The sequence below is a fragment of the Deltaproteobacteria bacterium genome, assembly GCA_020845895.1.
Classification (GTDB): Bacteria; Lernaellota; Lernaellaia; order JACKCT01; family JACKCT01; genus JADLEX01.
The window spans coordinates 1-57,671 of sequence record JADLEX010000047.1 but is presented as its reverse complement, the minus strand read 5'-3'; the positions used below and the strand labels follow the sequence as shown (position 1 = coordinate 57,671).

Below are 57,671 nucleotides of genomic sequence, written 5' to 3'. Positions count from 1 at the left end.
TTGATGCTTGTGGGCACGCAGCGCATGTCGGACGTCCTCAACGCGCATCCCAACGTGATCCTGCATCTCGTTGGCCACGGCCACGTCAATGACGTGACGGCTTACCCAAAGCCGGGCGGCGATCCGGGCGCGGGATACTGGGAGGTGCAGACGCCCTCGATCTGTTCATTCCCCCAGCAGGCGCGGATTTTCGAGATCGTCGACAACCGCGACGGCACCGGCACGGTCTATTCCACGCTGTTCGACCACTGGCCGATCGACGGCGACAACGCCGACATCCTCGCCCAAAAGGGCCGCGAACTCGGTTTTGAAAACTACCTGCAACTGGGTTACGACGGCGGCGGATTCCACGGCTACGGAGGCGTCAACGAACGCAACGTGGCGCTCAAGTTTCAGATTCCGCCTGATGTGGCCGACGCGCTGGCCTCGATCCCGTTTTCGGGCGAAATCACCAGCACCGATGTCCTGGGGCAACTCGTCGACTGACGCACAACCGACGCTCAATCTCTGCGTCTCACCACCAACTCGGCGAGATCGATATAGGCGCGCGTACGGTGTCCTTGGCCGAATGGACGATTGAGGCCGCCGGCTACACTTCAAGCCCGACGGTTCTTGCGTTTCCTTACTATATTCCTTACTATTTCATGAGAACGTACCGGACCAGGAGGATTCCCATGGCGAACGCGCGGACGACATCGAGCGCAAAGCTCACGGTCAAGGGGCAGATCACGATTCCGAAGACGGTTCGCGACGCGATGCGGCTCGGCACCGGCGACCGCGTGACATTTCGACTGCGCGATGACGGCGTGGCGGAAATGGCGGCGGGATCCGTCGATCTGCGGGATCTTCACGGCAAACTGCGACCGCGAAAAAAGGGCGTCACGCTCGCGGGGATGGATGCGGCGATTCGCGGCGGCGCGGATCAACGATGATAGCCCTCGACACGAACGTGCTCGTCCGTTTTCTGGTCGCGGACGACGCGGCGCAATCGCGCCGGGCGCGCGCATTGATCGAGCGGGGCATCGCCGCGGGCGAGCGCTTTTTCGTCGCCGACATCGTGCTGTGCGAAACCGTGTGGGTGCTCGATCGCGCGTACGGGTTCTCGCGCGCCGAGATCGCGGGCGTGCTCCGCGCCCTCGTCGCCGCGCGCCACGTGGTGATGGAGTCGGCCGGGCGCGTGCGTACGGCGCTCGACAACTACACCGCGAAGCGTGGGGACTTCTCCGACTATCTGATCGCCGAATCGGCCATCGCCACCGGGTGCGAGCGCGTCGCAACCTTCGACCGCGCCCTTCATGCCGATCGGCGTTTTATGAAGGTGTGAGGGCGCGCGGCGGAACCGCCGCTCCCCTACTCCCGCCGTCTCACCACCAATTCGGCGAGATCGAAATACGCCCGCGTGCGCCGGTCTTTGAGGAAGGGAAATTCGCGCCGCGTGAGTTCGACCGCTTTGCGGTCGATGGAATACAGGCCCACGCCTTCGACCTCGCCCATCGGCTCGCCGAGCAGATCGCCGGTCGGCGCGGCGGCGAACGACGCGCCGCAAAACGACACGTGTTCCTCCTCGCCCACGCGGTTCGCGCGCAGCACGTACACGCCGTTGAAAAAGGCGTTCGCCATGAGCGAGCGCGTCCACAGGTCCTCGTTGCCGCCGGTCGCGCTGGTCAGCACGACGATCGCGCGCGCGCCGCGCAGGGCGAGCGCCCGAAACGCCTCGGGAAAAAACGAGTCCCAACAGATCAGGAACCCGATGGGGATGCCGTCGAACGTGAAGACCGGAAAGTCGTCGCCGTCGGCGAAATAAAATTTTCCTTCCCATCCGGGAATCTGCGGCACGTGCACCGAGCGATATACACCCTGGATCTCGCCGGTCGCGTCGATTGCGGCCACGGCATTGTGATAGAGCCCCTGCCCGTCGTGCAAAAACAACGGCGCGGCGACCGCGATTTTGTGCGCGCGGGCAAGCTCGCGCCAGTTCTCGACGCGCGGCCCGTCGAGGGTTTCGGCGAGACGAAACGCGTTCTTATCCATCCCGTCCGCGAACCAATTCCAACCGAAGAGTTCCGGGAATACGGCGAGCACCGCGTTCTGCGACGCGGCGTATTCCAGCCGCTGCGCGGCCCGGTCGCGGTCCTTCTCCCAATCGCCGCTCGTCCGCTGCTGTACTACCGCCACCGTCACCACATCAGCCATCGCACGCTCCCCGAATCGAATCGCCGACAAATTAGCGGCAAGCGAACTTGGAGTCGAGGAGTTCGATGCCCTCACCCCCGTCCGCTCTCCCGTCAGACGGGAGAGGAGTGCCGGAGGCGGGGTGAGGGTCACTTCGCCCCCGACCGTTGATAGCGATCGACAAGAACGCGGTGCTCGGCGTAGGTCGCCGAAAACGCGTGCGTGCCGTCGTTGCGCGAAACAAAGTAAAGCGCGTTCGACTCCGCGGGCCAGAGCACGGCGCGCAGCGACTCGCGCCCCGGGCTCGCGATCGGCCCGGGCGGCAGAGCTGGGATGCGATAGGTGTTGTACGGCGTCGCTTCGCTCAGATCGGTGCGCCGAAGCTTGCCCGTATAGCGCTCGCCAAGACCATAGATCACCGTTGGATCGGATTGCAGCGGCATCCCGAGCGCGAGGCGGTTGAGGAACACGCGGGACACGAGTGGGCGTTCCGCCGGCGCGCCGGTCTCTTTTTCGACGATGCTCGCAAGCGTGACGACCTGGTGCGTCGTCAGGCCGGCGGCGCGTTCGCGCGCGCGAAACTCCCCGCCGTACACATCGAAGAATCGCCGAACCATCGCCTCGATCATCCGCCGCGCGCCATAGCCCTTGGTGAACTGATACGTGTCGGGAAACAGGTAGCCCTCGAAGGAATCCGCCGGAACATCCATCGCACGCGCGAACGCGCCGTCCGCGAGCGCGGCACGCACGGCCGGGGCGTCGTCCACGCGCTGGTCAATCATCGCCGTCGCGATCTGCCGGACCGTCCAGCCCTCGGGGATCGTCAGTCGTCGCTGCACGACCGGACTGGTCACGAGGTGCTCGAGCACGGCGAGCGCGCTCTGGCCGCGCGCGATTTCGAACTCCCCCGCGCGCAGCCGCGCGGCCTGGCCGCGCAGCTTGGCGACGAGCAGGAAACCGGTGCGCGACCGGATGAGCCGAGCGTCTTCAAGACGCGCGGCGATCTGCATGAACGATGTGCCCGGCTCGATCTCCACCAGCACCGGCTCGCCCGGCGCCGTGGGACCGACGAGCAGATGCGCGGCGACGCCTGTCACGACGACCAGCAAGCCCGCCAGCGCCAGCGCGCCCGCGAAGAATCGCCGCGCCGTCACGATCCCACTCCGCTCGCGAATGTCGGCACCGCCTCGCCGGGGCGATCCAAGAACGCCTGAAGGATGAACGCCGCGGCCACCTTGTCCACGCGCGCCTTGCGCTTCTTGCCGCGCACGCCCTCGGCCAGCAACAGATTTTCCGCCGCCGCGCTTGTGAGGCGCTCATCCATCAGCCACACGGGTTTGCCGGTTTGCGCGGCGAGTCGCAATGCGAACGCGCGCGCGTGCGCCGACCCCGTACTCTCGGTGCCGTCCATGTTGAGCGGAAGCCCCACGACGATTTCGACGGCTTCGTGTTCGTTCGCGAGCCGCGCGACGTTTTCCAGATCGGCTTCATCGCCGCGCGAGGGAACGACGCACACGGGATTCGCCGCGAGGCGCAGTCCGTCGGACACGGCGATGCCGATTCGCGCGCGGCCGAGATCCACGGCGAGAACCCGCCCCACGCTCATGTTTTCGCCCGCCTCACGCTCATGCGATCCCCCGCTCCGGCGTCGTCCCGGCGGCCGTCATGTTGACGACCTGGGTGATCTTGTGCGTTCGCGGGTCGCGCTCGATCGTCTCGACGCGCAGACTCGTCATGGCGACGCGGCGATCGTCCGCGCCGTTGCGGCGCAGGTGAGCGCGCAGCACGCGGTCGATGTCGGCCTCCACGCGCTCGGGCGACGCGCCGACATCGGGCACGTAACGCACTTCGATCGCGCCCGGACCCGTCTGCACGACCTGATAGGTGCGCAGATTCGGCACTTCGAGAAACGCCACGAGGATCGGCAGCGGCACGAGGCGCGCATCGCCGCCGGTTTGCCCGGGTAGAACGAGGGTGTGGTTGGTTCGTCCCTCGATGCGCACGTGGGCGAGCGGCGATCCGCACGGGCAGGGCGTCTCGTCCCACGTCACCGAGTCGGACATCTCGTAACGAACGATGGGCATGAGATAGTTGAACAGGTGCGTGAGCAGGACCTTGTCGCCGCGTTCGCCCGCGGGCACCGGGCGGCCTTTGTGGTCGACGTTTTCGACGACGACCCAATCCTCATTGACGTGATAGCGTCCCTGCGGGCACGAACGCGCGATCGAGAGCACCTCGGTGCAGGCGTAGATGTCGAAGATCACGATGCCCGGCCACGCGCGGCGCACGCGCGCGACGATCTCGGGCGTAAACGGCTCGCCGCCCGCGGTGAGAATCCACGGGCGCGCCTTCAGCCGTCCGTCGAGGCGCGCGTTGGCGAGCTCCGCGAGCATCGTCGGATACGAGTGGAGCGCGAAGGGACGCATGGCGTTGATCTTCGTGATGATCTCGTCGAAGGGTTCGCTGATCTCGATCTCGTCCATCCGAACGATGCGATCCGTCCAGGTCGAGCGGATTCGCGGCATGAGCACGCTGGCGAAATGCCCGCCCGTCGGAATGACGGTGGCGGCGTGGAGCGGCCACAGCGGGGCGAGCATCGCGCGCGCCCAACCCCACCGGAAATCGGGGATTCCCGTGCCGCTGACGGCGAGCGCCTGCCCGAGTTCCCAACCGAACTGATCGATGACGAAGACGCCGCGCTCCCCCGACGAGCCCGACGTGTGGGCCGCGACATAGAGCCCGCGATAGATTTCGCCGACGCGCCCGGGGTCCTCGACGAAGCGGCGCAGGTCCGCGAGGCGCAGATGCGGATCGGTGACAACGCGGTCGAAGTCGTTCATCAGCGCCGTCTTCGACGTCGGTTCGAAATCGGCAAGGCGTGGTGACGCGGCGTCGCCGCGGAAGCGGTCGCGGTAATGGCCGCAACGTTCGAGCGCGAAACGCAGCAGGCGCTGCGTGTTTTGCCGCTGCAGGGCGAGCACCGCCTCGCGATCGCCGCGCCGGCGCAGTCGATTGAGCCGGTGAAGGTGGCGCGCGACGCGCCACACGCTCACGTAATCCGGGACCGCGGCGGGAAGCGCGGAATGCGGAACGACGCCGTTTTGCGACTCGTGATTCATGGCGACGAAACAATGCCGCGCGTCGGCGCCGGCGATCCCGGCTAGCCGTGCGCCGTGGATTCCTTCTTCTTGCGCGTGATGAGGAACTCGTTGATGAACTCGTCGAGATAGCCGTTCAGCACCTTGTCCACGTCGCCGATTTCGTGATTCGTGCGGTGGTCCTTCGCCATGCGGTACGGCTGGAGCACGTACGACCGGATCTGATTGCCCCACGCGATATCGGTCTTCTGCTCGTTGACCTTGTCGCGTTCGGTCTGACGCTTCTGCTCTTCCAACTGGTAGAGCCGCGCCTTGAGCATCTTCATCGCGTAAGCCTTGTTCTTGTGCTGGCTGCGTTCGTTCTGGCACTGCACGACGATGCCCGAGGGGAAGTGCGTGATGCGGATGGCCGACGAGGTCTTGTTGACGTGCTGGCCGCCAGCCCCCGAGGCGCGGAAGGTGTCGATGCGCAGGTCCTTGTCCTCGATCTCGACCTCGATCTCGTCCTCGATGTCGGGATACACGAAGAAGCTCGCAAAGCTCGTATGCCGCCGCGCGTTGGAGTCGAATGGGCTGATGCGCACGAGCCGATGCACGCCCGCCTCGGCCTTGAGAAGCCCGTAGGCGTTTTCTCCGCGCACGGCGAAGGTCACCGACTTGATGCCCGCCTCTTCGCCCGGCTGCTCGTCGAAGATCTCGGTTTGGAATCCGCGCCCCTCGGCCCAGCGCAGATACATGCGCAGCAGCATCTGCGCCCAGTCCTGCGCCTCGGTTCCGCCCGCTCCCGCGTTGATTTCGCACAGCGCCGGCGCCTTGTCGGCCTCGGCACTGAACAGCATCGCGACTTCGGCGGCGGTGACGTCGATCTCGATCTGATCGAGAAGCGCCAGATTCTCGGCCATGAGACCGGGATCGGGATCGGCTTCGAGCAACTCGAAACCGGCCAGGAGGTCTTCTCTTTTGGAAAGGAGGTTTTCGACCTTGCGAATCGACCCTTCGAGGTCTTTTTTCCGCTTCATCACCGCGTTCGCGGCTTTCACGTCGCTCCAGAATTCCGGCACGGTGGTTTGTTCCTCGATCCGCGCGAGTTCTCCTCGCTGCCCGTCGAGGTCAAAGATACCTCCGGATGTCCTCGATGCGATCGATGACACCATCCACGCGAACCTTGAGATCGTATTCCACGTCAGACTCCGTCGGCGGCGCGCGCGCGGCGAGCCCGCGCATACGCGATGGCCGAAAACGCCAGGAATGCTAACACGCACACCCATTGAAACCAATCGCCGAGGCGCGAGTAGATCGTTTGCACATTCATCGTACGCACGTCGTCGGTCACGGCGGCGGGCACGTAGGTTCCGGTCGCGGACTTGGTGCGGCCCGCCGCGTCGATCACGCCCGAGATGCCCGTGTTCGCCGAGCGCGCGAAATATTTGCGGTGCTCGATGGCGCGCATGCGCACCTGATCCCAGTGTTGATGCGGCGCGCTGGTGTCGCCGAACCACGCGTCGTTGGTGATCGTCACCATGAAGTCGGTGCCGAGGTTCACGACCTTGCGCACGATGCCCGGGTAGATGATCTCGTAGCAGATCGCCATGCCGAAGCGGCCTTCGGGGTGCGGAAAGACGATGTACTCCTCGCCGGGGTAAAATCCCGCGCTGAGGCGCAGCTTGGACAGCGCCGGGATTGAGCGCAGCCACTTCACCAACGGCACGGAGAGTTTTTTCAGCGGCAGGTACTCGCCGAAAGGCACGAGACGGTGCTTGTTGTACCAGTCCGACAAATCGCCGTCGGGCGACGCCAGCACCACCGAGTTGTACTTGTAGGGCCACTCCGGATCGTCGGGATTCTCCACCTTCGTCGGCACCGCGATGAGCGTCCACGCGCCGACGCCGTCCACGAATTCGCGCAGATCGGATTTCAACGCGCGGCCCTGCGTCTGCCAGTAGGGCAGCGCGGTTTCGGGCATCAGGACGAGCGACGCGCCGTCCACAACGGTCTTCTTCGCCTGCGCGAGGTAGGTCTCGAAGGTGCGATCCTGATTGCCGGGGTTCCACTTCTCGTTCTGGTCGATGTTTCCCTGCGTCATCCCGACGCGAATTGCGCGTCCCGACGCCATCTGCTGATCGATGGCGGGGATGCGCAGGAAGCCGTAAACGGCCAGCGCGACGACCCACATCGCGAAGGTGACGAATTCGCCGACGGGGAATCGGCGATCCGGCCGCGATTGGCGTTCGCGGGCGAATTTCCAGATTTCGTAGATCACCGCGTTGCCAAGGGCGACGGGGAACGAAAGCCCGAGGCCGCCGATGACATCCGCGGCCTGCGCCATCGGCAGCCAACCCACGAGCGCATGGCCGATCATCGACCACGGAAAGCCCGTGAGGAACCACGTCAGCACCCACTCCTGCGTCATCCATGCGAGAGGAAAGACGACGGAGAGCGGCAAGGCGACGCGCTCGCCGACGCGCCGGGTGAGCCAAAACGTGTAGCCCCAGAAGACGCCGAGGAATCCGCACAATAGCGAGAACACGACGAGCGCCGCGGGCAGCGGGAAGTGCCCGTAATGATTGATGGTGTAGACAAGCCAATAGAGCTTGCCCGCATTGCCGACGAACCCCGCGACAAAACCGAACCACCACGTGCGTTCGGTCGTCTTCGCGCCCTGCGCGATCGCCAGCGTGGGCGCAAGCGCCACGAAGGCGAGCGGCCACAACCCCGCCGAGGGAAACGCGAGAACGTACAGCAGCGCCGTGACCAGCGCAGGCCACGACTCGCGCAGGGCCTCGCGCCGTTCGGGGGTGAGACGGATTTTCTTCATGATCCCAAACCGGGGTCCAAGGAAGCGCGGATCATAAGCAGGCGACCGTCAAAAGGCAACGCGCGCCACGCTCCGCGCGGACCGCTATTGCCCGCGAACGCCGCCTTCCATTAGATTGTTTTTTCCACTTCGAAATCCCGGGGGTATCCGTGACGATGCGCACGCTGTTCGGCATTCTTTTTGTATTCGCGACGGCGACGACGATCGCCATCGGATGTGGCGGCGGCGGCGATGACGACGATGACGACGACGCGGCCGAGGAAGAACAAACCGAGTGCGTGGACGGCTGCGAGGATAACGGCGACGGCACGATGACCTGCGAATGCCTGCTTTGGAAGACGCAGGACAATGGCGCGGCGCTCACGTGGGACGACGCGCGGGATTGGGCCGAGGGTCTCGACGAGGCGGACAAGTCCGACTGGCGGCTTCCGACCGTCGATGAACTCATTGCGCTGTACGATCTCGATCGGCCTTACACGGGCACGGACACCGCCGTCACGGCGTACATTCGCGAACCCTTCGAGGTCACGAAGACCGACCTGTGGTCGGGCGAACTCGATCCCTCGGATAATCAGAAAGCGTACTACGTGAGTTTTCTCACCGAGGCGGGCGCGTACGCGGGGTCGATCCTGCGAAGCAACGCCGGCTTCCAGTCAGCGCTCGCGGTTCACGATCTCGAATAGCGTAGCGGGATCGTTCGCGCGCCCGCGCCTTGCCCGAGCGCGGAAAATCGGTACCTTAGACGGATGATTCGGCTCCACACGCTCGTCCCGTCGATCGCAGCGATGACGATTTCGTTGGCGCTCGTGTGCGCGGCGGCGCCCGTGATCGCCGACGACGAGTTCGTGCGCGCGGGCGAAGCGCTGGCGGCGGGCGACACGACGAGCGCGCTCGCCGGGTTCGACCGCGTCGCGCGGGCGGGCGGCGAGCTCGCCGAGGCGGCGCACTTCGAGCAGGTGCGCCTGATGGCGGATCAAGGCGGCGCGCAGACCATCGAGGAAGCGCGCGAGTTCCTCGGCCGCCACGCCGATTCGGTTTACGCCGATCTCGTTCGGGGATATCTCGCCGACGCTCTGATTGGGGCGCATCGCGGCGCGGACGCCTTCGCGGTGATCGATTCCCGACTCACGGACCGACCGGAGGACTCGCCGGACATCTGGACACTTCGCCGCGCCCGAGCGCTCGCCGACGCCGGACGAATCCACGAGGCGCTCGCCGACGCTTACCTTGTAACGCACGAAGGATTCAAGAGCGCCGTGGTCAAAGACGCGCGGCAACTCGCGGACGAACTGCGCGCGAAGGGCGCATCTGCCCGCACACCAACGCAGGGCGAGATGGCCGCGTTGTTCGACCGCTATTTCGACGACGGCTGGTTCCAGACCGCCGGGTGGATCGCGGACCGCGTGCAGGCCATGGCGCCGGGCTCCGACACCGCGCAGATCCTGGAAATGCGCGCGGTGGGATGCGTGATGTATCGCGGGCGCTGGAAGCAGGCGACCTCGGCGCTCGCCTCGGCGAAGAAAAGCAACCCGACCTCCGAGATCGCCCGGGCGCTCGCGACGATCTACGACACACGGGTGGGCGCGGCGGCGAAGGACGACTTCGACATGCGCCGCGCGCTGCTGCTCGGCGCGGCCCGCGTGGCGCCGGGGTCATATGTCGAGGCGGAGGCGCTGTGGGCGTCGGGAAACATGGCGCTCAACGAAGATCGTTTCCGCGTCGCGGCGCAGGACTTCGAACGCGCGCATCAGGTGGCGAAGACCGGATGGATCGCGCGCGAATCGCTGTGGTTCGGCGGATTCGCGGCGCACTTGGGCGGCGACGACAAGAATGCGCGCCGCCTGCTCGAATCGCTCTACCGATTCGACCCCGACCACGCCGACGCCGACCGGGCGCTCTACTGGTGGGGCCGCTCCGCCGAAGGCGCGAAGATGCCGGACGAGGCCGAGCGCGTGTACCTCGATCTCGCCGACCGATATCCGCGCACGTACTACGGGCTCGCCGCCGAGGCGCGCCTGGAGGCGATGGGGCACGGCGATTTCCGCGCACGGCGCTGGCTCGACAACCGTTTTCTCGCCGAGGCGTGGGGTTCGTGGCTCGGGTTACCGACGTTGCCCGAAAACGCAGAGCAGTCGGGCGGCGGCGGCGATGCCGTGGACGCAGGCGCGCTCGCGGCGCTGGGCGGCGCGGCGCAAACCGCGTCGAAGTCGACGCGCGGAGCCTTCGCGGCCATGCGCGCTTTCGCCGAGACCGATCAGCGCGAGTCGCTCAAGCGCCATGCTGATCTCGTCCGGACGCTCGCGGAGAAGGACTCGACGCTGCCCTACCCGCTCTCAGTGGCCTACGCGTTATGCGGCGAGCAACTCGATTCGATCCGCATGGCCGATCTCGCGGCGCGGCACATCCGCGCGGGGGCGCTCGTCGACCCGCACGAGCTCGTCGCGCGGCGGCAATTCCCCATGCTGCACGCCGACGTGATCGAACGGAATGCCCGCGAGAAGAATCTCGATCCGTTTCTGATGCTCGCGCTCGTGAAGCAGGAGTCGGCGTTTCAGACGCACGCCCAGAGCTGGGCGGCCGCGCGCGGACTCATGCAGGTGATCCCCTCGACCGGGCGCTACATCGCCAAACAGCGCGGCATCAAGGGCTCGGTCGATCTGTACGACATCGAGACCAACGTCGATTTCGGCACGTGGTATTTCGCCCGCGCCTACCACGGAACCGGAGGCGACGTGCCGCGCACGCTGGCGGGCTACAACGCCGGACCGGGGCGCGCCACGCGCTGGTGGGGCGAAAACGCGGGGCGGCGCTATGACGAGGTCATCGAGCGCATCCCGTTCGACGAGACGCGGCACTACGTCAAAGTGATTCTGCGCAACTGGGAGATGTATCAGCGGCTCTATCAGGACCGCGACGCGCAGGTCGCGCGCGATCACGTCTTCGAGATTCTCGCGCGCCCGGTTTCCGGCACCGACATCGCCTTTCGCGACGACTGACCGGCGCCCCCTGCTCTTGAAAAGCGAATCGACCGCTCCGGTTTCCCGAAGCGGCCGAACTTCTCTTCAAACACATTCGCGCTTACGCGCACCAGGCATAGGGATCGTCGTCATCATCGTCGTCCGACTTCGGCGCGGGGGTCGGCGCGGTCGTGTCGTCGTCGCCTTCGTCATCGTCGTCCCACAGGTCGTCGGAGTCGTCGTCGCCATCGTCGTCCGTTTCGTCGTCATTCAGCCAGTCGTCGTCGGTGTCGTCATCGGTGGCGTCGTCATCGGCGGTTTCGTCATCGTCGCCAATCACCTCCTCGATGCACTCGCCGACTTTCTCGCACCCATCGCCGCAGAAAACCGCGATGCAGTTCATGACGGCGTTGACCCAGTCGTTCGTCCCCGCCTGACAATCGGCGACGAGATCCTCCACGTCGATCGGCTCTCCCGACTCCGGGTCGTATAGAAAGAGATTGCACTCGACGTAGAGGTACATGACCTTGTCGAAGCAGAGGCTGTTGACGTCGGGGCAGTCGCCGGCGTCCTCCGGCGCGGTGGCAAACCCCGCGAGCACGATTCCGAGAACCATGAAGGCCGCCGCGGCCAATGCCAACGGTTTCATCATCGCAACCTCCGCGTCAGTCGTGCGTGAGCGCTATGTTGTCGAAATGCGCAAGACCGTCGTAAACGCCGATCGCCATCAGCGAAAAGCTGTCGACGGGGCCGCTCTGCATGTACCAGTCGAAGTCGGTGCAACTGCTCGGCGCGCCGTCGATCAGCACCGAGTAGGTCATGGAGGACGAGTCCACAACCATGCTGACCGTCTGCCACGTTTCAAGGGCGGTCAGGCCGCAGCCGATCCACTGTCCTTCGCCGTTGATCGCCTCGACGTGTGCGTCGGGCGCGATATTGAGACACACGTCGAACAGGCTGGTCCAACCGCCGCCGCCCGAGTGCGTCGCCGATACGCAGGCCATTTCTCCCGACAGCCAGTACCAATCCCACGACAGCGTGAACATGCTCGTCTGTTCGGGGAAATTCGCGTGCAGCTCGCCCCAGGAAGATCCGTCCGGATCGTCGAATTCGACAACGTGGCCGGATCCGTCCTTGGTCACGGCCTCGACGATAGTGAAGGCGAGGGCGCCTTCGATATACTCCGGCGACCACGGACCGTTGGGCGTTGTCCCCAAGTCGTAACTCTCGAAGTCTTCCGTGAAGGGATCGGGGAAGGCCGAGTCGTCGTCCGCATCGTCATCGACATCGTCGTCGACGTCGTCATCGGCATCGTCGTCCGCGTCATCATCGGCGTCGTCATCGACATCGTCATCGGAGGGAGCCGTGTCGTTGTCGTCATCATCGTCGCCGCATCCGCTGAGCAGGAACAGCGCAGTGCAAATCGCCGGCAGCACCAACATCCACTCGCGCATCGCACCACCTCCAGAGTTTGGAAACATCCAAAACATCGACCAACGCACACTTTCGCGCCGGATCTAGTGTGTATCGAATATCACAATTTTGACTTGGAAAAAAGAAAAATCTCGGCCTTGGCCGCGCGTGCGGAAAGCCAAAGGTTATTTTTAGTTCCGCGTTAGCGCCCGGCGATCTCGTCGGCGATATCGGAGAGAACGTCAAAGCCCGGTTGATGTGTGCCGTCGTTGTGGACGACGCCCCAGTAGGTCTCGACGCTCTGAAGAACATCGAGGAAATGCGGATCGATCACCTCGGGGTGTGCGATCAGGTACGCGAGCACGGGCAGGATGCGTCCGTCGGTGAAATCCGGGCCGATCGCCGCGAGGGCCGCGATGTCGTCCGGCGTGATGTCCACGCTGTCGGCATCGGCGCTTTGCAACCCAAAATGAAAGTACCCGACCACGCCGGCGTCGTAAGCCGCGTGAAATGCCTCGTCGATGAAATCGGCCTGCGACTCGGCCGAAAAGCCCAATTCGACCGGTCCCTTGGGATAGCCGATCTCCATCGCGATCACCGGCTTACCGCACGACGCCTCGGCGATCGTCTCGGCCCGCTCACCCACCACCTCGCCCATCACCGGCTCGGCCACGTAATAGTTGGGGTAGGCATCGAAGCCCATGAGGTCGACGTAATCGCGCCACAGGGTCGCGGCCTCGATCCACGACGGCTGGCCCAGTAGCGCCGAGTAGTTCGGATGGATGTCGGTGTGCAGGTTCTGCGTGGTGATCGCGTCGGGATCGGCGTCGTGGACGGCGCGGTAAAGGGTGGCGAGCAGCTCGGTGATGAAATCCCAATCGCCCCACGCCGACGCGAACGCGTCGAACCATTCCGGTGAGCGCCAGCCGTAGATGCCCGTCAGCATCGCCTGATTCAGTTCGTTTTCGGTCTGCCAGAATTTGATGACGATGTCGGTCGCGTCCTTGTAGCCGTCGCCGTCGTAGCGCTCCACCAGCGCGCGCACCTCGCGGTATTGCTGCGCCAGGTATTGCTCGCGGCCGAGTCGATCCGGCGTTGCGCGATCACCATCGATATAGGGCAGCGTGGTCGTGTAGCCGTGACCGACGATGGGCATGAGCGTCAGTCCCGCATCGAGCATGGATTTCGCGTTCGCGTCGATCCCCGTCCAGTTCTTCGCGTCGATGTAATCGTCGATGATCGTGGGATCGGCTTCGATCTCGGCCATCGTCAGATCGGGATCGGTGACTTCCGGTTCGAACGAGATCCACGAAAACGTGGGCCGGTGCCATGCGATACCCAGTTCCGGCAACAGCACCTTGGGATCGCCGCCGCTGCCGCACACGCCAAGCAGGAATCCCGGCAGGTCCACCGGCGGATTTTCAGGATTGTCGACCGTGTCGTCGCAGTCATTGTCGATGTCGTCGCCGCACACATCGAGCGCGTCGGGATTCACCGCGTCATCGGCGTCGTTGCAATCCTCGCCGCCGCAGGCCGCGTCGGTGTATCCATCGCCATCCGCGTCGGGGCACGGTGTCGTGTCATCATCCCCCGTATCGTCGTCGTCGTCGTCGGACGTGTCGTCGTCGGCGTCATCATCCGACGTGTCATCGTCCGTCGTATCGTCATCGGATGAATCGTCATCCGTCGTATCGTCATCGACCGACGTGTCGTCGTCGTCGGCCGCGTCGTCATCGGTAACCGAATCGTCATCGACTGCGTCGCCGTCAGCACCGTCGCCGGAATCCGACGACGAACCGCCGCCGCATCCCGCCGCGAAACACGCGAACGCGAGGACTGCGAGAATCGACGTGAGGTCATTTCGAAGCATGGCGCGACTCCGATCTCGATAACGGCGACCCGGCGCCGCCTCGCCCGCTCAACCGGCCTTGATGAATTCGCAATCGGGCGTCACCTCGACGAAGTGCGCCGCGCCCTCGCCGAAGTTGTCGCACTGATTCGTGTCGAGGTCATCCACGTCGGTGCGCGGATTGTGCGCCACGTCGCACACCCAGTCCTCGACCACCTCTTCCGACAGGCACGGGCCGTCGGAGAGATCCAGCTCGTCGGCGAGCGCGTATTCGCACAGCGCGATGCACTGATCGATCGCGTCATCCTGACCCGAAAGCTGATCCCACGACGTCTCGCCGTCGCCGTCGCCGCCATCGCACGCGAAGACGCCGATCGAGAGCGCAACGACGCAGACCGACAGGACCCCAAGGAACGAGCGTTTCATCACTTCACCCCACGAGTGTTCGCGCGGCGCGCGTTACAGCGTCACGCCGTGTTTCGCCGCGCGAATGCGGCTGTTGAGTTCGCGCACCACCACCTGCGCATCGGCCAGATAACCGCCGGACCCCGGCGAGTCGATCGCGCGGGTCTGCGCGCCGTCGGTCAGGATCATCTTGTTGCCGACCAGACCCGCGGACGACGGCACGGGCTTGAGATCTTCGATGTTGAACGTGTGCTTGGCGAAGAACGTCGCACCGGATCGACGATTCAGGATGAACGCGCGTCGGTTCGTGACGATCAGGATCTCCTCGATCTCGCCACGCATGCCGCACCCGGTCACGACGTGCTCCTCGGGTTCGAGCTGAATCATGCCCAGCTCGATCAGCTCGCGGTAGCGATCTTCGAGCGGCAGCGCCGACGCCGGTTCGTCGGCCTGACCGACGATCTCGCCGGGATAAACGATGCGTTTCGTGCCGTCGGGCGCGAGCAGACGCACGGCGACCAGCAGCATCGATACCGCGAATGACGCGACCGCCGAAATGAGCAGAATATCGTGAAGCGGCACCCGAAGCTCCCGTTTCGCGGCATCTTAGGGAGCGCGCGCGGGCGTGACAAGGACGAGGGGCGCCGGAAGGCGGGGCGTCTGAACGCCGGACCTTAAAGTCCGTTCACGATCCCGCGTGCGCGCTCGGTCATGGCCGGGATCGACCGGTCGTCGCCGTCGAGAATTTCGCGGGCGAAGACGAGCAGCCAGTCGCTTTTTTCGGGAAAGTTCTCGTCCTCGACGATGGCGCCCGTCTTGAGGTAGTGCGCGCGCATTTTCTCGGCCTCGCACACCACGTCGGCCTCGCTCTCGGTCGTGGCCTGGCTCTTGAGGTGACCCGAGAGCGCCGATTCGGACCAGTACATCGCGAGCATGCGCTCTTCTTCGGGCGAGAGTTTCACCAGCACGTCGGGCACGATGCCCTGCGCCTGAATCGACCGGCCCGAGGGGGTGTAGTAGAGCGCGGTGGTGAGACGCAGCCCCGCGTCCTCGCGAAGCTTGAAGATCGACTGCACGCTGCCCTTGCCGAAGCTGCGCGTACCGAGGATGAGCGCACGTTTGTGGTCCTGCAACGCGCCGGCGACGATTTCGGTGCCGCTCGCCGAAACGCTGTTGATGAGCACGACGACGGGCGTGTTGCCGCGGGCTCCGGGCATCGTCGCGAATTTTTCGGTTTCGCGCAGGCGACCACGGCCGATGGTGTTGACGATGATGCCGGCCGAGAGGAATTCGTCGGCCACCTCGACCGCCTGGTCGAGCAGGCCGCCCGGATTGTTGCGCATGTCGAGAATGACGCCGCGCAGCGGCGGGGCTTTGCGATCGAATTCCCCGAGCGCCTTACGCAGATCCGCGCCGGTGTTTTGATTGAACGAATAGACCCGGATCCACGCGATGTCGCCTTCGACGCGTTCCGCCTTGATCGTGTTCACGGGAATGTCGCTTCGCAGAAGCTTCACCTCGAAGGGCGGATCGTCGGCGCGCTTCATGGTGAGCGTGACGCTCGTGCCGATCTCGCCGCGGATCATATCCACCGCCTCGTTGAGCGACAGGCCGAGCGTTTCGACGCCGTCCACCTTAACGATGCGGTCCATCGGCTTCAGACCGGCGTTGGCGGCGGGCGTGCCCGGGATCGGCGCGATGACGGTGAGTTGATCGGAGCGCATGCCGACTTCGATACCCACGCCGCCGAAATGCCCCGACGTTTCGTCGCGCAGTCGCGTGTATTGGCTCGCGGCCATGTACTGTGAGTGCGGATCGAGGCGGAACGTCATGAAGCCGAGCGCGTCGTTGAACAGCTCCTCCTCGGGATCGCCGTCGTCGAGCTTTCCGCGCACGAAAACGTAGGCGCGCAGGAACGCGTCCACCGCGCCGCGGCGGTCTTCGGGAATGTCGATGGCGAGCGTCTCGTTCGCGATGGCCAGCACCGCGCGACGGCCGTCGATCTCGACGCGCAGCGGCCCTGGCGGAAGATCGCCGTTCTCGTCCTCGGGCAACGCGTAGGGGTCGAGCGAGCCTTCGGGCGGCGGCTCTTCGGGCACGCCGACCGACGGGTCCGCGTTCGGGCCATGGGGACTGGGCGGCGTCTCCGCCGGCGCGGGCGAGGGCGATGTCTCAGGTTCCGGCGATGGCGCGGCTTCCCCCGCCTCCTTCGCCGCGTCCTTCTCCGCTTTCTCCTTCTCCAGCTTCTCGCGATACGCTTTCGCCGCGAGCGAGCGCTCCAGTCCCTGCAATGCATTCGCCGTCAGGTCCGCGGGCGACGAGGCGCTGATGTAGAACTCCTCGATCAGTCCGTACATGTCGCCGACGAGTTGCGCCGCCGGGTCCTGCCGGCACGCGGTCGCAAAAAACGCGGCGAACAGCAGCGCAACGGCAACGGGGCGCAATCGTCGTCCCGGCCGCGATGAATGATTCCGTTCCGGATTCAAATTTTTCACGAGACTTCGGCGTCCTTGCGTTTTCGCGGTCTGCGCAGCGAATCGAGCAGCCAGCGTTCGATCAATTCGGGGCTGTGGCGGACGAAGATGTTGAGTTTGCGTTCACGTTCGATGGTCGTGCGCGGGCCGTGGCCGGGCCACACCGCGATGTCGTCCGAGAGGACAAAGAGGTGGTCCTGAATCGCCGTCGAGAGCCGCTTCCAGTCCTCGGGCTTGTCCGTATTGCCGATCGCCCCGGCCATGAGCGAGTCGCCGGTGAAGAGCGTCTTCTTGTATTTCAGGCAGATGCCGCCCGGCGTGTGCCCCGGCGTGTGGATGACCTCGAGGTCGATCGTCCCCACGCTGATGACATCGCCGCCCACGAGCAGCCGCGCGGGGGTGGGGCTCCACGCGCGCTTGCCGCGCACCGCCCACGCCAACGGATGCGCGCGCGTCGCCTTCGCCGCATCGTCGGCGTGGATCATCACCGGCGCGCCGGTCGCCGCCGCCAGCGGGTGATTCCCCCAGACGTGGTCGAGATGCGCGTGCGTGTTGATGATCGCGACGACGCGCAGATTCTCGCGAAGCACGAAATCCAGCACGGGCCCTGGCGCGCCCGGGTCGATGACGGCCACATCTCGACCCGTCTCGGGCCCAACGACGTAGGTGTTGGTGCGCAGAACTCGCGTGCGAAACGCTTCGACGCGCATGAAAACAATCCTCCCCGCCGACGGCGAATCCGCCCGCGCGGTGCATGGGCGGAACAGGGCTCGAACCTGCGACCCGCGGCGTGTAAAGCCGCTGCTCTGCCAACTGAGCTATCCGCCCGCGGCGCCGTCAAACAGATTATTTTAGGAAGAAACGCGCCGCGCGAGAAGGGTCACGACGCGGCGCGTTGAAGCTTTTGTCAGCAATCCATCGGAGTCATCGCCTCGAGACGCCGCCTACGCCCCCGACTTGACCTTCGGCTTGATCGCGAAGCGGTCGAAGGCCGTGTAGATCGCGGGGACCAGAAAGAGCGTGAAGATCGCACTGACGAGCACGCCGCCCATCGTGACAACGGCCAGCGCACGCCGGAACTCCGCGCCCGCGCCGGAAAGCGTCTGCGGAAGCACCGACAGCGCGATCGCGAGATTCATCATGATGATGGGGCGAAGCCGGGACGCCGACGCCTCGATGAGCGCTTCGCCGATCGGCATGCCCTGTTCGCGCAGCACGCGCACGTAATCGAGGATCAGGATCGCATTGTTCACGACGATGCCGACGAGCATGACGATGCCCATCAGGCTCATCATGTTGATCGACACGCCGCCGATGAACAGCGCCATCGCCACGCCGATCATGCCGAGCGGCAACGTGAGCATGATGGTGAAGGGGTGGACGAAGTCCTCGAGAATCGCCGCGAGCAGCATATACGTCAGGATGATGGCGAGAATCAGGGCCTGGAAGATATAGCCGAATTCCTCGGCCATGCTCTCGGCCTCGCCGCCGAAGTGAATGTCGTAGCTCTCCGGCACGCGAATGTTCTTGTCGAGGATCGGTTGGAGCGCGTCGACCGCCTCGCCCGTGGTGATGCCCGACACGTTGCCCAGCACCTTCACGATGCGCTGTTTATCCTTGCGCTCGATCTTCGTTTCGGCCTGCGTGTAGCGGATCTCGCCGAGTTGGCCCAGCGGAACCTGGTGGTCGCCCGCACGAATCAGCACGTCTCCGAACGCGGTGACGTCGGCCCGCTCCGTCTTGTCGAGCAGCACGCGGATGTCGTAGTCCTCGCCGTGCTCGCGAAAGTACGTGACCTCCTGTCCCTCGAAGGCGGTTCGCAGCGCGTACGCCACTTGCTGTGAGGTGATGCCGTACGACGCGAGTTGCTGCCGGTCGGGGGTGAAGGACAGCTCCGGCTTGCCGGCTTCGTACGTGGAACGAAGGTCGATGATGCCCGGCACGCCGCGCGCGAGCGTCAACACCTCGCCGGCGATGCGATTGACCTCGGCGAGCTCGGGTCCGGTGACCTCGACCTGCACACCCTGGCCCGGTCCGCCGCCGCCGTCGCCCACCACGAGCTGGATTTCCGCCGCCGGGATATCGACGAGGCGCGGGCGGATCTCGTCCATCACCTGCGCCACGGTGCGTTCGCGCAGCTCGTGATCGACGAGCTGTACGGTGACCTGTCCGTCCTCGACGCCCTTTCCCGCGCCGCCCACCTCGGACAGCATGGACTTCAATTCGGCGACGCCGGTCAGGCGACTTTCGATGTCGCGCAGCGTGCGGTCGGTCTGCGCGAGGCTCGTACCCGGCGGTAGCTTGGCGATGATCCGAAAAATGCCCTCGTCGCCCTCCGGGAAAAACTCCGCACCCACCTGCGTCAGCAGTCCGCAACCGCCGGCGAGCGACAGCACCGAGACCACCACCACCAGCCATCTTTTTTTGAGCGCCGCGCGCAGCGACGCGGCGTAGTCGCTCGCAAGTTCGTCGTAGAAGCGGTCCCACGCTTTCGCGAAGCGTTCCAGAATCGTGGGATTTCGGTTGTCGTGGTGCGTGAGATGCCCCTTGGGGCGCGCGAGCACGAGCCGCGCGAGCATCGGCACGAGCGTGAAGGAAATGATGAGCGACACGATCGTGGCGAACACGACCGTGAGGCCGAACTGGTAAAAGAACTGGCCGATGATGCCCTTCATGAAGGCGATGGGCGTGAAGACGACGATGTTCGTCAGGGTGCTCGCCGCGACGGCGACCGCCACCTCGGACGTGCCCTCGATGGCCGCCTCGCGGCTGTCGAGACCGGCGTGCAGTTTGGTGGTGATGTTTTCGAGCACGACGATGGAGTTGGTGACGATGGTGCCCACGCTGATGCCGAGCGCCATTAGGGAGATGATGTTGAGCGTGAACCCCGCGAAGTTCATGAGCGCGAAGGTGGCCACGACGCTGCCGGGCATGACCGCGGCGACGATGAACGTCTGCCGGTAGTCGTGCAGGAACAGGTAGAGCAGGATCGAGGTGAGGATCACGCCGACCCAGATATTGCCCGTCACGTCGGCGACCGAGTCCTCGATGTACTTCGCCCGGTCGTTGATGATCTCGACGATCAGGTTCTCCTGCGCGATCCACGGCGCGAGCTTCGCCACCGCATCGTGCACGCCGGCGCTGACCTCGACCGAGTTGGCGTCGTTCTTTTTCATCACCTGAAGCGACACGGCGGGTTTGCCCTGGAAACGCGCCTCGGCACGGGGTTCCTCCCACGCGTCGGTCACGTCGGCCACGTCGCGCAGGCGGATCGTCGCCCCGTCCGCGACCGGTATGCGCATCCCCTTCAGCCGTTCGAGGTCGTTCATCTCGCCGACCATGCGCAACGAATACTCGCTGGCCGAACCGATGATGCGGCCCGTGGGGAAGTTGAAATTCTCCGCCTGGATCAATCCGACGACTTCCATGATCGACAGGCCGTAGGCTCGCAGCCGATCGGCGCGGCACGCCACGTGGATTTCGCGTTGCAGACCGCCGATCAGGTCGACCTTGCTCACGCCGTCCACGCGCGAGACCGCATCCTTGACGCGCGTGTCGGCGAGCTGCGTGATCTCGGGCAGCGGTCGGTCGGAATAGACCGCGACGTTGAGCACGGGAAAGCTGTCGAAGCTGTACTGCTGCACGATGGGCGGCTGCACATCGTCGGGCAGGTTGATCATCGCCAGATCGACCTTGTCCTTCACCTCGATCGCGGCGAGATCCGCATCCACGTCGAGTTCGAATTCCAGAAGGACAAGCGAGAGGCTTTCGAGACTCTGCGACTCCATTCGCTTGAGCCCGGCCACCGAGCCGACCTCGTCCTCCAGCTTCTCCGTGACCTGGCTCTCGATCTCCTTCGGGCCCGCGCCGGGGTAGATCGTGGTGACGACGACGAAGGGAAACTCGACCTTGGGCACGAGATCCTGCGAGAGCTGCGTGAACGAGAACAGACCGAACACGATCAGCGATCCCACCACCATCGTGGTGAGCACCGGGCGGTCGACGGAGGTGCTGATGAGCGACATGGCGTGTCCTCAGTTCGCGGCGGGGGCTTCGGGGGTCGCTTCGGCACTCGCGACCGGCGCGGCCTCGCCCGCCGCCGGGACGACCTTCACCTTCGCGCCGTCGGCGATGCGGTTTGCGCCCCACACCACCACGCGTTCGCCCGGCGACAGACCGGCCACGATCTCGACGCGCCGCTCGTCGTTTTTGCCGATGGTCACCTCGCGCCGCTTCGCGATGTCGCCCTCGACCACGAAGACGCTCGTCTTTCCCCCGCGGGTGATGACCGACTCGATCGGCACCGCCAGCGCGCCGTCTTTTTCGTACACGAGCACCCGCGCGTAACGCATGGTGCCGAGGCGCGGGCTCTCCATCGACGGCAACTCGGCCTCGACGCGGAACAGCCGCGACGACGCATCGGCGGACAAGCTCACGCGCGAAATCGTCCCGCGCACGTTGCAGTCGGCGATCGCCACGCCGTCGTCGCACACGGCGACGGTCTGACCGGTTCGCAGTTCCTCCACGTCGCCCTGCGCGACATCCGCGACGAATTTCGCGCCGGAGAGGTCGGCGACCACCGCGAGCGTCTGGAGCGGATCGACGCGGTCGCCCTCGCGCACGCGCACGTCGGTGAGGGTTCCCTTGATCGGCGACGAGAGCGTCATCGACCCGCTGGCATCGGTCAGCGCCGCGCGCGCCATGTCGTAAGCGCTTTTCGCGCGGTCGAAGTCTTCCTTGGCCACCGCACCCGCTTCGTGGAGCGGCGCGAGGCGCTCGTAAAACCGCTTCGCGTCGTCGGCCTGGATGCGCGCCGCGGAAATCGACGAATACGACTGCGTCGCCGAGAGCGGATCGAGACGGATGATGACGCGCCCGCGTCCGACCGTGTCGCCCTGCGCGGCGGCGACTTTTGACACGCGCGCCGGTGCGTTGGCGTACAGCACGGCCTGTTCCTTGCCCTGCATTTCGCCCGAAAAGCGACGCCAGCGTTCGAAGCGTCCGGCCTCGACCGGCAGCGCCTCAACGGGTACGCCCTGCTCCTTCTGGATCTCTTCGATGCTTTTTTGCGGAACGGGCTTGCCCTTGGCGAAGCGGTATCCCACGAGCGCCGCGGCCGCGACGCCGATCCCCACGACGAGAAGCACGCTGCGTTTCATCTCACCACGTTTCCTTTCCGAGCGCGTGCGCGAGCTGGTAGCGCGCAACGTTCAGTTCGTAGAGCGTTTGCAGGTATGCGACGCGGGCCTGCGTCCACACGGCCTTGGCGTCCATCTTTTCGAGCGCGGTGCCGAGGCCGTTTTCGTAACGCACGCTCGCCAGATGGAAGGCGCGGTCGGCGACCTGCATCGCCTCCTTGCGCGCGGCGAGCTTTTCTCCGGCGGTGCGCAACGTCGTCGAAACCTGTTCGATCTCCAGATCGATGCCTTTCGCCGTGCGGGCGGCGTTGAGAGCGGCGATGCGCTCCTCGACGCGCGCGCGGCGACCGCGTTGCCAGTTGCCCAGGCCGTCGAAGATCGGCCACTGCATCTGGATGCCCACCGACCAGAACGTGTTCCAGTCATCCTCGACGGGCCAGAAATCGTTTTCTTCCGTGATGCTCTGTCCCGCGTAGGTGTACGCCATGTTCGCGGAAAACGCGGGAAGCATGTTCGAGAAGTACAAATTGCTCTCAGTGCGCTTCATCTGCCGACCGAGGGTCAACATGCGCAGTTCCTCGCGCTCGGAGAACGCCTCCTCGCGCCATGCGTCGGTCGCCGTCTGAACCGTTTCCTCCGAAAAGCTCTCGGCGCAAGTGACTTCGCGATCGAGCGGCATGCCCACCAGACGCAGCAGATTTTTCTTGGCGAGGGCGACGCGTTGTTGCATGTCGGTCACGTTCGGCGCGGCGGCGGCGAGATCGGCCTGCGCCTGAAGCAGGTCGAACTCGCTCTTGAGTCCCGCCTCGTACTTGCGCTTCGTGTCGTCGTGGTGGTTTTGCGAAAGCGTGAGGAACATCTGCGAGACTTTCAGAAATTCCTCGGCGAGCACCACGTCGTAATACGCCCGCGCGGTTTCGAGCGCGGTGTCGCGATTCGTCACGTCCGCGCCGAGGCGGCTCGACTCCTCGTACATCTTCGCGAGGCGGATCGCCTTCGACACGCGTCCGACGGCGAGCGTCTGCTGCACGTCGAGCGTCATCGCCCAGTCGTGACGGTACACAAGCGGGATCTCGGGGTTCTCCATCGGCGGCAGGCCCATGGCCTGCATCAGCGGATTGAACGCCTCGGCGAACTCCATCTCCTGCTTGGGCTGGTTGATGTTGTAGGTGTAGCCGACGATACCGGTGACCTGCGGATACGCGCCGGCCTCGCTCTCGCGCACCGTGAGCCGCGCAGCCTCGGTGTTCGCTTCGGCGATCTTGGCGGACTCGCCATTCGCGACGGCCAATTTGATCGCTTCGGCGAGCGTCAGCGCGCCGAGTTTGGCCTCGTCGGTCGCCGCCGCCGGGGCGTTCTGCGCGATGGCGGGGTCGGCCCAACCGAACGCTGTGACGATCAGAACGACCGTCAGAAACCGGGAAAAAGACGCACGGGCGCGCTCACGCACGGCGGACACCTCCGTCACACGACCGGCAAGTCCGGTCGCCGGAAAACCGCGGAGCTGAAGAATCAGGTTCTCTGCAGTCCTTTAATGAACAAACGCACGAGCACTTCGGCTTTGCGCTCGATGGGGAGCTCGCGCCCCTCGACGACCCAGGGCATTTCCAGGGCTTCGAGGCTCGCCGACAGGGCCAGGCTCACGACCGGGATTTCTCGTTCCGAGACTTCGAGCTCGCCGCCGCGGACGCCGTCGCGAATGACGCGTTCCAGCAGTTCCAGCTCGTGCTTGCGAAACTCGGCCGTGACCTCGGCCGTGCTGGGTTTCAGCTCCTTTGTCACGTACTCCAGGTTCACATCATGATACTTCACGAGTTCATCAACATATCGAAAACGCGCCAAAATCAGATTATAGAGTTGGTCGACGACGCTCGTCGCCCCGCCCACCGCGTCCGCCATCTTGTGCAGCACCCGGCCGGCGTTCTGATAAGCGAGCTTGGTGAAGATCTTTTCCTTGCTCTCGAAATACAGGTAGATCGTGCCCTTGCCGACCCCCGCTTCCTGGGCGATTTCGTCGACCGTCGTCTTCTTGAGCCCGTAGCGGCTGAAAAGCCGGCCGGCGGCCTCGAGAATCCGTTCTTCCTTGTTGCTCATGAGCGACCCATCATGGAAACCGTTGACCGCCGCGGTCAGGTGGTCACATTGTCCATGAAGATCTTGAAATGTCAATGGAAACCACGCGTCATGAGACGAAAAGTTCGAGGAAAACCCGGCAAGAATCGGAGTCATGATGCCACACCGCCCCTCGCGCCGACCCCGTTCAGGAACAGCTCGATGATGGTCTCCACGTGGTCCGTCAGGGCGTAGTTCGCCCCCGCGAACAGCCAACGCTCGATAAACGCGTGCGTGAGCCCGTCGAGCGCCGACGCATAGATCGACGGATCGCCGGGCGCCAGCGCCCCCTCGGCGATCCCGCGCCGCATGTAGTCCTCGAACCGCCGCATGAATTCCATGTGCGCCTCGCGGATATTTTCGTGCGTGGCCGTATGCCACGGACCCATCGCGATCTGCGTCATGAAGCCGATGAAGACGTCCCGATCCTTGTCGGCTTTGCCCAGCGCCCGAGTCATCTTCCAAGTCAGAAACGCCCGAAAATCGAGGCTCGCCGGCACCGATTCGTCGAGAATCTCCAGAAAATCGCGGGAAATCGACGCGAGCGCGGCGTGAAAGACCTCGTCCTTTGCGTGGAAATATTTATAAATGGCGGTCGTCGAGTACCCGGCCGCCCTCGAGATCTCCTCCATCGTCGCGCCGAAAAAGCCCTTTTCCAGAAAAACCTTGAGCGAGGCGCGGGCGAATTGCCCCCGTGTGAACTCGACTTCCTCGGTTTTCCGCGTCCGCACCATTCGCACTCCGACTCAAAGCGGGCTCAGAGCCACGCTTCGGAATGGGCTTTTATTCCATGGCGACGAATTCGTCAAGATATTTATCGCTTCCTAAAATTTTTCAGGGTTTCCTTTCCTGCCGATTTGCGGCGCAATCCGCCCGTCGATTTGTGGCGCGGACCGCCGGATCGACGCACGCCGCTTGCGTGCCGATTGGTGGACGTTTCATACTGGCGGTCGCCTTCCATCTTTGGGCTTCAAAGCGAAACGGGACGGGGCGAAAATGCGCGTGCGGGCGCTTGTGGCGGCGGTGATCGTGTTGGCGGCGGTGGCCCGCGTGGCGCTGCTCAGCCAACCCGGGCTGAACACCGACGAACTCTACGTCGCCCGTTATGCCCTGGCCGTTGACGCGCCGAGCCTGGCGGACGACGTCCACCCGCCGCTCTTCCCCGCGCTTGAACGTCTTGTCGCCTCGTTCGATCTGGGGATGACGATCGAGGGACGCGTCCGAATCGTTCCCGTGTTGGCGGGGACGATCCTCGTCGCCTTGTTCGCCCTCGTCGGATTCGTCATCGCGGGCGAGGCGGGCGCGCTGCTCGGCGTGCTCGTCTCGTTTCTCGATCCCTCGCTGATCTCGATGTCGCGCCTCGCGCGAAGCTACAGCCTGTCGGCAATGCTGGGCGCGGCGGCTTTTCTCGCGTTGTGGGAAGTGATCCGTCGCCCCGAGTGCCGCAAACGCATGGCGGCGCTCGCGCTCGCGAACGCGCTTGGGCTCTACACGTTCTACTACGCGGGGTATCTGTGCATCGCGCAGCTCGCTATCGCCGCGATGGCGTGGCGTCGGTCGCGCATGACCGCGCGGTCAATTGCGATTGCGAATGTCGCCGCGCTCGCGCTGTTCGCGCCCTGGCTCGTGGCGGCGGTGGGGCAGTTCGCGCGCCTCGGCCCCGATTCCGGATGGGTGCGCTGGGACGCGACGCCTTACCAGATTGCGCGCCGGTCCATCCAGATTTTCGTGCAGCACAGCCCCGTCTCGGGTCTCATGAAAAGCGCCTATCTCGCGAGCGCGCGGCTCGGCGCGGCGAGCGCCGTGGTCGGCGCGGGAGCGATCGTCTGGGGCGCCTGGCGAGCGGCGCGGCGCCGGGGCGCGGATTTGGGTGGATTCGCGCTCATGGACAGCGGGGGGCGCATGGGCGCGGGATTTCCGCTCGCGGTCGTCGCCGTCACGATCGCTACGGCGCTCGCGGCACATTTCGTGTTCTGCGTCTTCATCGCCACGCACTACTTCGCGCTGCTCGCCGCGCCGATCCTGGCGTTGTTTCTGATGGCGATCTCGTCACTCGGTGAGGGCGCGATGCGAAACGCGCTCGTGATGATTGTGCTCGCGGCGCAACTGCTGATGGGTGCGATCACCCGCGGCGAGGGCCGCGAAGACCTGCGCGAGGTCGTGCGTCGATTCGACCGAACCGCGCGGTCGGACGCGAAGGCGCTGGTGGTCGCGCACTTCGTCAAGGACGCGTTCCTCGTTTATTCGAAACGGTCGGACGCCGCGATCGCCTTGCCGACCGACCTGCCGGGATTCGACCCGCTGCCGCGCGAATCGGCCGCGATCATGCCGGCGTCGGCGCGCGATGCGTTGCTCGCGTCTCTCGGCGGCGCTCACGAGGTTTGGATCGTCGAAAGCCACGGCACGCGCGACGGCGGGGACCGAGGCGCGGCGCTCGCCCGCGCATGGCTTGGCGAGGCGGGGTATCGACGTACGGACATGGGCCGCGCCCACGGCGTGCGCTGGGAACGCTACTGGCTGGCGAAATTTCCGCGCAAGGCCGCCGCCGCGAATTGACACTTGAACGCGTCACGGTCGACATCCGGGCGCGTCACGTCGTGACACGCCCCAAACGATTCGGCATGATGGACCGAATCGGCGCGGAGCTTGCGATGACTCGCGAAACATTTTCTCCCCGAGTGGCGGCGGCGGTGGCGCTGGCGATCTGCGCGGTGTGCGCCACTGGCGCGGCGGCCTTTGAAACGGATATGGCCTTCGGCGGTCAGATGGGGATCGCCGTGGGTTACGCCGGGCTCGACCTGTCGGGCGTCTCCGACTATCTGGAACCGATCGGCACGGATGCCTTCGATGACGGCTATCTGTGCGCGGGCGGCGAGCTGCGCGGGTTCGTCTTTCAGCGACTCACGTTCGGATTCTCGGGATTCGCGCTGCGCGATGAGGCGAGCGGTCCGCGGGTGGACGCCGACCTGATCGGCAACACATTCTTCTTCGACGCCGGGTTCGTGGCGGTCGATTTCCACGGCCTACGCCTGTATCCCGTGCTCGGCGTCGGCGCGACGAGCCTCACCATCGATCTGGAAGGTGACTACACCGCGCTGCCCCTCGCGCGCCAGGCGGGACTGCGTTACGTGAACCTCGGTCCGCGCGAATCCGACGGCACCGTGACACTCGCCGAGAACCAGGACGTGCGTCTCGACTACTACGCCTTCTCGGGCATGGCCGCGCTGCACCTCGATTGGTTTTTCCCCTTCGTCGGCGAGCCGAACGCGTACGCGATGGCGTTCACCGGTCTGCGCGTGGGCGTGATCGGCGACATCGCTTCGTCGGGATGGCGCATCGAGGGCCGCGACCTGGACGGCGACAATCCCGACTTCGCGTTCAATGCGTTCTTCGCGCAGGTGATCGTGGGATTCGGCGGCGGGACGAACTGGGCGCCGTAACGACTAGATGGCGGCTGACGCGCAATTACTCGCTTCACCAATAACCAAGAACCAACCACCAACAACCAGCAGCCACTTCCCGCTGCCTCCAGCCATGAAGTCCTCAGCCTCTCTCCGGCCGCTCCGGCATCTGTAAATCCGGATAGAGTTTCGCGGTGCATTCGGGGCAAATTCCGTGGGACACCATCCCCTGTCCCATCTCGTTCACGTAGTGCGACACGTCGCGCCAGAAGCCCTCATCGTTGCGGACCTTTTTGCACGACGAACACATGGGAATGAGCTTCTGAAGTTCATGCACCTGCGAGATCGCCCGTTTCGCGGCTGCGGTCGCCTCGCGCAGCATCAGGCCGCGTCGGTCTCGGTCGCGCTCGAACAAACCGATCGCCGTCATCACGATCAGCGATACGGTGCAGTAGAGAAAATAGTTGAACGCGATGAATCGACCGTCGGTGAAATTTCGACCGAGCTCGTCGCCATAAACAAAAAGCGGTGCGTAGGGCAGCGCACCGGCCATTTCCAGCAACGACAGGCCCAGATACGCGAGCGAAAAAAACACGTAATACGCCCAGCTCGCGCGCATGCCCAGCAGCCACGCCGCCACCATCCCGACGCCGAGATTGACGAGCGGCAGGAAGGTGTGCTGCGTACCGCCCAGATGCATGTGGACGACGTTCGCCGAGAACACGGTGAAGATGGCGATGTGCAGCGCGCCTGCGGTGAGGCGGCGGCTGGGGCGGCCCCGATGCATCCGCAGGGCGAGCAGCGTGGTGAGGAGCAGGATGAATGTCGCGAGCACGCCGACGTTGATCAGTACGGCCGCCCGCGCGTACCCCGGGTGCATGTTTTGATCGTCGCCGAAGTAGAGAAAGGCGACCGACTGCACGCCGGTGAAGATGCCGTAGATGGCGAGGAATACGAGGGCGGCGATGAGCCCACGCTTTTCCTGAAATTCGAGATCGATGTGGCCACCGGGGCCCAACCGCCGACGCTCGCCGACAGTCGGGGTCGCGGCGGACGACGCAGGCGGAGGTTCGGGTTCCCGATCGGGTCGGTATCCCCACGCGGTGAGCAGATCGTCGTCGCCGGCCACGCACACTCCGCGCCGATCATGGCGCGCGGCACATGTCCGCTGCCCAAATCGGCCCGCCTCAGGTCAATGGAATCAGGATATGAGAGCCCATGCCCATGTCACATGCGTCGCGGGAAATGTCAATTTCGGGTCGATTGCTACGACGACATCTGGCCGTGCCCGTGTTGATGCGCATGCCCGTGCCCGCCACACGTCTCCAATTCGCTCATCGGAGCGAGCCGCCCGGCGATCAGCGCCTCGGTGAGTTGTCGAGCCGTCCCCGGAGCAGCCCGGTATACGCGCAGACCACCTTCGACCAGGCGCATCAACGCGCCGCGGCCGATTCCGCCGACGACGATCGCGTCGGGATGCTCGCCGGCGAGTGCCGCGAGCGGCTGGCACATCCCGTGCGCGTGATGCTGATTGCGATTGGGAATCGCGCGGCATGCCTGCGTGTCGGTATCGACCATGAGGAAAAACGGCGCGGAGCCGAAGTGCGCGCAAACCGCGCTGTCGAGACCGTTGTCCTGTTCGACCGGAATACAGATATTCATGTCAATTCTCCTCAGTGATGGGGGAATCCCCCAGGATCAGTGCGCAGCCTTCGACCAGTGCGCGTGCGACCTTGGCGCGAGCCGATGTCGCCAACCGTTGAACCGTCCCGCGCGAAACGCCCATCTCCTGCCCGGCTTCCTCCTGTGTTTTTCCGAGCAGATCGCAAAGCCGCAGCACCTCGAGCTCGTCGTGGGCAAGAGGGATCTTGTCGAGCGCGTGCATCGGGGTCTGCGTCGGTTTGAAGGCGCGACCGCCCCACGGGCAGCGGCAGAATCGGGGTTTCATCGGTCGGGCGCACATCGCAAAAGCCTTCTATTATGTGCATATGCACAATACGCCGCGAAAAACGACCTGTCAATCCATTTTTCACTCCGTCACGGATTCAGTCGGCGGAATCGTTCGCGAGATCCCAGGCGTCGGGCTGCTTGCCGTGCTCCGCGGCGCACGTCAGGGCGATTCCGCCGCGTCGGTTGTATCGTCCCGTGACGCGCAGCCACAGCGGGCGAAGCTGCTGGAAGAGCGTCAGGGAGAGCTCAGCGACGATCTGCTCGTTGAAGGCGCGGCGGTCGCGATAACCCTGCAGGAACAGCTTCAGCGATTTTGTCTCGACGAGGTAACAATCGGGCACGTACTCGATGTCGAGCGCGCCGAAATCGGGCTGCCCGGTCACGGGGCACATCGAGGTGAATTCGGCGCAGTCGAGACGCACGCGGATCTCGCCGCCGGTCCACGGGATCAGCTCCACGCGGTCGATCGGCCCTTTGACCGGCTTTCCCAGGTACTTGGGTTTATATTCGGCCTGCGCCTTTTTGCGCGTCGCCATCTTGCGCCCCCGCCCGCGTCGCGAAATGATCGTTCCCGCCTAACACGGAGACCCCGATGACGCAAGAAACGCCGGTCGATTCCGAAAGCCCGACCATGCGCGCGGTCGTCATCGAGCGCACCGGCGGCCCCGAGGTCCTCGCCGTGCGCGAAGCGTCGATCCCCGACCCCGGGCCCGGCGAGGTGCGGATTCGCGTCGAGGCGGCGGGCGTGAATTTCGCCGACGTCATGACGCGCGCGGGGCGCTATCTCGGGCAGCCCGACCTGCCGTTCGTTCCGGGCGTCGAGACCGCGGGCACGGTCGACGCCGTGGGTGAATGCGTCGCGCATCTGCGCGAAGGCGACCGCGTATGCGCCACGCACTCCGGCGGGGGCTACGCCGAGTATGCGATCGCGCGCGAGGGCGCGGTAATTGCGCTCGGCGAGCGTCTCGATCTCGCGACGGCGGCGGGCCTGCCCGTGGCGGGCATGACGGCGTATCACCTCTCGCACACGGTCGCGCCGCCGCCTGACGGCGGAACGGCGGTGGTGTACGCCGCGGCGGGCGGCGTGGGATCGCTGCTGTGCCAATTGCTGCGGCGGTCCGGCTCGCGCGTGATCGGTCTCGTGGGCGACGACGAAAAGGCCGCGTTCGCGCGCGGACTCGGCGCGGACGATACCGTTGTGTATTCGCGCGAAAGCATTTCGGAACGCGTGCTCGAGATGACCGGGGGACGCGGCGCGGACGTAATTTACAACTGCGTCGGCGAGCGAACGCTGGAAGGCGACCTCGCGGGCGTCGCGACCTTCGGCACGATCGTGATGTATGGTCAGGCGGCGGGCCCGCCGAGCCCCAAGGGGCTCTACGTCGCCCTCATGCGCGCGTTTATGAAGAGCCCGGCGCTGCGGCTCTACCACCTGTTTTCCAGCATGACCGCCGCACACGCCGAGCACGAAGCCGGAGCGGAGCGCATGATCGTGTGGCTCGCATCAGGCGAGATTCACTTGCCGATCCATCGGGTGTATGCGCTGGACGAGGTCGCCTTGGCGCACGCCGACATCGAGGCGCGGCGCACGCGGGGCAAGCTGCTGATCGCGCCGTGATCGGCGCGGCCCTCACCCCTGCCCGCGCGGCCCTCACCCCTGCCCCTCTCCCGCCAGGCGGGAGAGGGGTGCCGAGCGAAGTCGGGGACATGCAACGCGCAGCGGTGCGTGTCCCCGTGTTCCCGAGAGGGGTGCCGAGCGAAGTCGGGGACATGCAGCGCGCAGCGGTGCGTGTCCCCGCATTCTCGGGACCCTTCAGCGAATTTCCTTGCCCGCGCCCGGCGAACTTGGTAGGTTGCGCCCGCCATGCTCTACCGCGTTCTGATCCGCCCGTTCCTCTTTCTCTTCGATCCCGAATCCGTCCACCGTTTCGCCTTCGCGGCACTTCGTTTCCTGATGGCGATTCCCGGCGTTGCGGCGCCGGCGCGGCGCGTGCTCGGCTCGGATGATCCGCGACTTCGCGTTCGCGCGTTCGGAATCGATTTTCCGAACCCCATCGGACTCGCCGCGGGTTTCGACAAAGACGCCGAGGGCATCGGAGCGCTGGGGGCGCTCGGCTTCGGCGCGATCGAGGTCGGCACGCTCACCTCGCGCGCGCAGCCGGGCAACGACCGACCGCGCCTGTTCCGCCTGCCCGCCGACAGCGCCCTCGTCAATCGCATGGGTTTCAACAACGCGGGCGTCGACGACGCCGTCGCGCGACTTCGCCGGCGGCGTAATACGATCGTCGGCGTCAACATCGGCAAGGCCAAGGTGACGCCGCTGCAGGAAGCCCCGGCGGATTACGCCCGATGCGCGACCGCGGTCGCCCCGTTTGCCGACTACCTCGCGGTCAATGTCAGCTCGCCCAACACGCCGGGACTGCGCGACCTGCAATCGGTGGAATCGCTCGAGACAATCCTGGTCGCGGTGCGCGGGGCGGCCGACGCGGCGTGCCCGGCGCGGCGCGTGCCGCTGCTCGTCAAGATCGCGCCCGATCTCGCCGACGAGGACATCGACGATATCGGCGACCTCGCGCGGCGCCTCGGGCTCGACGGCATCATCGCCACCAACACGACGATCGCGCGGACGAATCTATCGACGGATGTGGATGCGGTGGCGAGGCTCGGCGCGGGCGGACTCTCCGGCGCGCCATTGCGCGAGCGCTCGCTCGAAGTGCTGCGCCGCCTGCGCGCAAGGGTCGGCTCACACATCGTGCTCGTCGCGGCCGGCGGCATCATGGATTCGCGCGACGCATGGGATCGCATCCGCGCAGGTGCGTCGCTCGTTCAGGTTTACACGGGATTCATCTACGCGGGGCCGGCGATGGTGCGAGGGCTATGTCGCGGCTTGTCGGCGGAGCTGGATCGAACGGGCGTGACGTCGATCACGGACGCGATCGGGGCGGACGAGGTCGATCAGGCGTAACGGCGGACAGGTTTGGAGTGCATCGGAGGAATCGCGGGCGCGGAAAGCGTTTCATCCACCGCGTGCAGAAGGTCGTCGATCTCAAACGGCTTCGAGAGCGTGCGGACCGCGCCCAGCCGTTTGGCTGTGATGAGGTGCGTGAGCACGCGGTGATCGCCGCCGCCCGAGATCGCGATGAAACGCAGGTCGGGGTAAAGCTGCCGCAACTCCATCAGGACCTCGAGACCGTCCATCTCCGGCATGAGGATGTCGGTGATGACCAGGTCGGCCGATTCGTCCTTGAGCAGACGAAACCCCGCCTTGCCGTTCGCGGCCGTGCGAACCTGATGATTCGCGTGAGCCAGAATCCGGGCGAGTAACGTCCGAATCGACTCCTCATCGTCGATCACAACGATTTTTGCCATTGTCACGCTCCCCCGCGGGGCCGCACATCCCGCGAAAACCGCTCAATTCACTCATTTTCCAACGATTCATGACATTTCGCCGAATGAAACCGTCCGCTACTCCCGGACGTTCGGCGCATTTCAAATCCGCATCCCCCGAGCCATGCCCCTTCCGGCGGCCCGTGCGCGTTCATCTTCCAATACTTCCCATCGGCATGCAGCCGACACACCTTGATTATCGCACAAAAAAACTCTGAGTACACATAAAAATTTCACACTTCACCGGAAGTTCCTCACACTTCGGTCACACGCGGGGAGCGTTGACGTTTTTCGGCCCTTGGGTTAGACGATGGCGCGGCGCCCGGCCAACGCGGCGCCAATCGCGTCTTTTCGCCCCGCCGACCGCCGGATTGCGCGCGCGCGGGGCCGTCACGCGCCCTCTGCGGGCTTGGGGATCGCCATGGACATCCGGGTCGAAGCCGTCTCGCCGGTCAAGCAGCGTATTCACATTCAGGTCGATGCCGAACGCGTTCAGAGCGGCCGCCGGAACATGCTCAATGACGTCCGTCGCCATGCCCAGATTCGCGGGTTTCGCCCGGGCAAGGCGCCGATGTCGATGATCGAGCGCCACTACGGCGAGCACGTGATGGAGGAACTCAAGGGCGACCTGCTCCAGGAGGCGCTCGACAAGGCGGTCGAGGAACACCACCTGAAACTCGTGGCGCGGCCGGAGATCGAATCGAGCGCGTTCGACCCCGATGGCGCGTTCGGCGCGGTGGCGGTGGTCGAGGTGTCGCCCGAGATCGCGCCGAAAGACTACCAAAGCGTGGGCGTGAAGCGCCGCCGGCCGGCGGTGAACGAAGCGCTGATCGACCGCCGGCTCGCGCAGCTCGCCAAGTCGCGCGCCCAGCTCGTGCCGATCGAGGACGACCGCCCGGCGCAAAAGGGCGACGTGGCCGAGATCGACTACGAAGGCAAGGTAGACGGCGTGGCCTTCGACGGCGGCAAGGGTGAAAATCACCTGCTCGAACTGGGCAGCAACTCGTTCATTCCGGGATTCGAGGATCAGGTGGTCGGCGCGCGCGCCGGCCAGACGCTCGACGTGAACGTGTCGTTTCCCGAGGAATACGGCGCGGCGCACCTCGCGGGAAAAGCGGCCGTGTTCACCGTGACGGTCAAGTCGCTCAAGACGCGGCAAGAGCCCGCGATCGACGACGAATTCGCCAAGGATCTCGGCGAGTACCAATCGCTCGACGAACTGCGTGCTTACGAGCGCGGCCTGTTGATGAAGGACGCCGAGCGCCGGGCAAAGGACCACGACCGTGGCGAGCTCGTCGCCGCGTTGCTCGCGTCGAACGACTTCGACGTGCCCGATTCGATGGTGGGCAAGCAGCTCGAATCGATGAAGGAACGCGCGCGCTACAGCCTGATGTATTCGGGCGTGCAGGGCGACGGCGCGGAGGAACTGCTGCGCGGCTACGACGAGCGGATGCGCCCCGAGGCCGTGAAAGAGGTCAAGGCCGTGCTGCTGCTCGACGCCATCGCCACGGCCGAGGGCATCGCGTGCTCCGACGAGGATCTTCAGGCCTACTACGAAGACCGCGCGAAGGCGTACCGGCAGTCGGCCGCGGAGCTCGCCGCGTACTACCAGAAGAACGAGATGGTGCACGGCCTGCGTCACCAGATCGTCGAGGACAAGACGGTCGATTTCCTGCTCGAGCGCGCGAACGTCGAGTGGGTTGACGCCCCCGAGGCCGAGGTCGGTCCGGATGCGGGCGACGCGGACGAATAAGTCGTCAAGTCCGCCGAAAAAACGACGAAAACATTGGAGAACGCATAAATGCGCCGCCGCCGAGGTGTTCGCTTTTTCGCGTTCGTGCGCTAGATTGGTTTCGAGACTGGAACGGTGAGCGAACGCGAAAACGCCGAAGGGGCCGTGGCACGATGCTGATTCCGATGGTGATCGAATCGACGAACCGGGGCGAACGCGCGTACGACATCTATTCGCGCCTGCTCAAGGACCGCGTGGTGATGCTGGGCTCGCCGGTGGACGACAACGTGGCGAATCTCATCATCGCGCAGATGCTGTTTCTGGAGAGCGAAGACCCCGCGGCCGACATTCACTTCTACATCAACTCGCCGGGCGGTTCGGTTTCGGCCGGGCTCGCCATCTACGACACGATGCAGTTCGTGAAGCCGGCGGTTTCGACGATCTGCATGGGCCAGGCGATGAGCATGGGCGCGGTGCTGCTGGCCTCCGGCGCGCCGGGCAAGCGGTTCGCCCTCCCGCACGCGCGGGTGATGATCCACCAGCCGATGGGCGGCATGCAAGGTCAGGCGAGCGACATCGACATTCACGCCCGCGAGATCATTAAGACCGCGGACGAGATTGCCCGCATCATGGCGTCGCACACGGGACAGACGGTGAAGAAGATCAAGAGCGATTCGGACCGCGACTATTTCATGAGCGCCGAGGACGCGAAAAACTACGGCGTGATCGACGCGGTTTTGGCGCAGCGGCCCCCGGGCGAAAAGCCGGGCGACAAGCCGGGCGAGGCGAAATGAATTCCCGCCCCGGCGCACGCGGAAGCGCCGGGTGAGGAGGACGCATGGTCAAACGAGGCCCCGAGGACACGCACAACCTGAATTGCAGCTTTTGCGGCAAGAGCCAGCGCGAGGTGAAAAAACTCATCGCCGGCCCGGGCGTGTACATCTGCGACGAGTGCGTGGACCTGTGCAACGACATCATCGCCGAGGAGACGCAGCGGGATCGCCAGCGCACCGAGGCGGGTTACCCCAAGCCCAAGGAAATTCACGTCAAGCTCGACGACTACGTGATCGGCCAAGAGCGGGCGAAAAAGACGCTCGCGGTGGCCGTGCACAACCACTACAAGCGTATCCAGTCGCGCCAGGAGCGCGGCGACATCGAGATCGCCAAGAGCAACATCCTGCTCGTCGGACCGACCGGCAGCGGCAAGACGCTGCTCGCGCAGACGTTGGCCCGCGTGCTCAACGTGCCCTTCGCCATCGCCGACGCCACCACGCTCACCGAGGCCGGCTACGTGGGCGAGGACGTCGAGAACATCATCCTCTCGCTGTTGCAGAACGCCGACTTCGACCTGGAGCGCGCGACGCGCGGCATCATCTACATCGACGAGATCGACAAAATCAGCCGCAAGTCCGATTCGCCGTCGATCACCCGCGACGTGTCGGGCGAGGGCGTGCAGCAGGCGCTGCTCAAGATCATCGAGGGCACGATCGCCCACGTGCCGCCCAAGGGCGGACGCAAGCACCCGCAGCAGGATTTCCTGCACGTGGACACGACGGACATTCTGTTCATCTGCGGGGGCGCGTTCCACGGCCTGGCCGACATCGTGCGGCGGCGCATCGGCAAGCAGACGATGGGCTTCACGGCCAACGTCGTCGACATGCGCGATCATTCCGAGAGCGAACTGCTGACGCACCTCATTCCCGAAGACCTGCTCAAGTACGGCCTGATCCCCGAGTTCATCGGCCGCATGCCGGTGGTCGTCACGCTGCACGAACTCGCCGAAGACGCGCTGATCCGCGTGCTCACCGAGCCGCGAAACGCGCTGGTCAAGCAATACGGGCGGCTCTTCGAGATGGAAGACGTGAAGCTGACGTTTTCGGACGGCGCGCTGCGCGCCATCGCGCACAAGGCGCTCGCCCGGGGCACCGGCGCGCGCGGCCTTCGCTCGATCATGGAGAACACGATGCTCGACATCATGTACGAGCTGCCCTCGCAGTCGAATATCCGCGAGGTCGTGATTTCCGAAGAGGTCATCAACTCCGACGAGCGGCCGATCCTCGTCTACGGCAACGACGCCGACAAGGTGAGCCAGCCCAAGGAGATCGCGTAAGCCGAGATTTCCGACCAACTGAGACCGCGCAGGGCGCCCGATCGGGGCGCCCTTCGATTTTGCACTTGGGGCTTCACGCCGCGCGGCGGATCTCCAGGTAGACGCGCTCGTCGAGCGGATACTCGCGCGGCAGGAACGCGCACACGCGGGCATCGAAGATCGCGCCGCGGTCGAGGTGCGTCGCCAGCACTTGCGCAATCGTGCGCCGCAGGTAACCGAGTTTCTGCCCGCTTTCATGCATGACCATCACCGCGTTGGGATCGACGGGGTTGTCGTGCTCGCGCACGAGCCAGCACGAATCGCCCGCTTCGAGGCGACGCACTTCGGTCCCGTGCTCCAGGTGGATGAAGTGTTCCTTCACGTGCGCGAAACCTACCACGCGGCTCGACCAGCGCGTCGCGCGGCCGTACCACTCGCGCAGGCGGCGCACCAGGTCCTCGTCCGATTCGTCCGTGAGCTTCGCGAGAGCGCGTAGGGGGTGGGTCGTCGGCAGCGGCCGTCCGTGCCACGGGCTCCACAGCGCCTCGGCCAGCACATTTTGCCGTTCGTCCTCATCCAGCAGCTTCGAGGCGACTTCGACATCGAGTTCGTCCGCCTTGTCGAAGCCGTCCGCGATCTCGAGCCCGCGCAGGATCGCCCCGCCCTTGATGTGCGCGAGGGCGAGAAACAATGCGGCGAACCGCGCAACGGGATCGGTACGCGCCGGCAAATCCCGCCGCTCGCCCGCGGTCCCGTACATCCGGATGCGGATCTCGGCATCGACCGTCTTCGGGCGAATCGCGCGCTCGAGGAGAAGGTGAAATTGGGACACATCGAGATCCGACACGAGCGTCAGCGCCCCGTTCGACTCGATGAAGACGAACTCCTGTTCCGTACCCGACATGCGAATCCGAACGTCGTACACCCGAAAAACTCCGATAACCAACATGGCGCAACCCCCGGTGACGATTCCGAGATTACGACGGCCATGCGTCATCGGGGGTCGCATGTCACGAAGGGCGTCGCATGACGCGAAAGGCGTCGCATGTCGTGGGCGGGATTTTCAGGACGATGGGGAGTCTTCGTCCGTCTCGTCGATGGGGTCCTCGTCCAGCACCGGGCGTCCGCGCGTTGCCCGGGCGAGCGTGACGACGCCGACGCGCGCGGCCCCGGCGCGCATCAGCACGCGCGCGCACTCGGCGGCGGTCGCACCTGTCGTGAGGACATCATCGATGAGCAGCACGCGCAGACCCGCGACGGTTTCGCCGTCGCGCACGGCGAACGCGCTACGCACGTTGTCTCGTCTCCCCGCCCGTGACAGGCCGCGCTGGGGCGGCGTATCTCGCACGCGCTGCATCAGCTCCGGACGCAGCGCGACGGGCGTTTGGCGCAAGAGCCGACGCGCGATGAGCAGCGGCGGGTTGTAGCCCCTTTCGCGCAGGCGGCGCGGGTGCAGCGGCACCGGCGCGGCGATGTCGAAATCGCTCCAGGTCACACCCATGGACACGACGGATGCGAGCAGGTCGGCGAAGCCGCGAGCCCGATGCACGCCGAGCCGGAACTTGAACGCGAGGATCGAACGGCGCGCCTCGCCCTCGTAGCGCAGCGGCGCCCGCGCGAGGGCGTATGGCGGTGGGTCGCTCATGCAGTCGAGGCATGCGCGCGACGCGAGACCGGACTCGAAAGGCGCTCCGCAAACCCGGCAATACGGCGGAAGGATGCGCGGCAGCGCGGCGTCGCACCGCGCGCAAACGCCCGTGTCCGGGCCGGCGGCGAGACCGCCGCACAGCACGCACACCGGCGGAAAGATCGTGTCGAATACCCGGCGCGCGGCCGTCAGCACCCGCATCCGCCCTGGCCGGACGAATCGTCGTCGTCGTCGGCCTCGGGCTCGGGCAGGTCGTCGTCGTCATCAGCACCGGGAAGCGGATCGCACGAGTCGGTCTCCTCGTTGCAGATCTCGTCGATCTCGCACGGTTGGTCGCCGTCCTCGCACTGGTTCGTGGAGTCGCAGATCTCGACACCCGTGCAGAAGAGGCCGTCGTCGCAAACCGCGCTGTCGGCGCAGGGACACAGCACCGCGAAGCGCGTGCTGCCCGCCGAGTCCTCGACGGTGCCGCCGCCGCCGAGCGACGCTCCCACCATCCGCGCGATCACCATGTCGCCTTCGCTGCCCGCGCAGCCCGGCGGGACCTGTGCGGTGAATTCCACGATGATCGTGAAGCTCTCGCCCGGCGCGAGGTTCTCGCCCTGGTTCGCGGTGATGTCGGTCCACGTCACCGAACCGGCGGGATCGGACGCGTCGGAAGCCGGCGTCGCGCTCACGTAGGTCAGCGTGTCCGAATGGAACAGCACCTCGAAGGGCATCGTTTCGATCGCCGAATCCGCATCGTTCGTCACGATGATCTCGAATGTCACCGTCTGACCGGAATCGAAGACGCGCTCGGTCACGCCGATCAGATCGACCGCCACGCGGCGGCCGAAGGAGTTGCTGCCGATCTTGACGTCGGTCGGGCTCCATGTGCCGTCGCCGAGCGGGTGGCTCGACAGCTCGGTGAGCGTTTCGGCGTCGATCACGCGAAGGCTTGTCTCCGGCAGGATGCCCGAACCGGCGAGCTGATAGAGGAGTCCGGCGTCGGAGTTGACCGCGAGTCCCTTGGCGATCGTGCCGAGATCGAGCTGCGTCTCCACGCCCGTCCCCAGGTCGTATCGCGTGACGAAGTTGGTGGTGAACCCCGGCGAGGTGAAGACGCGCGGCGGGTCCATCTCCCACACGTCGATGGCGAGCGCCATGTCGGCGATCTCGAAATCGCCGACCTGCTCGTGCGTGTAGACGTTATAGATCGGCACGACGTTCGAGCCGTTGCCGAGATAAAGCAGTCCGCTCGAGACCGCGACGCCGAACGCCGCGGAGCCGCCGGAAACGACCCACTCATCGATGCGATCGAGCGTTTCGAGATCGTAAACGAACATGTCGTAGTCCGTCAGGTCGGCGACGTAGAAGTCGCCCTGATTCTCCACGACTTCCAGACCCGCGAGCCCGCCCGCACTCTCGATCGTGAAGGGAGAAAGCAATTCACCGTTTTCCGCGTTGAGCACGCCGAGTGCATCGCCGTGTTCCGGCGCGATGAATACACGCTTGTTCAGCGAATCGACGGTGATTCCCACGGGCTCGAATTCGTCCTCCGGATCGATCAACAGAGTTTCGGCGGGAATAAGTTCGTCGTCCCAGATCAGAAAGACATTGACGGGATATGCGAAGGTGGCGTTGACGTTGCCCAGCGCGTAGACGACGCGCGGCTCCGAAGGAACGCTCTGCGCCCCGGCCGTTGCCGCGAACGACGCAACCAGGGCCAACGCCGCCATCACCGTCACGAACATGCGAAAACGATTCATGTGCTGTCTCTCCCGCCCGACTCTTGCGAGCCGTTTGCCGTTAAACCATTGTCTGCCGCGAACAGACCCTTCGCTGCGCTCAGGGTGACAAAGACACGCTCAGGGCGACGAATTGCACCCTCGCATCTGTCATCCTGAGCGAAGCGAAGGATCTACCCCCGCTTCATGCCCCAAGCCCCAAGCCCAAAGACCCAAGCCTCACGCCTCACGCCTCTCCCTACGGCTTGTTGCGCGCGAGCCGCACGCCGTTGTCCTCGTCCATGTAGGTCGATAGCGCGAGCCGCCGATACGCCGCGCGGCAGTTGGCCGCGTAAGCGTACATCGAACCTCCGCGATAGATGCGCGCCAACGTGCCCGGCGCGACGGGGTCGGTCACCGGGCCCGCGGGGTCGTAATTGTACGGCTCGGCATCGTAGCCGTCGAACGCCCACTCCCAAGCGTTGCCCAGCATGTCGTACAGGCCCCACGCGTTGGGATCCTTCAGGCCGACCTCATGCGCGGAGTATCCCGCGCCGCAGTACCATGCGATGTCCAGCAACCCCTCGTCGGCGCAGCCGGGATCGACGATGTCACCGTTGTAAAACGCCGTGTCGGTGCCCGCGCGCGCGGCGTATTCCCACTCGGCCTCGGTGGGCAGGCGAAACCCGGTGCAGTCGGTGTCCCACGTCGCGCTCGTCTCGCCGATCTCGTAGCACTCGGTGTAGCCGAATTCGACCGAAAGCAGGTTCGCGAATTCGACCGCGTCCATCCAACGCACCACCGTGACCGGATAGTTGTCGCCGCACTCCACCTGGTAGGGATTGATCTCGCCCATCGCCGCGAGCCACAGCGACTGCGTGACCTCATACTTCATCATGTAGAATGCCTTCGAGATCGTGACCTCGCGCTGTTCTTCCAGACTCGAGTGGCCGAGTTCTTCCTCGGGGCTGCCCTGCGTGAACGTCCCCGCGGGAATTTCCACAACCTCGGGCTCGACGAGTTCGGGTGTGATCAGGTCTTCGCACGCGATCTGCGTGTCGTCGTCACCGGTGTCGTCGTCGGTCGTGTCGTCATCGGCCGTGTCGTCGTCGGCCGTGTCGTCGTCGGTATCGTCGTCCGCCGTGTCGTCGTCGCCGGTGTCGTCATCTGTCGTATCGTCGTCCGCCGTGTCGTCGTCCCCCGTGTCGTCGTCTTCCGTATCGTCATCGGACACATCGTCGTCGGCAGCGTCGTCATCGCCGGGCTCGGAATCGTCGTCGTCATCGTCGCCGCAACCGATCGTCACGGACGCGAGCAAGGTCGCGAGCATCGCGAATCGCCAAACGGAAACCTTCGCAAAATTCATCGCATCGCTCCCGCGCGGGCAGAGCCCGCGATGAACCGGACGCACGAGTCGAAATTTTTCGAGTGCGGCCGGGAAATGAAACGAGCCCGGAACCGCCGCCCCGGGCTCGCTCGATTCGTGGTTTCGTCAGTCGTCCTTGCCGTTGTCGCCGCAGCCGCAGCAACCGCCGGTCACCTGACCCTCGGGCCAGCCGGCGTCTTCGTCCTTGTCGCCGCCGGGCTCCTTGTCGAGGCCGGGGTCCTCGCCGGGCGCAAGACACTCGTCCGTCGGCTCGTTACACGTCTCGTCCTCGTCGCAGGGATTGCCACTGTGCCGGCAATCCACCTTCGTCGGGTCACAGAACTCGTCGCCGTTGCAATACTCGCCGTCGTCCGTGCACGGGTCGCCGGTGTTTTCGCACTGGCCTGCTTCTTCGTTGCACGACTCGACGCCGTTGCACAGGTTGCCGTCATCGGCGCACGGGTCGCCGGAGTGGCCGCATTCCTGCGTCTCCTCCACGCACACCAGCGTCTCCTCGCCGTTGCAGAAGATGCCGTCGTCGATGGGGCACGGGTTGCCGAGCGACACGCACTCGCGGTTGAGACACTGCTCTTCGCCGTCGCACCACAGGCCGTTGTCACACTCCTCGTCGTTCTGGCAGGTGCACCAGATGCGATAAGCCATCGAGCCCGAGGACTCATCGAGTACGTCGCCGCGGTCGTTTTCCGCGCCGGACATGATGCCGGTGTTGGTGCCGTCCACCCACGTCTCGCACGAGTCGGGCGGATTCGCCTCGAACACGACCGTGACGGTGTACGTTTCCTCGAACTCCATATCGTGGCCGACGGACGGAATCAGATCATTCCACTCGACCACGCCGTTGACCGTGTCCACGTTGTCGGGGGTCGGTGTAGCCGACACGAAGGTCAGGTGCGCGGGGTCGTAATCGTCCTTGAACGGTAATACGTGGATCGGCCGGCTGTAGCGGTTCTCGATGGTGATCTCGAACGTGATCTGCTGGCCAACCTCAATCTCGCCGTCGGGATGCGTCGGCGAGGTCTTCTGGATGTTGCTGCCGAACGCGAGCCACGTGGTTTCGAGATCCGTCGGGCTCCACGGCGTGCCGAAGCCGCCGGGGAGCTGCGAACGCGACAGCTCCGTCATCGTGTCCATGTCCACGACGCGGATGGTGCCGCTCGCGAGGCCGCCCACGACGCCCGCCGCGATGTACGCCCGGCGATTGACGACGTCGAGACCGATGCCGCGCCCCGACTGATTCGCGCCGAGATAATACGTGGTCTGCGTGTCGGTGTTGGTGTTGTACTTCACCAGATAAGGCACGTCGCCGGGCGGCGCGATTTCAGACTGTCCATCGACGCATGAGGTGTAAATGACCGGGTAGCCCTCGGAATAGTCGACGGCGATGGACGCGGAGGGGTACGTGAGCGTGGCGCTGCCGACCTCTTCGTGGGTGTCGATATCATACCAGTGCACCGTGTTGGACGCGTCGGCGACGAAGATCAGGTCTTCCTCGTCGATCACGTCGATGCCATAGGCGCAACTGCTGGTCGGCATGTCCCACGAGTCGATCGGCTGGAACGTGTCCGTGTCAAAGGTGTAGATGGTCGGCATGCAGCGGTCGACGACGTACATGACCCCGCGCCCCGCGTGCACGTCGATGCCCGCGAGATTCGTGGTGCCGACGAGCGAAATCTGTCCGAGCGGCGTGGCGTCGGTGGCGTCGTACACGTCCACCACGCCGACCGTGAGGTCGAGGTTCTCGTACGTGACGAACATGTGCGCGTTGACGGGATCGACGCCGATACCCACCGCGCCGTCGTCGCGCGCGGCCGGGTACCAGGTGTTCGCGAGAACGATCGTGTCGTCGACGATGTTGTAGGCCCGCAGCGGGAACGTGCCGAAGGCCGAGTTGATGTTGCCGATCACGAAGAGCGTGCGCTGATCCTGCGTCTGGGCGAAAGCGGCCGGGGCGAATGCCGCCAGGACAACGAAAGTGACAACCGCGGCGACCAGCGCGCGACCGAAACGACGCCTACGTTTTCGATCATCCCCCATGACAAAACCTCTCCCCATTCGGTCCTGCCGGAAGCGTCCGGCAAGGACACGTATTTATAACAGATGGACAACCCATTTGCCATAGGAAATGCGTTTTTCGGAGTGCCGGACGACACTCCGGTGACGGGCGATCTCGACCGGGCGACCGCGGGACGGTCCCGGGTTAGAAGTCCTCGTCGAACAGACGGAACTGCGTCGCCGGGATGATCGCGGACGCGCCTCCGGGCGGCGTCCAGTACATTTCCAGCGCGATTTCGTTGGCCGGCCCCTGAAAATAGTCCAGTTTGAATCGGTTTCGACCCGCATCCAACTCGACCTCCGCGCCGACGCACTGGTACGAATGCTGGCCGTCGTTCACGATCACGGGGTCGTCGGACACGCCGGGCAGGTAAAGACGCGATCCGTCGTCCGAGCACAGTCCGAGTTCGTAACTTCCCGATTCCGAGGCGACAAGGTAGCCGTCGAACCAGATTCCGAACCACTCCTTGAGATTCGCGGACAGGCCCGGAAAGCCCTGATCGAAAGGCGTGACGGGAACCGCGAAATTCGGCACGAGCATGGTCGTGTACGGGCACTCATACGGAACCTCTGGCACGAGGGGATCGTCGCAGGGATCGTCGTGGTCGGGCAGTTGCGGCGCGCCCTGCACGAGGGCGTAAACCGTGCCGAGCATCCCCCACCCCGGCTCGCTCGTCCGCCCGCCGAACCCGTTGTCCTCGACGGCGTAGATCGGGCTTTTCGCCTCGATCGTGTCGCCGTCCGGCGTCGTCACGCGCACCGTTGCCCCCGCGCCGCCGAGCTGCGTGTGAAAGTCGTCGGGCACGGGCACGGCCAGCACGTCGTCGATGACGGCGTCCGCGTTCAGCGTCACGGTCGCGCCGCCGTCGATGGCAGCCTCGACCTCGTAGTCGCCGGGGTCGTCACTCCCGTCAATCGCGCCGCCGCGCACGTACATCCAGCCGCCGGAATCGACGACGCCGGGGAATACCTCGATCCCGTCGTCGCTCAGGGTATCGCCATCCGCTTCATCTTCCGCAGTATCGGCACAGGCGGTCCAAAGCGAAAACATCGCGGCCAGCAACGCGATTGCGACGCGGTTTCGGATCGACATGAAAGAGCCCTCCCGAGCGTTATCCGACGTTTTCGATGATCGTCGCCGGGGCCATGCCGCCGCCGGTGCACAGCGTGATCATGCCGTAGCGCCCGCCGGTGCGTTTCAGGTGATGCATCGCGGTGATGGTGAGTCGGCAGCCGGAGTTGCCGACCGGATGGCCGAGCGCGATCGCGCCGCCGTTCGGGTTGACCTTTTCCCAATCGGGATGGTGCTCGCGCCCCCACGCCAGCGGAACCGGGCTGAACGCCTCGTTGATTTCCACCACGTCGATGTCCGCGAGTTTCAACCCCGCGCGCTTGAGCGCCATTTCCGTCGCGCGAATCGGTCCCGTGAGCATGAGCAGCGGATCGGCGCCCGTGACCGCGGACATGACGAAGCGCGCGAGGGGTTTGAGACCCAGTTCCTTCACCACCGCGCCCGACGCCAGCACCACCGCCGACGCGCCGTCGGAGATCGGACTGGAATTGCCCGCCGTGATCATCTCGGTGCCGAAGACGGTTTTGAGGCCCGCGAGTTTTTCCATCGATGTTTCGGGGCGGATGGTTTCGTCCATGGCGTGCGTGCGCGTGCCGCCCGCGCCGTCGTCCACTTCGATCGGAAGAATCTCCGCGGCGAAATGCCCCGCCGCGGTGGCCGCCGCCGCGCGTTGGTGCGAACGATACGCGAATTCGTCGCACTCGACTTTGCTGACGCCCCATTTCGTGGCGATCATCTGCGCGGCTTGGCCCTGATCGGCGAGCTGTCCGACGCGCTCCAGGTATTTCGGGCCGAAGGGCATGCCCGCCGCCTCGCCGTTGTTCATCGTCAGGCCGAACCAGTCCGCGCCGATCGCGTATTTGCTCATGAGCTCGCAACCGGTCGCCACGATCACGTCGCGCTGCCCCGATCCAATCAGCCCGGCGGCGAGATTGATCGCGGTGAGCGAGCTGCCGCACTGGCGGTTGACCGAAACGCCCGAAACCTCGGCGGGAAAACCTGCGACGAGCGCGGCCATTCGCGGCAGAACGAAACCCTGCTCGCCGATCTGCGTGACCGTGCCGCCGATGACGTCGTCGATTCGCGCGGGATCGATGCCCGCGCGGCGCACCGCCTCGGCGAGAACCGTCGCTAATAGTTCATCGGCCCGCGATTTCGCCAGAGCTCCCCCGCGTTTCCCGATCGCCGTCCGCACGCCCGACACCAAGTACACATCGATCATGACGATTCCCCCTCCCGAATTTCGCCCGAGGCGTCCAAAAGCAGCACCATGTGCCGATGCGGAATTCCCGCGTCGTCAAACACATCGCCGAAGGCCGTGAAGCCGAGTTTCTCATAAAAGCCGACGACGGTCACTTGCGAACCCAAATGCGCCGCGCCGCAATTCCGACGCCGCGCCTCGGCGAACGCCTCCCGCATGAGTGCGAGACCGAGACCGGTTCCGCGAAGCGCCGCATCCACCGCGACGCGGCCGATCTTTACGTCGCCCTCTCCGTACGGCAGCAGACGCAGTGTGCCGCGCACGACGCCGTCGTCGTCGAGGGCGACGAGGTGGTCCGCCGTCGCGTCATATTCGTCGAGTTCGAGTTCGGGCGGCACGTTTTGCTCGCCGACGAATACCCGCGTGCGCAAATCGGCCGCGCCGGGCCAGTGCGTCGAGTCGCGACGTATCCAAAGGAGTTTCAAGGACGCTCCCGCAGCGCGGCGGTGAGGGGTCGCCTGGTTCGGTCGGTTCGATCAGTGCAGCGCGCGAGTCGTCGATTCCGTTCGATTTGGGGCGCGACCGGTCGGTGCGGGCGGGCGCTCACTGGAGATAGCCGAGACTCTTGAGTTCCTCGGCGAGTTCGCCGGGGATCGGGTTCGAGGAGATCTTTGCGCGAGCCCGGGTGTGGTGCTCCTCCAGCATCGCGCGTAGCGCCGCGGCGCGTTCGGGCTGCGCGTCGACGACATTGTTTTGCTCCTTCGGGTCTTCTCCGAGGTCGAAAAGCTCCGTTTTTTTTGCTTCCCGGTCCTCGATGTATTTCCGGTTTTCGTGGAAGACCGCGCGCTTGTCGGCAAACCGGTAAGTCTCGGCGAACACCGTCCGATCGGCGCCCTTGATGAATCGACCCTCGGCGTGCTCGATCACCCGTCCCTGAAAAGACGGCGGCGGAGCCACGTTCAGCAGAGACAGGATCGTGGGAGCCACGTCGAGTTGCCACAAGACCGTATCCACGCGACCAGGAGAGAAGCCCGGTGCGCGCAGGATGAACGGCACGCGCAGGACCTCCTCGTAAAGCGTTCGCGAATGCCATGTGCCGCCGTGGTCGCCGAACTCCTCGCCGTGGTCGGCAATAATGGCGATGACGGTGTCCTTGAAGCGCCCCGTCTTCCGCAGGTGATCCAGCAGGCGCCCGATGTGCTTGTCGGTGTATGCGATTTCGCCGTCGTACAGATCGACCTTCTTTTTTCCGAAGTCGAATTCCTCATGGCGCAGGTAGTTGTTGTGCGGATCGAAGTAGTGGACCCACAGAAAAAACGGCTCCCGTCCGCCGCGGTCGACGGCCTTGATCGCCCGATCGGTGACTTCCCGGGACGATGTGATGAGCCTGGATTTGCCTTTTCCCAAAACCAATGCCTCGAATCGGTCGAATCCTTGGTTGAAGCCGTATCGCGGGCGGAAGATAACGTGGCTGACGATGGCCTCGGTCTTATAACCGCTGGACTGGAGGTGCTCGGCCAGCGTCAGAAAGCGCTCTTCAAGAGGGTTCTCCCACTCCGTGATCCCGTGATCCCGGGGCGGCAGCGACGTGAATATGGACGCGGTGGACGGCATGGTCCACGGACTGACCGCGTGCATTCGGTCGAACACCACCGCGTCGGCGGCGAACCGGTCGATATTGGGCGAGGTCGGACGCGAATAGCCATAAACTCCCAGATGGTCTGCGCGTAACGTATCGATCATGATCAGCACGACGTTCGGTTGCCGATCGATACTCACAGTTTCGCGCAGTTTCCCGCAGCCCGTCGCAATCAGTGAACAGGCCACCAGAAAGACCGTAATGCCCTTCCATTTCGACATGAACCGACCTCGCTCAAAGGTCGGGAGTATAGGCGATTCGCCGAGTCGGGCAATCGTATCAACGTCGCTTAGTGGCGTCCTTTTGAACGGCGAGCCTCAAGAAGCCGTCTTTTCCGGCTTCGGAACGGCGTGCGTCATTGACGCGATCTCCTCGGCGGCGGCGCGCGACGCGGCGACGAATTCCTCGAGCTTGCGCTTTTTCTCCTCGAGCAGTTCCCCCGCGCGGACCTGCGTGTCGGCCACGGCGCGCGACGCCTTGGCCCAATACGCGTCGAACATGCCGACGTCGAAATGCCCCTCGCGCAGCAGGTTCGTCGTCAGCACCTTTTCGGTCGGCTGACGCAGATCCCAAACCACGCCGAGGGCCGCGAGGGCTTTGAGCACGTAGTAAGACAGGTCGATCTCCCACCAGTAAAAGCCCTGACGCGCGGTCCACTGGCAGTGGTGATGGTTGTTGTGCCAGCCCTCGCCGCACGTAACGAGCGCGATGAGCATCGAGTTGCGGCTCGTGTCGGTGGTGGCGAAGCGCCGCCGCCCGAACAGGTGCGTGATCGAGTTGACGAAGAAGGTGCCGTGATAAAGCAGGATCGTCGAAAGGAAAAACCCGGTGAACAGCGCCGACGCGCCGCCGAAGTACCAAACCGCCACGCCGAGTAGCGCGAAAGGAACCTCGTAGAATCGATCGAGCCAGCGCAGTTCAGGATATTTGGCGAAGTCCTCGATATATTGCAGAGGAACGGGTTTGAATTTGTCGCACACGATCCAGCCCATATGGCTCCACCAGAAGCCGCGAAGGGGCGAGTGGATGTCCTCGGTCGTGTCGGAATAGCGGTGATGATGGCGATGATGACCCGCCCACCACAAAACGCCCTTTTGCGCGGTCGTCGACCCGCCGAGCGCGAGAATGAACTGAAACACGCGCCCGGTCTTGAACGAGCGATGCGCGAAATATCGATGATATCCGGCCGTGATGAAAAACATGCGGACGTAGTAGAGCGCGACGCACAGCGCGACATCGACCCAGCGCACGCCGGTCCAGAGAGCGCCGAGTGGGGCGAGGTGCAGCAGAAAAAACGGAATTGACGCGACCCAGTTGACCTTCTCGTCGGGGGGCCGGTCGTATGCGGCTTTCATGGCGATCACTCCTCCACAGGCCCCGATGACGCAGGGCAAACGCTCACTCCGGATAGGATGACGGCAAAGGCATTGGCGGTCAACGAAGAAATGATTCGCGTGGCCCGACTAACGTTCGCGGTCCTGGCGCAGGTCGAACAGGGCGAGTTGGCGTGTGGGGGCGTGGTCCGCGGGCGGATCGGGATAATCGCCGTCGAAGCACGCGAAGCAGAACTTGTCCGCGCCCTGCGGCAGACAGGCGTGCAGACCTTCCATCGACAGATAGCCGAGCGAATCGGCACCGATGTAGTCGCGGATTTCCTCGACCGTGGACGACGACGCGATCAGCTCCTCGCGACGGGGCGTGTCGATGCCGTAGTAACACGGCCACTGCGTGGGCGGCGAACTGATGCGCACATGGATCTCCCGCGCGCCCGCCGCCCGGATCATCCCGATGATTTTTTTCGACGTCGTGCCCCGCACAATCGAGTCGTCCACCACCACCACGCGTTGCCCCGCCAACACCGAACGGTTCGGGTTGAGCTTGAGCCGGACGCCGAAGTTGCGGATGCCCTGCGTGGGCTCGATGAAGGTGCGCCCCGTGTAGTGGCTGCGCACGAGGCCGATGTCGAGCCGGATGCCGGATTCCTTGCTGAATCCGAACGCCGCGGGCGAGCCCGAGTCGGGAATGGCGATCACCACGTCGGCGTTCGCGGGGTGCTCGCGGGCGAGCCGCGCGCCGAGCGATTGGCGGATCGGGTAGCACTCCTGCCCGTAGAGGCGCGAGTCGGGCCGCGCAAAATAGATGTACTCGAACACGCAGTGCGCGTGGCGTTTGGGCTCGAAGGGTTTGATCGAACGCACGCCCTGCGCATCGATCACGACCACCTCGCCGGGCTCGATCTCGCGGACGTACTCGGCCTCGATGAGGTCGAGGGCGCAGGTTTCGCTCGCGACGATCCACGCCTCGCGGCCGTCGTCGGTCGTCTTGCGGCCAAGCGCGAGCGGTCGCCAGCCGCGGCTGTCGCGCGCGGCGATCAGGCGATCCGACGCGAGCATGACGAGGCTGAACGATCCGCGCAGGCGCTCGAGCGCGTCGATCACGCGTTCCACCACGGGTTTGCGCGAGTGGGCGAACAGATGAACGATGACCTCGGTGTCCATCGTCGAGCGGAAGATCGAGCCCAGTTCCTCGAGTTCGCGGCGCAGTTCGGCGGCGTTGACGAGGTTGCCGTTGTGCGCGACCGAAAAAGGCCCCGCGGGCGTATCGACGACGATGGGCTGCGCGTTGCGCAACGTGGACGCCCCGGCGGTCGAATAACGTACATGGCCGATGGCGATCTCGCCGGGCAGGTTGCGCAGCGTCTCTTCGTCGAAGGCGGTGTGGACGAGGCCCATCGCCCTCTGCGCCAGTGCGCGCTCGCCGTCGAAGGACACGATCCCGGCGCTCTCCTGCCCGCGGTGCTGGAGCGCGTGCAAGCCGAGGTACACGAGGGTCGACGCCTCGGGATGGCCGTAAACGCCCACAACCCCGCATTGGTCGTGGAAATGATCGTCGTCGCAGTCGGTCAACATCGCGCTCCGTTCAGAATTTCCCTCACCCCGCCCCTCGACAAGCTCGGGGCACCCCTCTCCCGCCCGGCGGGAGAGGGGACGGGGGTGAGGGCACACTCAATTCTTCCCGAACACCCGCTCGAAAATCTCATCCACGTGGCGCACCTGCACGCGCGCGTCCAGCGCGTCATGCACCTGATCCGGCGTGAGGCGCGCCATCACGTCGGCGTCGCTCAATACCTGCTCCTCGAAATTCGCACCCTCTTCCCACACCTTCATGGCGCTGCGCTGCACCATGCGGTACGCGTCCTGCCGCGTCACGCCCTTTTTCACGAGCGCGAGCAACAGCGTCTGCGAGGCGAAAAGCCCGCGCGTGATGTCCATGTTGCGCGCCATGTTGTCGGGATACACGAGCAGCTTGTCGATCACGCCCGTCATGCGCCCGAGCATGAAATCGAGCGCGATCGTGGCGTCGGGCGCGATCACGCGCTCCACCGACGAATGGCTGATGTCGCGTTCGTGCCACAACGCCTGGTTTTGCAGCGCCGCTGACGCGTGCGAGCGCACGATGCGAGCAAGGCCCGACACGTTTTCCGTGAGAATCGGGTTGCGCTTGTGCGGCATGGCCGAGCTGCCCTTTTGGCCCTTGTGGAAGAACTCCTCGGCCTCGTACACCTCGGTGCGCTGAAGGTGACGAACTTCGACCGCGAATTTGTCGAGCGATCCCGCGATGACCGCGAGCACGCAGAAAAACTCGGCGTGTCGGTCGCGCTGGATGATCTGGTTCGACGCGGGCGCGGCGGTCAGGCCGAGCTTTTTGCACACACTCGCTTCCACGGCGGGCGGCAGATGGGCGAACGTGCCCACGGCGCCGGAAACCATGCCCACGGCCACGCGCTCGCGGCACTGCACAAGTCGCTCGCGGTTGCGTCGCATCTCGTCGTACCAGATCGCGAGCTTCCAGCCGAAGGTGATCGGCTCGGCGTGAATGCCGTGCGAGCGGCCGATCTGCAGGGTGTCCTTAAATTCGATCGCGCGGCGATGGATCGCCGCCATGAGCGCGTCGATGTCGGCAAGCAGCATGTCGGTCGCCTGCGCGAGTTGCACCGCGAAGGCGGTGTCGAGCACGTCCGACGACGTCATGCCGAGGTGCAGCCAGCGCGCGTCCTCGCCTACGTATTCGGCCACGCAGTCGATGAACGCGTTGACGTCATGGCGTGTGATCGCCTCGATCTCTTCGATGCGCGCCACGGAAAAATTCGCCTTGGCCTTGATCGTGGCGACGGCGTCGGCGGGCACGAGTCCGAGCTCGGCCATGGCCTCGGCGGCGGCGATCTCGACGTCAAGCCAGATACGATACCGGTTTTCGTCGGACCAGATCCGCGCCATCGCCTCGCGGGAATACCGGGGAATCATACGACGGCCTCCAACGGCGCGCGGCCGACACCGGTCGCCGCGTCCCTGCCCGCGCCCGATACATGAGGCACGGCGATCACCTCTCCGATCTCGTCCTGCAACGCGATCGACAGATGGGTATGCGGCGCAACCTCGTCGAGCACCGCGCGCATGCCCGCATGGGCGATCTCGGGCGTGTTGTTGATCTTCGACAAATGCGCGAGCACCAGCGCGCCGAGGCCCGGATGGGCGATCTGACGCACGAACTCCTGCGCCTGCTCGTTCGACAGATGCCCGAGGCGGCTCTTGATGCGCTTTTTGTCCTCGGGACGGTAAGGACCCTCGTCGAGCATGCGCACGTCGTGATTGGATTCCAGCACCAGTGCGTCCACGCCGCGCAGCCGGTCGTGCACGAGGCGCGTCACCATGCCCAGATCGGTGGCGAAGCCGATGCGTCGCTCCTGGTGCTCGAAGACGAACATCATCGGGTCCGCGGCGTCGTGGCTGACAGGAAATGAACGCACGGTGATCTCGCCGATGCACGCCGGTTCGCCGGGTGCAAGCGGCACGACACGCACGCCGCGTTCATGCGCCAGTGCTTTGCCGCCCCACTTGGGGACGCCGGCGGTCTCGGGCGCGGTGAACGTGGGCATGCCGAACCGCCTCGACAGCACGGGAATACCCCCGATGTGATCGGAGTGCTCGTGCGTGAGGAAGATGGCCTGAATCGACTCGGGTTCGACGCCCGCCTCGAGGAGTTTCGACTGGATCTGCTTCGCGTTGATGCCCGCATCGACGAGCACGCGCGTGGATCCGGCCGCGAGAATCCAGCAATTGCCGCGGCTGCCGCTGGCCAGGCTGCGGATCCAAAACTCGCTCAACGACATCTCCCGGAAAGCCCGCTGGGGTGAGCCGTGTTTACCCTATCGGGGTTCGGGTGTCCATGACGCCGAAGAGGTTTTGGCCGTCTCGGTCAGGGCGAGAGTGTGGTCGCCCCGGGCGAGACGGCGGGCGTCGCGTCCCCTTCCACAGGGACCCCGGCCATGCGCAACAGGTCGCGTGCCTCGGCATTTCCCGGCTCGAGCGTCATCACCTGCTGCCACGCCTCGACCGCCTGCGTGCGCCGTCCTTGGGCCATCAGCAACGTGCCGAGAAAAACGCGGGCTTCGTTGTGGTCGGGGCGCGTTTTCAGGCAGGCCCGGGTCTGCGTCTCGGCGAATTCGAGCTGGCCCTTCGCCTTGTACGCACGGGAAAGCTTGAGGCGGATATCCGTGAAATTGGGACGCAGGTCGAGCGCGGCCTCGTACTGCTCCACGGCGGCGTCGTACAGGTCGAGCATCTGGTACATGTCGCCGGTCACGGCGTGCAGGTTGGCCAGCCGGTTCTTGGACAGCGGGTCCGGCGACTGCGGCAGCGCGTCGCTGCTGCGCTGGATGTGGCGAAGGATCTGCGTCGCGCGGTCGTAGCGGCCCAGGTCCTGCAGCAGGATCATCAGGTTGACCTTGGCCTCGGTGTAGCCGGGGTTGATTTCCAGCGCGCGGGCAAAGAGGCGCAGGGCTTTCGTGAACTGCCCCTTCACGTGAAAGATCGTGCCGAGCATCGAGTAGATGTCGGCGTACTCGCGATGGCGCACGAGCACCGCCGCGAGGCACCGCTCCGCCTCGGCGAACTCGCCCCTCGCGAACGCGTCCGCGCCGCGCTGATACAGGATCGCATCTTCGTTTTTCATGGTCTGCCGCAATGAGACCGGAAGATTGAACCAAATTCGCGCGTATGAGGCAAGCTTGGCGACGACCGATTCGAGTCGCTCATCCTACGGATCGACCTCCACCCGCTCCGGCCCGACGAGATCCTCGTAAGTCTCGCGGCGGCGGACGACGGCGAACCGGTCGTCGCGCACCAGCACCTCCGCGGCGCGGGGGCGCGAGTTGTAGTTGCTCGCCATTGCGAAGCCGTACGCCCCGGCGCTCATGACCGCGAGCAGCTCGCCGCGCTCCAGGTCGTCCGCCATGGCGCGGTCGCGCGCGAGAAAATCGCCGCTCTCGCACACCGGCCCCACCACGTCGGCGACCGTGCGCGGCGCGGCGGTTTCGCGCACCGGGCGAATCTCGTGGAAGCTGTCGTAGAGCGACGGGCGGATCAGGTCGTTCATCCCCGCGTCCACGATCAGGAAGCGCTTGTCACCCTGCCGCTTGCGATAGAGCAGGCGCGTCACCAGCACCCCGGCGTTGCCGACGATCACGCGCCCCGGCTCCATCACGAGCGTGAGATTCAGGTGCGACACGGTTTCGAGCACCGCCCTCGCATACTCGGTCGGGTGCGGCGGGGCCTCGTCGTCGTAGCTGATGCCGAGACCGCCGCCGATATCGAGGTGCGTGACGGCGTGACCGTCGGCGCGCAACTCGCCGATCAGTCGCTCGAGCCGCGAGAGCGCGTCGCGGATCGGCGCGAGGTCCGTGAGCTGGCTGCCGATGTGGCAATCCACGCCGACGATGCGAACGCTCTTCATCGACGCGGCGCGCGCGTAGCTCTCGCGGGCAAGGTCGATGGCGATGCCGAACTTGCTCTCGCGAAGCCCCGTGGCGATGTACTTGTGCGTCTTCGGGTCCACGTCGGGGTTGACGCGCAGCGACACCGGCGCGACCACGCCAAGCCGCGCCGCCGCTTCGGCCAGCGCCGCGAGTTCCTCGCTCGACTCGACGTTGAACATCAGGGTGCCCGTGCGCAGGGCGTATTCCAGTTCATCCCTGGTCTTGCCGACGCCGGAATAGACGATGCGCTCGGCGGGGATGCCGGCTTCGAGCGCGCGGTAGAGTTCGCCGCCGCTCACGACATCGGCCCCACACCCCATCGAGCCGAGCAGGCGCAGCACCGACAGGTTCGAGAGCGCCTTCACCGAAAAGGCGATGACGTGCGGCACGTCGCGGAAGCCCTCGTGAAACGCCCGGTAGTGGCGTGTCAGCGTCTCGTGCGAATAGCAGTAAAAGGGCGTGCCGACCGCGTCGGCGATGGAATCGAGAGCGACGCCGGCGCAGTGCAGCCGGCCGTTGACGTAGCGAAAGTCGTTCACGGCTTCTCCGGGTCGTCGTTTTTCGGGTCGGGGGTGGGCGTCGGCGTCGGCGCCGGGGTTTCGGATTCGTCCGCGCTCTTCACCTGCGGATCGAAGGGATTCGCCTTCGCCGGGTCGTCCTTCGGTTCGCCCGAGGTGCCGAGCAGGACGTCCGCGCCGATCGCGTCCTCGACGCGCGGTAAGTCGGTCGGTTTCTTGCGGTCCTTGCGCCCGTAGAGATCGAGAATGCGGCGGTCTTCGGGGTCTTCCTTCTCGGGCTGCGGACCGAATTGCAGCACGCCGGAGCCGGAGCGCGGCTCGGGGCGCTCGTCCTTCTTCGCTTCCGGGGCGATCGGCGGCCCTTTCAGTCCGCACGACGCCGCCGAGGTGACGAAGACCAACGCGAGCAAAACGGCAATCGGACAAACGAAACGCGACACGTGCGGCATCCACTTTGAGGAACGCGGGCATTAAACCCGAACGCGGGCGGATTTCAAGAAGCCGACGAAACGCGGCGCGAAGTCGATCACCAAACCGGCGATCACCAAATCGGTTTGAGGTGCTCCGACGCGAGTTCGGCCAAAGTCGCCACGCGCGCACGATCGCCCGGGGCGAGAAGCGCCTCGACCTGTTCCACCTTTTGCACCGTCGTATAGGTGTCCCACGGGACAAGCAGCAGCGGGATCTGTTCCTGCGACGCCCGCGAGAGGATATTCGACGGCGGGACCTGGTTGTTCGTCAGCAGCACGGCCGACGCGCCCGACTCGATCGCGAGCAGGATCATGTCGCTGCGGTCGCCGCTCGTGATGAAGAGCTTGCCGGGTTTTTCGAACAGCGGGTCGCCCATCGCCGCGCTCACCGACATCGCGCCGATAAAAACATTCTCGACCGTGCGATCGAGCCCCGGCTCCCCCGCCACCACGCGGGCCAGCAGCCGCTCGACGAGAAAGCGCACGGATCGGCTCGCGAGCGGGGGCACGAAGGGAACCACGCCCCAGAGCGGCATGTCGAGTTTCGCCAGTTCGTCGCGGTGAAGCGACTCGAATTCGGAGGCATCGGCGACCTTGTTGACGATGACGCCGGAAACGCGCGCGCCGTTGTCCGCGAGGTAGCGGCGAATGAAATGCGCCTCGTCGAGGATCGTCGATTCCTGCCCCGTCAGGACGAGGACGAGATCGCCGCCCGTCGCGCGCTGCATGGAGATGGGATCGAGGTGCAGCGACGTCGCGAAGGAGAAGACGGGACCCGCCTCGACAAAGACGGCGTCGCGACCCGCGCCGCCGCGTTCAATCATCCCGGTCAGCCGTTCTTTCACCGCGGCCTCGTCGTACATGAAACGCAGTTTCGCGTGCTCGAATCCGATCGTGATGTCCTCGGGATTCGTTTCGAGCGCCCACAGGTCATACATCGCCATGGCGTCGAAATCCCAGAGACGTTTCTTTTTGTACAGCAGCCGGTCGCCGACCGGTTTGATGTAGCCGCAGCGTCCGCCGAGCGACGCGGCGAGCGCGACGATCATGCTCGTCTTGCCGGCGCTTTTCGCGGTGGAGGCGACGATGACGGTCTTCATTTCGCGGCTCCTTTGTCAGGACCCTTCTCGGGAACCTTGTCGGGATCCTTGTCGGTGGGGCGCAGCAGGATCCGCACGTCCACGGACTTCGAACCCATGCCCTGCTCATACACCATCAGGGGGTTGATTTCGATATCGGCGATGTCCTCGAAACGCACCAACAGCGCGCCGACGCGCAGGATGGCGTCCAGCACGCTGTCCACGTCCTTGGGCGCCTCGCCGCGCACGCCCGCGAGCAGCGGAGCGGAGCGGATGTCGCGCATCATCAGGGCCGCCTCGGCCTTGGACAGCGGCAGCGCGCGGAACGCGACATCCTTGAGCACCTCGACGTAGATGCCACCGAGTCCGAACATGACGACGGGGCCGAACGACGGATCGCGCCGCGCGCCGACGATGATCTCGAGTCCCGGCGCGACCTGCTCCACGATCTCGACGCCATCGAGCCGCGCGCGCGGGTTGTGGCGGCGGCAACTGTGCATGATCGCATCCCACGCATCCTGCACCTCCTGCCGGTTCTCGAGGTCGAGCGCCACGCCGCCGGCGTCACTCTTGTGAACGATGTCGGGAGACACGATCTTCATCACCACGGGATAACCGATGCGTTCCGCGGCGTCGGCCGCCTCGATCCAGTTCCGCGCGATCTCCTGCCGGGGGAGTTCAATGCCCGCGGCACGCATCAGCTCGCGCGCCTCCGCGGGCAACAGGAACCGCCGATCCGTCCGGCGCACCGCGTCGATCACCGCGCCGGCGGCCGCGACGTCGAGCGCCGCGAGACAAGGATCGAGGGCATCAGGCGGCGCGTCGAGTCGCGCGAGATTTCGCCGGTACGCATAGGCCGCGCCCAGGCACGAGATCGCGTCGTACACCTCGTCGTAGATCGAATAACCCTCGGCGCGCAGCTTGCGGATGGCCGCGTCCATGCCCGCGCCGCCCACGAACGAGAAGACGACGGGCTTGTTGACGGTGCGACTCGTCATCGCGTGACGCAGCGTGGCGTCGAGCGTGTCGCCCGAGAGCACGGCGGTCTCGCAGCCCAGCACGACGACGCTGTCGATATTCGGATGCTCGATGG

At 65.2% G+C, this 57,671-nt stretch carries 52 protein-coding genes and 1 tRNA gene (1 of these 53 running past the window's edge); 12 read left to right on the top strand and 41 right to left on the bottom strand.

The features are described from left to right. From IT350_06065 to IT350_06055, 3 genes are all read left to right on the top strand, one after another. Positions 1-486: the 3' portion of a hypothetical protein gene (locus IT350_06065; protein ID MCC6157600.1), read on the top strand. 1,509 nt of this gene lie to the left of the window's left edge; the window shows 486 of its 1,995 coding nt (coding positions 1,510-1,995); its start codon lies beyond the left edge, outside the window; its stop codon occupies positions 484-486. A gap of 188 nt (positions 487-674) precedes the next feature. Next, the gene (locus tag IT350_06060) at positions 675-932 is read left to right on the top strand and encodes an AbrB/MazE/SpoVT family DNA-binding domain-containing protein (protein ID MCC6157599.1); all 258 of its coding nucleotides are present in this window, start codon (positions 675-677) and stop codon (positions 930-932) included. Further along, positions 929-1,324: a type II toxin-antitoxin system VapC family toxin gene (locus IT350_06055; GenBank protein MCC6157598.1), complete on the top strand. Its 396-nt coding sequence runs from the start codon at positions 929-931 to the stop codon at positions 1,322-1,324. Before IT350_06060 ends, IT350_06055 begins: the two co-directional genes overlap by 4 nt. A 26-nt stretch (positions 1,325-1,350) precedes the next feature. On the opposite strand, the gene IT350_06050 is transcribed toward IT350_06055, so the two are convergent. From IT350_06050 to lnt, 6 genes are all read right to left on the bottom strand, one after another. After that, positions 1,351-2,193, bottom strand: a complete 843-nt coding sequence (locus IT350_06050; GenBank protein MCC6157597.1) for a hypothetical protein — start codon at positions 2,191-2,193, stop codon at positions 1,351-1,353. A gap of 128 nt (positions 2,194-2,321) precedes the next feature. After that, positions 2,322-3,326 (bottom strand): endolytic transglycosylase MltG, encoded by a 1,005-nt coding sequence (gene mltG / locus IT350_06045; GenBank protein MCC6157596.1) that lies wholly within the window; start codon positions 3,324-3,326, stop codon positions 2,322-2,324. Then, positions 3,323-3,778 carry a Holliday junction resolvase RuvX gene (gene ruvX, locus IT350_06040; GenBank protein ID MCC6157595.1) on the bottom strand — a complete coding sequence of 152 codons (456 nt, stop codon included), beginning with the start codon at positions 3,776-3,778 and terminating at the stop codon, positions 3,323-3,325. Before ruvX ends, mltG begins: the two co-directional genes overlap by 4 nt. A 19-nt stretch (positions 3,779-3,797) precedes the next feature. After that, positions 3,798-5,291 (bottom strand): phenylacetate--CoA ligase family protein, encoded by a 1,494-nt coding sequence (locus IT350_06035; GenBank protein MCC6157594.1) that lies wholly within the window; start codon positions 5,289-5,291, stop codon positions 3,798-3,800. Positions 5,292-5,332: 41 nt separating this feature from the next. Next, a complete protein-coding gene (gene prfB / locus IT350_06030; protein MCC6157593.1) occupies positions 5,333-6,424 on the bottom strand; it encodes a peptide chain release factor 2 in 1,092 nt (363 codons plus the stop codon). 29 nt (positions 6,425-6,453) lie between these two features. Then, positions 6,454-8,085: an apolipoprotein N-acyltransferase gene (lnt, locus tag IT350_06025; protein ID MCC6157592.1), complete on the bottom strand. Its 1,632-nt coding sequence runs from the start codon at positions 8,083-8,085 to the stop codon at positions 6,454-6,456. 149 nt (positions 8,086-8,234) lie between these two features. On the opposite strand from lnt, the gene IT350_06020 reads away from it, so the two are divergent. Next, positions 8,235-8,768, top strand: coding sequence for a DUF1566 domain-containing protein (locus IT350_06020; GenBank protein ID MCC6157591.1), 534 nt, complete (start codon positions 8,235-8,237; stop codon positions 8,766-8,768). A gap of 102 nt (positions 8,769-8,870) precedes the next feature. After that, a complete protein-coding gene (locus IT350_06015) occupies positions 8,871-11,081 on the top strand; it encodes a lytic transglycosylase domain-containing protein (GenBank protein ID MCC6157590.1) in 2,211 nt (736 codons plus the stop codon). An 82-nt stretch (positions 11,082-11,163) separates the two neighbouring features. On the opposite strand, the gene IT350_06010 is transcribed toward IT350_06015, so the two are convergent. From IT350_06010 to IT350_05950, 13 genes are all read right to left on the bottom strand, one after another. Further along, positions 11,164-11,694 carry a hypothetical protein gene (locus IT350_06010; protein ID MCC6157589.1) on the bottom strand — a complete coding sequence of 177 codons (531 nt, stop codon included), beginning with the start codon at positions 11,692-11,694 and terminating at the stop codon, positions 11,164-11,166. A gap of 13 nt (positions 11,695-11,707) precedes the next feature. After that, positions 11,708-12,496, bottom strand: coding sequence for a hypothetical protein (locus tag IT350_06005; protein ID MCC6157588.1), 789 nt, complete (start codon positions 12,494-12,496; stop codon positions 11,708-11,710). Between the two features lie 161 nt (positions 12,497-12,657). After that, positions 12,658-14,325, bottom strand: coding sequence for a hypothetical protein (locus IT350_06000; GenBank protein MCC6157587.1), 1,668 nt, complete (start codon positions 14,323-14,325; stop codon positions 12,658-12,660). A gap of 48 nt (positions 14,326-14,373) precedes the next feature. Continuing rightward, entirely contained in the window at positions 14,374-14,730 is a 357-nt protein-coding gene (locus tag IT350_05995) for a hypothetical protein (protein MCC6157586.1), read from the bottom strand. Positions 14,731-14,763: 33 nt separating this feature from the next. Continuing rightward, positions 14,764-15,291 carry a hypothetical protein gene (locus tag IT350_05990; protein ID MCC6157585.1) on the bottom strand — a complete coding sequence of 176 codons (528 nt, stop codon included), beginning with the start codon at positions 15,289-15,291 and terminating at the stop codon, positions 14,764-14,766. 92 nt (positions 15,292-15,383) lie between these two features. Next, complete coding sequence (locus tag IT350_05985; protein MCC6157584.1) at positions 15,384-17,153, bottom strand: PDZ domain-containing protein; 1,770 nt, start codon at positions 17,151-17,153, stop codon at positions 15,384-15,386. A gap of 47 nt (positions 17,154-17,200) precedes the next feature. Further along, positions 17,201-17,893 carry an MBL fold metallo-hydrolase gene (locus IT350_05980; protein ID MCC6157583.1) on the bottom strand — a complete coding sequence of 231 codons (693 nt, stop codon included), beginning with the start codon at positions 17,891-17,893 and terminating at the stop codon, positions 17,201-17,203. Positions 17,894-17,938: 45 nt separating this feature from the next. Continuing rightward, positions 17,939-18,011: transfer RNA gene (locus tag IT350_05975), tRNA-Val, on the bottom strand. 116 nt (positions 18,012-18,127) lie between these two features. Beyond that, entirely contained in the window at positions 18,128-21,208 is a 3,081-nt protein-coding gene (locus tag IT350_05970) for an efflux RND transporter permease subunit (protein MCC6157582.1), read from the bottom strand. Between the two features lie 9 nt (positions 21,209-21,217). Further along, positions 21,218-22,342: an efflux RND transporter periplasmic adaptor subunit gene (locus tag IT350_05965; GenBank protein ID MCC6157581.1), complete on the bottom strand. Its 1,125-nt coding sequence runs from the start codon at positions 22,340-22,342 to the stop codon at positions 21,218-21,220. Position 22,343: 1 nt separating this feature from the next. Then, the gene (locus IT350_05960; protein ID MCC6157580.1) at positions 22,344-23,771 is read right to left on the bottom strand and encodes a TolC family protein; all 1,428 of its coding nucleotides are present in this window, start codon (positions 23,769-23,771) and stop codon (positions 22,344-22,346) included. A gap of 62 nt (positions 23,772-23,833) precedes the next feature. Further along, the gene (locus IT350_05955) at positions 23,834-24,415 is read right to left on the bottom strand and encodes a TetR/AcrR family transcriptional regulator (GenBank protein MCC6157579.1); all 582 of its coding nucleotides are present in this window, start codon (positions 24,413-24,415) and stop codon (positions 23,834-23,836) included. Positions 24,416-24,546: 131 nt separating this feature from the next. Next, positions 24,547-25,164, bottom strand: coding sequence for a TetR/AcrR family transcriptional regulator (locus IT350_05950; GenBank protein ID MCC6157578.1), 618 nt, complete (start codon positions 25,162-25,164; stop codon positions 24,547-24,549). Between the two features lie 271 nt (positions 25,165-25,435). Here IT350_05950 and IT350_05945 point away from each other — a divergent pair, with 271 nt between their 5' ends. Both IT350_05945 and IT350_05940 read left to right on the top strand, forming a co-directional pair. Then, entirely contained in the window at positions 25,436-26,989 is a 1,554-nt protein-coding gene (locus tag IT350_05945) for a glycosyltransferase family 39 protein (GenBank protein MCC6157577.1), read from the top strand. Positions 26,990-27,084: 95 nt separating this feature from the next. Next, positions 27,085-27,873, top strand: coding sequence for a hypothetical protein (locus IT350_05940; protein MCC6157576.1), 789 nt, complete (start codon positions 27,085-27,087; stop codon positions 27,871-27,873). Between the two features lie 103 nt (positions 27,874-27,976). Here the strand turns inward: IT350_05940 and IT350_05935 are convergent, their stop codons facing one another. The 4 genes from IT350_05935 to queF all read right to left on the bottom strand — a co-directional run bounded on the left by IT350_05935 (position 27,977) and on the right by queF (position 30,320). Then, positions 27,977-28,963, bottom strand: coding sequence for a hypothetical protein (locus tag IT350_05935; GenBank protein MCC6157575.1), 987 nt, complete (start codon positions 28,961-28,963; stop codon positions 27,977-27,979). 137 nt (positions 28,964-29,100) lie between these two features. Beyond that, complete coding sequence (locus tag IT350_05930) at positions 29,101-29,496, bottom strand: NifB/NifX family molybdenum-iron cluster-binding protein (GenBank protein MCC6157574.1); 396 nt, start codon at positions 29,494-29,496, stop codon at positions 29,101-29,103. 1 nt (position 29,497) lies between these two features. Further along, positions 29,498-29,797, bottom strand: a complete 300-nt coding sequence (locus tag IT350_05925; protein ID MCC6157573.1) for a DUF134 domain-containing protein — start codon at positions 29,795-29,797, stop codon at positions 29,498-29,500. Between the two features lie 82 nt (positions 29,798-29,879). After that, positions 29,880-30,320 carry a preQ(1) synthase gene (gene queF / locus IT350_05920; protein ID MCC6157572.1) on the bottom strand — a complete coding sequence of 147 codons (441 nt, stop codon included), beginning with the start codon at positions 30,318-30,320 and terminating at the stop codon, positions 29,880-29,882. A 56-nt stretch (positions 30,321-30,376) separates the two neighbouring features. Between queF and IT350_05915 the strand changes: the two genes are divergently transcribed. Together IT350_05915 and IT350_05910 are read left to right on the top strand one after the other, a co-directional pair. After that, complete coding sequence (locus IT350_05915) at positions 30,377-31,402, top strand: quinone oxidoreductase (GenBank protein MCC6157571.1); 1,026 nt, start codon at positions 30,377-30,379, stop codon at positions 31,400-31,402. A 246-nt stretch (positions 31,403-31,648) separates the two neighbouring features. Then, positions 31,649-32,749, top strand: coding sequence for a quinone-dependent dihydroorotate dehydrogenase (locus IT350_05910; protein MCC6157570.1), 1,101 nt, complete (start codon positions 31,649-31,651; stop codon positions 32,747-32,749). Here the strand turns inward: IT350_05910 and IT350_05905 are convergent. Continuing rightward, on the bottom strand, positions 32,740-33,153 hold the full coding sequence (locus IT350_05905) for a response regulator (protein ID MCC6157569.1): 414 nt from the start codon (positions 33,151-33,153) through the stop codon (positions 32,740-32,742). The two genes, IT350_05910 and IT350_05905, sit on opposite strands and share 10 nt — an antisense overlap. A gap of 439 nt (positions 33,154-33,592) precedes the next feature. Here IT350_05905 and tig point away from each other — a divergent pair, with 439 nt between their 5' ends. From tig to clpX, 3 genes are all read left to right on the top strand, one after another. Next, positions 33,593-34,924 carry a trigger factor gene (tig, locus tag IT350_05900; GenBank protein MCC6157568.1) on the top strand — a complete coding sequence of 444 codons (1,332 nt, stop codon included), beginning with the start codon at positions 33,593-33,595 and terminating at the stop codon, positions 34,922-34,924. Positions 34,925-35,076: 152 nt separating this feature from the next. Further along, complete coding sequence (gene clpP / locus IT350_05895; protein MCC6157567.1) at positions 35,077-35,697, top strand: ATP-dependent Clp endopeptidase proteolytic subunit ClpP; 621 nt, start codon at positions 35,077-35,079, stop codon at positions 35,695-35,697. Positions 35,698-35,741: 44 nt separating this feature from the next. Then, the gene (clpX, locus tag IT350_05890; protein MCC6157566.1) at positions 35,742-37,013 is read left to right on the top strand and encodes an ATP-dependent Clp protease ATP-binding subunit ClpX; all 1,272 of its coding nucleotides are present in this window, start codon (positions 35,742-35,744) and stop codon (positions 37,011-37,013) included. 73 nt (positions 37,014-37,086) lie between these two features. Here the strand turns inward: clpX and IT350_05885 are convergent, their stop codons facing one another. From IT350_05885 to IT350_05805, 17 genes are all read right to left on the bottom strand, one after another. Next, a complete protein-coding gene (locus IT350_05885; protein ID MCC6157565.1) occupies positions 37,087-37,941 on the bottom strand; it encodes an HIRAN domain-containing protein in 855 nt (284 codons plus the stop codon). Positions 37,942-38,055: 114 nt separating this feature from the next. After that, positions 38,056-38,835, bottom strand: coding sequence for a ComF family protein (locus IT350_05880; GenBank protein MCC6157564.1), 780 nt, complete (start codon positions 38,833-38,835; stop codon positions 38,056-38,058). Beyond that, complete coding sequence (locus IT350_05875; protein MCC6157563.1) at positions 38,829-40,388, bottom strand: DUF11 domain-containing protein; 1,560 nt, start codon at positions 40,386-40,388, stop codon at positions 38,829-38,831. The genes IT350_05880 and IT350_05875 overlap by 7 nt, the downstream gene beginning before the upstream one ends. A gap of 217 nt (positions 40,389-40,605) precedes the next feature. Beyond that, entirely contained in the window at positions 40,606-41,712 is a 1,107-nt protein-coding gene (locus IT350_05870; GenBank protein ID MCC6157562.1) for a formylglycine-generating enzyme family protein, read from the bottom strand. A gap of 126 nt (positions 41,713-41,838) precedes the next feature. Beyond that, on the bottom strand, positions 41,839-43,767 hold the full coding sequence (locus IT350_05865; GenBank protein ID MCC6157561.1) for a hypothetical protein: 1,929 nt from the start codon (positions 43,765-43,767) through the stop codon (positions 41,839-41,841). A gap of 163 nt (positions 43,768-43,930) precedes the next feature. After that, positions 43,931-44,878 carry a hypothetical protein gene (locus IT350_05860; GenBank protein ID MCC6157560.1) on the bottom strand — a complete coding sequence of 316 codons (948 nt, stop codon included), beginning with the start codon at positions 44,876-44,878 and terminating at the stop codon, positions 43,931-43,933. A 19-nt stretch (positions 44,879-44,897) separates the two neighbouring features. Next, positions 44,898-46,079, bottom strand: a complete 1,182-nt coding sequence (locus IT350_05855; GenBank protein MCC6157559.1) for a thiolase family protein — start codon at positions 46,077-46,079, stop codon at positions 44,898-44,900. Then, a complete protein-coding gene (locus tag IT350_05850; protein ID MCC6157558.1) occupies positions 46,076-46,543 on the bottom strand; it encodes a GNAT family N-acetyltransferase in 468 nt (155 codons plus the stop codon). Before IT350_05850 ends, IT350_05855 begins: the two co-directional genes overlap by 4 nt. Positions 46,544-46,661: 118 nt before the next feature. Then, on the bottom strand, positions 46,662-47,918 hold the full coding sequence (locus tag IT350_05845) for a sulfatase (GenBank protein ID MCC6157557.1): 1,257 nt from the start codon (positions 47,916-47,918) through the stop codon (positions 46,662-46,664). A 96-nt stretch (positions 47,919-48,014) separates the two neighbouring features. Then, the gene (locus IT350_05840) at positions 48,015-49,052 is read right to left on the bottom strand and encodes an acyl-CoA desaturase (protein MCC6157556.1); all 1,038 of its coding nucleotides are present in this window, start codon (positions 49,050-49,052) and stop codon (positions 48,015-48,017) included. Positions 49,053-49,160: 108 nt separating this feature from the next. Next, positions 49,161-50,606 (bottom strand): amidophosphoribosyltransferase, encoded by a 1,446-nt coding sequence (locus IT350_05835; GenBank protein MCC6157555.1) that lies wholly within the window; start codon positions 50,604-50,606, stop codon positions 49,161-49,163. Between the two features lie 96 nt (positions 50,607-50,702). Beyond that, positions 50,703-52,001: an adenylosuccinate lyase gene (locus tag IT350_05830; GenBank protein MCC6157554.1), complete on the bottom strand. Its 1,299-nt coding sequence runs from the start codon at positions 51,999-52,001 to the stop codon at positions 50,703-50,705. Next, on the bottom strand, positions 51,998-52,861 hold the full coding sequence (locus tag IT350_05825; protein ID MCC6157553.1) for an MBL fold metallo-hydrolase: 864 nt from the start codon (positions 52,859-52,861) through the stop codon (positions 51,998-52,000). Before IT350_05825 ends, IT350_05830 begins: the two co-directional genes overlap by 4 nt. 92 nt (positions 52,862-52,953) lie before the next feature. Beyond that, complete coding sequence (locus IT350_05820) at positions 52,954-53,709, bottom strand: tetratricopeptide repeat protein (GenBank protein MCC6157552.1); 756 nt, start codon at positions 53,707-53,709, stop codon at positions 52,954-52,956. An 84-nt stretch (positions 53,710-53,793) separates the two neighbouring features. Further along, positions 53,794-55,500, bottom strand: a complete 1,707-nt coding sequence (gene lysA, locus IT350_05815) for a diaminopimelate decarboxylase (protein MCC6157551.1) — start codon at positions 55,498-55,500, stop codon at positions 53,794-53,796. Positions 55,501-55,570: 70 nt separating this feature from the next. Next, positions 55,571-56,599: an AAA family ATPase gene (locus tag IT350_05810; protein ID MCC6157550.1), complete on the bottom strand. Its 1,029-nt coding sequence runs from the start codon at positions 56,597-56,599 to the stop codon at positions 55,571-55,573. Then, the coding region (locus IT350_05805) for an acetate--CoA ligase family protein (GenBank protein MCC6157549.1) at positions 56,596-57,671 on the bottom strand (1,076 nt) is incomplete at its 5' end. The genes IT350_05810 and IT350_05805, both read right to left, overlap by 4 nt.

Excerpts from the sequence above, each read along its gene's own strand:
- IT350_06050 (MCC6157597.1), bottom strand. The coding sequence starts at position 2,193 with ATGGCTGATGTGGTGACGGTGGCGGTAGTACAGCAGCGGACGAGCGGC.
- ruvX (MCC6157595.1), bottom strand. The coding sequence starts at position 3,778 with ATGAGCGTGGGGCGGGTTCTCGCCGTGGATCTCGGCCGCGCGCGAATC.
- IT350_05910 (MCC6157570.1), top strand. The coding sequence starts at position 31,649 with ATGCTCTACCGCGTTCTGATCCGCCCGTTCCTCTTTCTCTTCGATCCC.
- IT350_06015 (MCC6157590.1), top strand. The coding sequence starts at position 8,871 with ATGACGATTTCGTTGGCGCTCGTGTGCGCGGCGGCGCCCGTGATCGCC.
- IT350_05855 (MCC6157559.1), bottom strand. The coding sequence starts at position 46,079 with ATGATCGATGTGTACTTGGTGTCGGGCGTGCGGACGGCGATCGGGAAA.
- IT350_06060 (MCC6157599.1), top strand. The coding sequence starts at position 675 with ATGGCGAACGCGCGGACGACATCGAGCGCAAAGCTCACGGTCAAGGGG.
- lnt (MCC6157592.1), bottom strand. The coding sequence starts at position 8,085 with ATGAAGAAAATCCGTCTCACCCCCGAACGGCGCGAGGCCCTGCGCGAG.
- IT350_06010 (MCC6157589.1), bottom strand. The coding sequence starts at position 11,694 with ATGATGAAACCGTTGGCATTGGCCGCGGCGGCCTTCATGGTTCTCGGA.
- IT350_05870 (MCC6157562.1), bottom strand. The coding sequence starts at position 41,712 with ATGAATTTTGCGAAGGTTTCCGTTTGGCGATTCGCGATGCTCGCGACC.
- IT350_06000 (MCC6157587.1), bottom strand. The coding sequence starts at position 14,325 with ATGCTTCGAAATGACCTCACGTCGATTCTCGCAGTCCTCGCGTTCGCG.
- lysA (MCC6157551.1), bottom strand. The coding sequence starts at position 55,500 with ATGCCCGCGTTCCTCAAAGTGGATGCCGCACGTGTCGCGTTTCGTTTG.
- IT350_05865 (MCC6157561.1), bottom strand. The coding sequence starts at position 43,767 with ATGGGGGATGATCGAAAACGTAGGCGTCGTTTCGGTCGCGCGCTGGTC.
- IT350_05930 (MCC6157574.1), bottom strand. The coding sequence starts at position 29,496 with ATGAATATCTGTATTCCGGTCGAACAGGACAACGGTCTCGACAGCGCG.
- IT350_05885 (MCC6157565.1), bottom strand. The coding sequence starts at position 37,941 with ATGTTGGTTATCGGAGTTTTTCGGGTGTACGACGTTCGGATTCGCATG.
- IT350_06055 (MCC6157598.1), top strand. The coding sequence starts at position 929 with ATGATAGCCCTCGACACGAACGTGCTCGTCCGTTTTCTGGTCGCGGAC.
- IT350_05995 (MCC6157586.1), bottom strand. The coding sequence starts at position 14,730 with ATGAAACGCTCGTTCCTTGGGGTCCTGTCGGTCTGCGTCGTTGCGCTC.
- IT350_05905 (MCC6157569.1), bottom strand. The coding sequence starts at position 33,153 with ATGGCAAAAATCGTTGTGATCGACGATGAGGAGTCGATTCGGACGTTA.
- IT350_05970 (MCC6157582.1), bottom strand. The coding sequence starts at position 21,208 with ATGTCGCTCATCAGCACCTCCGTCGACCGCCCGGTGCTCACCACGATG.
- IT350_05980 (MCC6157583.1), bottom strand. The coding sequence starts at position 17,893 with ATGCGCGTCGAAGCGTTTCGCACGCGAGTTCTGCGCACCAACACCTAC.
- IT350_05955 (MCC6157579.1), bottom strand. The coding sequence starts at position 24,415 with ATGAGCAACAAGGAAGAACGGATTCTCGAGGCCGCCGGCCGGCTTTTC.
- IT350_06035 (MCC6157594.1), bottom strand. The coding sequence starts at position 5,291 with ATGAATCACGAGTCGCAAAACGGCGTCGTTCCGCATTCCGCGCTTCCC.
- IT350_05915 (MCC6157571.1), top strand. The coding sequence starts at position 30,377 with ATGACGCAAGAAACGCCGGTCGATTCCGAAAGCCCGACCATGCGCGCG.
- IT350_05845 (MCC6157557.1), bottom strand. The coding sequence starts at position 47,918 with ATGTCGAAATGGAAGGGCATTACGGTCTTTCTGGTGGCCTGTTCACTG.
- IT350_05860 (MCC6157560.1), bottom strand. The coding sequence starts at position 44,878 with ATGTCGATCCGAAACCGCGTCGCAATCGCGTTGCTGGCCGCGATGTTT.
- IT350_05875 (MCC6157563.1), bottom strand. The coding sequence starts at position 40,388 with ATGAATCGTTTTCGCATGTTCGTGACGGTGATGGCGGCGTTGGCCCTG.
- IT350_05810 (MCC6157550.1), bottom strand. The coding sequence starts at position 56,599 with ATGAAGACCGTCATCGTCGCCTCCACCGCGAAAAGCGCCGGCAAGACG.
- IT350_05940 (MCC6157576.1), top strand. The coding sequence starts at position 27,085 with ATGACTCGCGAAACATTTTCTCCCCGAGTGGCGGCGGCGGTGGCGCTG.
- tig (MCC6157568.1), top strand. The coding sequence starts at position 33,593 with ATGGACATCCGGGTCGAAGCCGTCTCGCCGGTCAAGCAGCGTATTCAC.
- clpX (MCC6157566.1), top strand. The coding sequence starts at position 35,742 with ATGGTCAAACGAGGCCCCGAGGACACGCACAACCTGAATTGCAGCTTT.
- IT350_06005 (MCC6157588.1), bottom strand. The coding sequence starts at position 12,496 with ATGCGCGAGTGGATGTTGGTGCTGCCGGCGATTTGCACTGCGCTGTTC.
- prfB (MCC6157593.1), bottom strand. The coding sequence starts at position 6,424 with ATGGTGTCATCGATCGCATCGAGGACATCCGGAGGTATCTTTGACCTC.
- clpP (MCC6157567.1), top strand. The coding sequence starts at position 35,077 with ATGCTGATTCCGATGGTGATCGAATCGACGAACCGGGGCGAACGCGCG.
- queF (MCC6157572.1), bottom strand. The coding sequence starts at position 30,320 with ATGGCGACGCGCAAAAAGGCGCAGGCCGAATATAAACCCAAGTACCTG.
- IT350_05830 (MCC6157554.1), bottom strand. The coding sequence starts at position 52,001 with ATGATTCCCCGGTATTCCCGCGAGGCGATGGCGCGGATCTGGTCCGAC.
- IT350_05840 (MCC6157556.1), bottom strand. The coding sequence starts at position 49,052 with ATGAAAGCCGCATACGACCGGCCCCCCGACGAGAAGGTCAACTGGGTC.
- IT350_05925 (MCC6157573.1), bottom strand. The coding sequence starts at position 29,797 with ATGTGCGCCCGACCGATGAAACCCCGATTCTGCCGCTGCCCGTGGGGC.
- IT350_05820 (MCC6157552.1), bottom strand. The coding sequence starts at position 53,709 with ATGAAAAACGAAGATGCGATCCTGTATCAGCGCGGCGCGGACGCGTTC.
- IT350_05965 (MCC6157581.1), bottom strand. The coding sequence starts at position 22,342 with ATGAAACGCAGCGTGCTTCTCGTCGTGGGGATCGGCGTCGCGGCCGCG.
- IT350_05835 (MCC6157555.1), bottom strand. The coding sequence starts at position 50,606 with ATGTTGACCGACTGCGACGACGATCATTTCCACGACCAATGCGGGGTT.